General features: G+C 64.3%; 63 protein-coding genes, 1 tRNA gene and 1 pseudogene (1 of these 65 running past the window's edge). 39 read left to right on the top strand and 26 right to left on the bottom strand.

What is annotated here, in order from left to right; all coding sequences use genetic code 11:
* The first annotated feature begins 186 nt into the window (after positions 1-186).
* The 4 genes from KVT37_RS12005 to KVT37_RS12020 all read left to right on the top strand — a co-directional run bounded on the left by KVT37_RS12005 (position 187) and on the right by KVT37_RS12020 (position 3321).
* Positions 187-546, top strand: a complete 360-nt coding sequence (locus KVT37_RS12005; RefSeq protein ID WP_217573021.1) for a hypothetical protein — start codon at positions 187-189, stop codon at positions 544-546.
* Between the two features lies 1 nt (position 547).
* Positions 548-2479: an OmpA family protein gene (locus KVT37_RS12010; RefSeq protein WP_217573023.1), complete on the top strand. Its 1932-nt coding sequence runs from the start codon at positions 548-550 to the stop codon at positions 2477-2479.
* Entirely contained in the window at positions 2479-2985 is a 507-nt protein-coding gene (locus tag KVT37_RS12015; protein WP_217573025.1) for a Rab family GTPase, read from the top strand. The genes KVT37_RS12010 and KVT37_RS12015 overlap by 1 nt, the downstream gene beginning before the upstream one ends.
* A gap of 81 nt (positions 2986-3066) precedes the next feature.
* The gene (locus KVT37_RS12020; RefSeq protein ID WP_217573028.1) at positions 3067-3321 is read left to right on the top strand and encodes a hypothetical protein; all 255 of its coding nucleotides are present in this window, start codon (positions 3067-3069) and stop codon (positions 3319-3321) included.
* A 52-nt stretch (positions 3322-3373) separates the two neighbouring features.
* Here the strand turns inward: KVT37_RS12020 and KVT37_RS12025 are convergent.
* The 3 genes from KVT37_RS12025 to KVT37_RS12035 all read right to left on the bottom strand — a co-directional run bounded on the left by KVT37_RS12025 (position 3374) and on the right by KVT37_RS12035 (position 4327).
* Positions 3374-3448: transfer RNA gene (locus KVT37_RS12025), tRNA-Glu, on the bottom strand.
* A gap of 85 nt (positions 3449-3533) precedes the next feature.
* Positions 3534-3947: a VOC family protein gene (locus tag KVT37_RS12030; RefSeq protein ID WP_217573030.1), complete on the bottom strand. Its 414-nt coding sequence runs from the start codon at positions 3945-3947 to the stop codon at positions 3534-3536.
* On the bottom strand, positions 3944-4327 hold the full coding sequence (locus KVT37_RS12035) for a fimbrial protein (RefSeq protein ID WP_217573032.1): 384 nt from the start codon (positions 4325-4327) through the stop codon (positions 3944-3946). Before KVT37_RS12035 ends, KVT37_RS12030 begins: the two co-directional genes overlap by 4 nt.
* A gap of 26 nt (positions 4328-4353) precedes the next feature.
* On the opposite strand from KVT37_RS12035, the gene KVT37_RS12040 reads away from it, so the two are divergent.
* A complete protein-coding gene (locus KVT37_RS12040; RefSeq protein ID WP_217573034.1) occupies positions 4354-5418 on the top strand; it encodes an RluA family pseudouridine synthase in 1065 nt (354 codons plus the stop codon).
* A 217-nt stretch (positions 5419-5635) separates the two neighbouring features.
* Positions 5636-6547, top strand: coding sequence for an RNA polymerase sigma factor RpoH (gene rpoH / locus KVT37_RS12045; RefSeq protein WP_217573036.1), 912 nt, complete (start codon positions 5636-5638; stop codon positions 6545-6547).
* 265 nt (positions 6548-6812) lie between these two features.
* Here rpoH and KVT37_RS12050 read toward each other — a convergent pair whose 3' ends face one another.
* The 3 genes from KVT37_RS12050 to KVT37_RS12060 all read right to left on the bottom strand — a co-directional run bounded on the left by KVT37_RS12050 (position 6813) and on the right by KVT37_RS12060 (position 8307).
* Complete coding sequence (locus KVT37_RS12050; protein ID WP_217573038.1) at positions 6813-7472, bottom strand: peroxiredoxin; 660 nt, start codon at positions 7470-7472, stop codon at positions 6813-6815.
* 191 nt (positions 7473-7663) lie between these two features.
* Positions 7664-8029, bottom strand: coding sequence for a cell division protein ZapA (locus KVT37_RS12055; RefSeq protein WP_217573040.1), 366 nt, complete (start codon positions 8027-8029; stop codon positions 7664-7666).
* A gap of 5 nt (positions 8030-8034) precedes the next feature.
* On the bottom strand, positions 8035-8307 hold the full coding sequence (locus KVT37_RS12060; protein WP_023763725.1) for a DUF4164 domain-containing protein: 273 nt from the start codon (positions 8305-8307) through the stop codon (positions 8035-8037).
* Between the two features lie 277 nt (positions 8308-8584).
* On the opposite strand from KVT37_RS12060, the gene tkt reads away from it, so the two are divergent.
* From tkt to KVT37_RS12095, 7 genes are all read left to right on the top strand, one after another.
* Positions 8585-10573, top strand: coding sequence for a transketolase (tkt, locus tag KVT37_RS12065; RefSeq protein WP_217573042.1), 1989 nt, complete (start codon positions 8585-8587; stop codon positions 10571-10573).
* Positions 10574-10730: 157 nt separating this feature from the next.
* Positions 10731-11741, top strand: coding sequence for a type I glyceraldehyde-3-phosphate dehydrogenase (gap, locus tag KVT37_RS12070; RefSeq protein WP_217573044.1), 1011 nt, complete (start codon positions 10731-10733; stop codon positions 11739-11741).
* Positions 11742-11901: 160 nt separating this feature from the next.
* Positions 11902-13791, top strand: a complete 1890-nt coding sequence (locus tag KVT37_RS12075) for a potassium/proton antiporter (RefSeq protein WP_254633960.1) — start codon at positions 11902-11904, stop codon at positions 13789-13791.
* Positions 13792-13952: 161 nt separating this feature from the next.
* The gene (gene pgk / locus KVT37_RS12080) at positions 13953-15149 is read left to right on the top strand and encodes a phosphoglycerate kinase (RefSeq protein ID WP_217573047.1); all 1197 of its coding nucleotides are present in this window, start codon (positions 13953-13955) and stop codon (positions 15147-15149) included.
* Positions 15150-15264: 115 nt separating this feature from the next.
* Positions 15265-16290: a class I fructose-bisphosphate aldolase gene (locus KVT37_RS12085; protein WP_217573049.1), complete on the top strand. Its 1026-nt coding sequence runs from the start codon at positions 15265-15267 to the stop codon at positions 16288-16290.
* Between the two features lie 153 nt (positions 16291-16443).
* On the top strand, positions 16444-17184 hold the full coding sequence (locus KVT37_RS12090; protein ID WP_217573051.1) for a thioredoxin family protein: 741 nt from the start codon (positions 16444-16446) through the stop codon (positions 17182-17184).
* 65 nt (positions 17185-17249) lie between these two features.
* The gene (locus KVT37_RS12095) at positions 17250-17987 is read left to right on the top strand and encodes an SGNH/GDSL hydrolase family protein (RefSeq protein WP_217573053.1); all 738 of its coding nucleotides are present in this window, start codon (positions 17250-17252) and stop codon (positions 17985-17987) included.
* Between the two features lie 3 nt (positions 17988-17990).
* Here KVT37_RS12095 and KVT37_RS12100 read toward each other — a convergent pair whose 3' ends face one another.
* The gene (locus KVT37_RS12100; protein WP_217573305.1) at positions 17991-18170 is read right to left on the bottom strand and encodes a hypothetical protein; all 180 of its coding nucleotides are present in this window, start codon (positions 18168-18170) and stop codon (positions 17991-17993) included.
* A 185-nt stretch (positions 18171-18355) separates the two neighbouring features.
* Between KVT37_RS12100 and KVT37_RS12105 the strand changes: the two genes are divergently transcribed.
* The 3 genes from KVT37_RS12105 to KVT37_RS12115 all read left to right on the top strand — a co-directional run bounded on the left by KVT37_RS12105 (position 18356) and on the right by KVT37_RS12115 (position 19875).
* Positions 18356-18520, top strand: coding sequence for a hypothetical protein (locus KVT37_RS12105; RefSeq protein ID WP_217573055.1), 165 nt, complete (start codon positions 18356-18358; stop codon positions 18518-18520).
* Between the two features lie 208 nt (positions 18521-18728).
* Positions 18729-19139, top strand: coding sequence for a hypothetical protein (locus KVT37_RS12110; RefSeq protein ID WP_217573057.1), 411 nt, complete (start codon positions 18729-18731; stop codon positions 19137-19139).
* Positions 19140-19155: 16 nt separating this feature from the next.
* The gene (locus KVT37_RS12115; protein ID WP_027166621.1) at positions 19156-19875 is read left to right on the top strand and encodes a YafY family protein; all 720 of its coding nucleotides are present in this window, start codon (positions 19156-19158) and stop codon (positions 19873-19875) included.
* 72 nt (positions 19876-19947) lie between these two features.
* Here the strand turns inward: KVT37_RS12115 and KVT37_RS12120 are convergent, their stop codons facing one another.
* The 3 genes from KVT37_RS12120 to KVT37_RS12130 all read right to left on the bottom strand — a co-directional run bounded on the left by KVT37_RS12120 (position 19948) and on the right by KVT37_RS12130 (position 22450).
* Entirely contained in the window at positions 19948-20643 is a 696-nt protein-coding gene (locus KVT37_RS12120) for a DUF1013 domain-containing protein (RefSeq protein WP_217573059.1), read from the bottom strand.
* A 355-nt stretch (positions 20644-20998) separates the two neighbouring features.
* A complete protein-coding gene (locus KVT37_RS12125; protein ID WP_071074868.1) occupies positions 20999-21139 on the bottom strand; it encodes a DUF1127 domain-containing protein in 141 nt (46 codons plus the stop codon).
* Positions 21140-21439: 300 nt separating this feature from the next.
* Positions 21440-22450: an NAD(P)H-quinone oxidoreductase gene (locus tag KVT37_RS12130; protein ID WP_217573061.1), complete on the bottom strand. Its 1011-nt coding sequence runs from the start codon at positions 22448-22450 to the stop codon at positions 21440-21442.
* A gap of 113 nt (positions 22451-22563) precedes the next feature.
* Here KVT37_RS12130 and KVT37_RS12135 point away from each other — a divergent pair, with 113 nt between their 5' ends.
* The 4 genes and pseudogenes from KVT37_RS12135 (at position 22564) to KVT37_RS12150 (ending at position 24888) form a co-directional block, all read left to right on the top strand.
* A complete protein-coding gene (locus tag KVT37_RS12135; RefSeq protein ID WP_059189946.1) occupies positions 22564-22758 on the top strand; it encodes a DUF1192 domain-containing protein in 195 nt (64 codons plus the stop codon).
* A 24-nt stretch (positions 22759-22782) separates the two neighbouring features.
* Positions 22783-24087: pseudogene (locus KVT37_RS12140) on the top strand (MFS transporter); the annotation flags it as partial.
* 31 nt (positions 24088-24118) lie between these two features.
* Positions 24119-24394 (top strand): helix-turn-helix transcriptional regulator, encoded by a 276-nt coding sequence (locus KVT37_RS12145; protein WP_217573064.1) that lies wholly within the window; start codon positions 24119-24121, stop codon positions 24392-24394.
* A 104-nt stretch (positions 24395-24498) separates the two neighbouring features.
* The gene (locus KVT37_RS12150; protein WP_217573066.1) at positions 24499-24888 is read left to right on the top strand and encodes a hypothetical protein; all 390 of its coding nucleotides are present in this window, start codon (positions 24499-24501) and stop codon (positions 24886-24888) included.
* A gap of 28 nt (positions 24889-24916) precedes the next feature.
* Here KVT37_RS12150 and KVT37_RS12155 read toward each other — a convergent pair whose 3' ends face one another.
* The 4 genes from KVT37_RS12155 to KVT37_RS12170 form a co-directional block, all read right to left on the bottom strand.
* Positions 24917-25378, bottom strand: a complete 462-nt coding sequence (locus tag KVT37_RS12155; protein WP_217573068.1) for an SRPBCC family protein — start codon at positions 25376-25378, stop codon at positions 24917-24919.
* 11 nt (positions 25379-25389) lie between these two features.
* Complete coding sequence (locus tag KVT37_RS12160) at positions 25390-25725, bottom strand: helix-turn-helix transcriptional regulator (RefSeq protein ID WP_217573070.1); 336 nt, start codon at positions 25723-25725, stop codon at positions 25390-25392.
* 6 nt (positions 25726-25731) lie between these two features.
* Positions 25732-26388: a glutathione S-transferase family protein gene (locus KVT37_RS12165; protein WP_217573072.1), complete on the bottom strand. Its 657-nt coding sequence runs from the start codon at positions 26386-26388 to the stop codon at positions 25732-25734.
* Between the two features lie 97 nt (positions 26389-26485).
* The gene (locus KVT37_RS12170) at positions 26486-27313 is read right to left on the bottom strand and encodes an alpha/beta fold hydrolase (RefSeq protein WP_217573074.1); all 828 of its coding nucleotides are present in this window, start codon (positions 27311-27313) and stop codon (positions 26486-26488) included.
* A 90-nt stretch (positions 27314-27403) separates the two neighbouring features.
* On the opposite strand from KVT37_RS12170, the gene KVT37_RS12175 reads away from it, so the two are divergent.
* Positions 27404-27922 (top strand): helix-turn-helix domain-containing protein, encoded by a 519-nt coding sequence (locus tag KVT37_RS12175; RefSeq protein ID WP_217573076.1) that lies wholly within the window; start codon positions 27404-27406, stop codon positions 27920-27922.
* Between the two features lie 168 nt (positions 27923-28090).
* On the opposite strand, the gene KVT37_RS12180 is transcribed toward KVT37_RS12175, so the two are convergent.
* The 3 genes from KVT37_RS12180 to KVT37_RS12190 all read right to left on the bottom strand — a co-directional run bounded on the left by KVT37_RS12180 (position 28091) and on the right by KVT37_RS12190 (position 29868).
* A complete protein-coding gene (locus KVT37_RS12180; protein WP_217573078.1) occupies positions 28091-28492 on the bottom strand; it encodes a hypothetical protein in 402 nt (133 codons plus the stop codon).
* A 331-nt stretch (positions 28493-28823) separates the two neighbouring features.
* Complete coding sequence (gene rpmF, locus KVT37_RS12185; protein ID WP_006203806.1) at positions 28824-29006, bottom strand: 50S ribosomal protein L32; 183 nt, start codon at positions 29004-29006, stop codon at positions 28824-28826.
* Positions 29007-29160: 154 nt separating this feature from the next.
* Positions 29161-29868: a transglycosylase domain-containing protein gene (locus KVT37_RS12190; RefSeq protein ID WP_217573291.1), complete on the bottom strand. Its 708-nt coding sequence runs from the start codon at positions 29866-29868 to the stop codon at positions 29161-29163.
* Positions 29869-29996: 128 nt separating this feature from the next.
* Here KVT37_RS12190 and KVT37_RS12195 point away from each other — a divergent pair, with 128 nt between their 5' ends.
* The gene (locus KVT37_RS12195; RefSeq protein WP_217573080.1) at positions 29997-30914 is read left to right on the top strand and encodes a polyprenyl synthetase family protein; all 918 of its coding nucleotides are present in this window, start codon (positions 29997-29999) and stop codon (positions 30912-30914) included.
* Between the two features lie 244 nt (positions 30915-31158).
* Positions 31159-31377, top strand: coding sequence for a 4-oxalocrotonate tautomerase family protein (locus KVT37_RS12200; protein ID WP_217573081.1), 219 nt, complete (start codon positions 31159-31161; stop codon positions 31375-31377).
* A 65-nt stretch (positions 31378-31442) separates the two neighbouring features.
* Here KVT37_RS12200 and KVT37_RS12205 read toward each other — a convergent pair whose 3' ends face one another.
* Complete coding sequence (locus KVT37_RS12205; RefSeq protein ID WP_217573082.1) at positions 31443-31835, bottom strand: lysozyme inhibitor LprI family protein; 393 nt, start codon at positions 31833-31835, stop codon at positions 31443-31445.
* A 241-nt stretch (positions 31836-32076) separates the two neighbouring features.
* On the opposite strand from KVT37_RS12205, the gene KVT37_RS12210 reads away from it, so the two are divergent.
* Complete coding sequence (locus KVT37_RS12210) at positions 32077-34422, top strand: response regulator (protein WP_217573084.1); 2346 nt, start codon at positions 32077-32079, stop codon at positions 34420-34422.
* A gap of 246 nt (positions 34423-34668) precedes the next feature.
* On the opposite strand, the gene KVT37_RS12215 is transcribed toward KVT37_RS12210, so the two are convergent.
* The 3 genes from KVT37_RS12215 to KVT37_RS12225 all read right to left on the bottom strand — a co-directional run bounded on the left by KVT37_RS12215 (position 34669) and on the right by KVT37_RS12225 (position 37217).
* Positions 34669-35484 carry a lytic transglycosylase domain-containing protein gene (locus KVT37_RS12215; protein ID WP_254633985.1) on the bottom strand — a complete coding sequence of 272 codons (816 nt, stop codon included), beginning with the start codon at positions 35482-35484 and terminating at the stop codon, positions 34669-34671.
* A 49-nt stretch (positions 35485-35533) separates the two neighbouring features.
* Positions 35534-36784, bottom strand: coding sequence for a flavodoxin-dependent (E)-4-hydroxy-3-methylbut-2-enyl-diphosphate synthase (ispG, locus tag KVT37_RS12220; protein ID WP_217573088.1), 1251 nt, complete (start codon positions 36782-36784; stop codon positions 35534-35536).
* A gap of 253 nt (positions 36785-37037) precedes the next feature.
* The gene (locus tag KVT37_RS12225; protein ID WP_112129628.1) at positions 37038-37217 is read right to left on the bottom strand and encodes a YdcH family protein; all 180 of its coding nucleotides are present in this window, start codon (positions 37215-37217) and stop codon (positions 37038-37040) included.
* Positions 37218-37460: 243 nt separating this feature from the next.
* Here KVT37_RS12225 and KVT37_RS12230 point away from each other — a divergent pair, with 243 nt between their 5' ends.
* On the top strand, positions 37461-37664 hold the full coding sequence (locus tag KVT37_RS12230; RefSeq protein WP_040985243.1) for a YdcH family protein: 204 nt from the start codon (positions 37461-37463) through the stop codon (positions 37662-37664).
* A gap of 168 nt (positions 37665-37832) precedes the next feature.
* On the opposite strand, the gene KVT37_RS12235 is transcribed toward KVT37_RS12230, so the two are convergent.
* Positions 37833-38633, bottom strand: coding sequence for an IclR family transcriptional regulator (locus KVT37_RS12235; protein ID WP_217573091.1), 801 nt, complete (start codon positions 38631-38633; stop codon positions 37833-37835).
* A 181-nt stretch (positions 38634-38814) separates the two neighbouring features.
* On the opposite strand from KVT37_RS12235, the gene KVT37_RS12240 reads away from it, so the two are divergent.
* From KVT37_RS12240 to KVT37_RS12275, 8 genes are all read left to right on the top strand, one after another.
* Positions 38815-39645, top strand: coding sequence for a transporter substrate-binding domain-containing protein (locus tag KVT37_RS12240; protein WP_217573293.1), 831 nt, complete (start codon positions 38815-38817; stop codon positions 39643-39645).
* Positions 39646-39820: 175 nt separating this feature from the next.
* Positions 39821-40486, top strand: a complete 666-nt coding sequence (locus tag KVT37_RS12245) for an amino acid ABC transporter permease (protein ID WP_217573093.1) — start codon at positions 39821-39823, stop codon at positions 40484-40486.
* Position 40487: 1 nt separating this feature from the next.
* Complete coding sequence (locus tag KVT37_RS12250; RefSeq protein ID WP_217573095.1) at positions 40488-41138, top strand: amino acid ABC transporter permease; 651 nt, start codon at positions 40488-40490, stop codon at positions 41136-41138.
* 4 nt (positions 41139-41142) lie between these two features.
* Positions 41143-41952, top strand: a complete 810-nt coding sequence (locus KVT37_RS12255) for an amino acid ABC transporter ATP-binding protein (protein WP_217573097.1) — start codon at positions 41143-41145, stop codon at positions 41950-41952.
* 69 nt (positions 41953-42021) lie between these two features.
* Positions 42022-42483 (top strand): RidA family protein, encoded by a 462-nt coding sequence (locus tag KVT37_RS12260; protein WP_217573099.1) that lies wholly within the window; start codon positions 42022-42024, stop codon positions 42481-42483.
* A 20-nt stretch (positions 42484-42503) separates the two neighbouring features.
* The gene (locus KVT37_RS12265; protein ID WP_217573101.1) at positions 42504-43709 is read left to right on the top strand and encodes an aminotransferase class V-fold PLP-dependent enzyme; all 1206 of its coding nucleotides are present in this window, start codon (positions 42504-42506) and stop codon (positions 43707-43709) included.
* 417 nt (positions 43710-44126) lie between these two features.
* Positions 44127-44624, top strand: coding sequence for a 5-(carboxyamino)imidazole ribonucleotide mutase (gene purE / locus KVT37_RS12270; RefSeq protein WP_217573103.1), 498 nt, complete (start codon positions 44127-44129; stop codon positions 44622-44624).
* On the top strand, positions 44621-45697 hold the full coding sequence (locus KVT37_RS12275; protein WP_217573105.1) for a 5-(carboxyamino)imidazole ribonucleotide synthase: 1077 nt from the start codon (positions 44621-44623) through the stop codon (positions 45695-45697). Before purE ends, KVT37_RS12275 begins: the two co-directional genes overlap by 4 nt.
* A 4-nt stretch (positions 45698-45701) precedes the next feature.
* Here KVT37_RS12275 and KVT37_RS12280 read toward each other — a convergent pair whose 3' ends face one another.
* Positions 45702-46124, bottom strand: a complete 423-nt coding sequence (locus KVT37_RS12280; protein WP_217573107.1) for a lysozyme inhibitor LprI family protein — start codon at positions 46122-46124, stop codon at positions 45702-45704.
* A gap of 260 nt (positions 46125-46384) precedes the next feature.
* On the opposite strand from KVT37_RS12280, the gene ykgO reads away from it, so the two are divergent.
* The 3 genes from ykgO to KVT37_RS12295 all read left to right on the top strand — a co-directional run bounded on the left by ykgO (position 46385) and on the right by KVT37_RS12295 (position 48459).
* Positions 46385-46510 carry a type B 50S ribosomal protein L36 gene (gene ykgO / locus KVT37_RS12285; protein WP_040974291.1) on the top strand — a complete coding sequence of 42 codons (126 nt, stop codon included), beginning with the start codon at positions 46385-46387 and terminating at the stop codon, positions 46508-46510.
* Positions 46511-46617: 107 nt separating this feature from the next.
* Entirely contained in the window at positions 46618-47238 is a 621-nt protein-coding gene (locus tag KVT37_RS12290; protein ID WP_217573109.1) for a hypothetical protein, read from the top strand.
* A gap of 159 nt (positions 47239-47397) precedes the next feature.
* On the top strand, positions 47398-48459 hold the full coding sequence (locus KVT37_RS12295) for an alpha/beta fold hydrolase (protein ID WP_217573111.1): 1062 nt from the start codon (positions 47398-47400) through the stop codon (positions 48457-48459).
* Positions 48460-48753: 294 nt separating this feature from the next.
* Here the strand turns inward: KVT37_RS12295 and pyk are convergent, their stop codons facing one another.
* Together pyk and KVT37_RS12305 are read right to left on the bottom strand one after the other, a co-directional pair.
* Entirely contained in the window at positions 48754-50181 is a 1428-nt protein-coding gene (pyk, locus tag KVT37_RS12300) for a pyruvate kinase (RefSeq protein ID WP_217573113.1), read from the bottom strand.
* Entirely contained in the window at positions 50178-50666 is a 489-nt protein-coding gene (locus tag KVT37_RS12305; RefSeq protein ID WP_217573115.1) for a DUF1036 domain-containing protein, read from the bottom strand. Before KVT37_RS12305 ends, pyk begins: the two co-directional genes overlap by 4 nt.
* A gap of 235 nt (positions 50667-50901) precedes the next feature.
* On the opposite strand from KVT37_RS12305, the gene KVT37_RS12310 reads away from it, so the two are divergent.
* Complete coding sequence (locus tag KVT37_RS12310; RefSeq protein WP_217573117.1) at positions 50902-51699, top strand: N-formylglutamate amidohydrolase; 798 nt, start codon at positions 50902-50904, stop codon at positions 51697-51699.
* Positions 51700-51727: 28 nt separating this feature from the next.
* Complete coding sequence (locus KVT37_RS12315; protein ID WP_217573119.1) at positions 51728-52036, top strand: DUF1244 domain-containing protein; 309 nt, start codon at positions 51728-51730, stop codon at positions 52034-52036.
* Positions 52037-52161: 125 nt separating this feature from the next.
* On the opposite strand, the gene KVT37_RS12320 is transcribed toward KVT37_RS12315, so the two are convergent.
* On the bottom strand, positions 52162-52755 hold the full coding sequence (locus tag KVT37_RS12320) for a hypothetical protein (RefSeq protein ID WP_217573121.1): 594 nt from the start codon (positions 52753-52755) through the stop codon (positions 52162-52164).
* A 186-nt stretch (positions 52756-52941) separates the two neighbouring features.
* Between KVT37_RS12320 and KVT37_RS12325 the strand changes: the two genes are divergently transcribed.
* Positions 52942-53161 carry the 5' portion of an MFS transporter gene (locus KVT37_RS12325; RefSeq protein ID WP_217573295.1) on the top strand. It continues 956 nt past the right edge of the window, so only the first 220 of its 1176 coding nucleotides appear in the window; its start codon is at positions 52942-52944; its stop codon lies off the right edge, out of view.

Raw genomic sequence — 53161 nt, forward strand, 5'->3', positions numbered from 1 at the left:
ACGATCCGACCCAGGTCGCAGGACGCTGGCGTGAGACCGGTCATTGCGATAGGTGACGATGGCGGCGCAAATGTCACGCTCGACCCGTGGCGGCCTCCGCGATGGCAATAAGTCGATTGCCTGTCGCACGAATTAGGATTTGATATAGCGGGCGGGTGAGTGTCAGTGAGCGTGGAAAACCGGGGAATGAAGATGAAAGGCGCCGAGCAAGCTGGAAAAGCCGCGGATGGAGTTGCCTCCACCAACGGATCGGAAGCGACAATCCATCCCGAGGCGACGATCGATCAGGTTCGCAATCTCCTGTTCGGAGGCGCGCAGCGATCGCTCGAGAGCAACCTTGCCGGTCTGCGCGACGAGATGCAGGCCACCATCAAGCAGCTCCAGGCGGACTTCGCCAAGGAGATCGCGGCCCTGCAGGCCCATATCCAGGAGCTCGAGCAGGAAACCGAACAGAAGCGGCTCGCCTCGCATAGGGACATCGGCGCCGCGATCTCGGACCTTGGAGCAACCATCAGCGGGCTGGGACTAGGCCGCGCGGGAAGGTAGCATGACGTCCGCCGCCGGCCAGAACCGTGAGATCGAGCAGCTTAGAAAATTGCTCTTTCAAACGGAGGCGGCGCGTCTCGAAGCGCTGGGAGCCGACGTCGCTCTCCTTCAGCAATATATTGGCAGCCCCAACCGGCTGGAGGCGGCAACGGCCGACATCCTGGTCGCCGCCCTGGAACGCGCCGAAGTCAATCGGCCGCGCGAATTGGCCAACGTCATCGCGCCATCGGTGGTTTCCGCGATCCGCAGTGAGATCAGAAACTCGCGCGACCTCATGGTCGATGCGCTCTATCCGATCACCGGTCGGCTGGTCAGCGCCGCCGTGGCCAACGCCTTCAAGGAACTCGTCGCGCGGCTGGAGCAGCGCCTCAACGCCCTGACATCGACGGAGCTGTGGATCGGCCGCATCAAGTCGCTGGCGACAGGTCGCCCGATCAGCGAGTTCGTTCTGGCGAATGCCAGCCCGCCGCGCGTCAACCGGCTGCTGATGATCGAGCGCGGCAACGGACGCCTCGTCGCCGACTGGAAACGCCAAGAGACCACTGACGAACGGGCCGACCTGCTGAGCGCGATGGTCGCGGCGATCCTGGAGTTTTCCGTTCAGGCCCTCGCCGGCGAAGGCAACCTGCAGCAGCTCGATTTCGGCGGACGCGAGATCGTGCTTCGTGCCTCGCCCAGGTTCATCCTGGCCGCGGAATGCATCGGCCCCCTCCGCCCGGTCGACGACGCCAGGATCAACTCGCTTTTCTTCGACACGATCGAGAGCATGGATGGCGGCCTCGACTGCGACGCCGCAATGCTGGCGTCGCTGGCCTCCGCCATCGAGGCGGGTCCCGCCGCGGACCCGAAGCCGCGCAAGGGCGCAAAAATCGTCCTGCTCGTGCTCGCCGCGCTGCTTGCCGCTGGCCTGGCATGGCTGGGAAACATCTACCTGACGCGCATGATGCTGGAGCGACGCACGAACGATGTGCTTCAGGACCTGGTCGGCAAACAGCCGCTGCTGGAAACATTTCCGCTGCGGCTGGACTTCGACCATCGCAACCGCAGCGTCTCGGTCTCCGGGATAGAGCCAAGCGAGGTGCAGACGGCTCCGCTGATCGACGCCCTGGCCAAGGCCGCAGCGCCATATCGGGTCGTCGGCCGGATCGGCATCGTCCCCGGCACGGAACAGTCGACGGCGCTGCGCGCCGATATCGATGCCTTGCGCCAGTCGCTGACTGGCCTCCAGGCAGGCGTCGACGGGAACCGCCAGGCGATCGCCGAACTACGGCAGTCGCTTGCCGGCTTGCAGAAATCCGCCGGTGAAACAGACGCCGCGGTCACCGGGCAGCAGCAGTCCCTCGCCGATCTGCGGAAGTCCGCCGGGGAGACAGGCGCAGCGGTCGCCGAGCAGCGACAGTCTCTCGCCGGCCTGGAGGCGCGCGTAGAAGCGTCGCGCGGGCCGAGCGCGGAAGAGCTGCAGTCCCTTGCCGCTCTGCGGGCGCGCATCGACGAAACACAAGCCGTGCTCGCCGCGGAAGCCACGTCGAGAAACCAGCAATACGACGCCGTACGGTCGATAGCCGACGGCCCTGCCGAGCGGCTCGGTCGCTTCATGGCCTCGACGGCGATCTTCTTCGGCACGGCCGACGCGTTTGCCGACGACAAGGAGGCCGAACAGCAGCTTCGCGATCTGGCCGGCCTTCTTGCGGGCAACGATCTGAGGGTGCGTATCGTCGGCCACGCCGACGATACCGGAACCGAATCCACCAACAAGGTGGTTGCCCGCAAGCGGGCCGACCAGGTGCTGCGCCAATTGGTTTCGCTCGGTATCGAGCCCGCGCGATTGTTCGTGGTCTCGCGCTCGTCATCGGTGCCGATTTCCGACGTTCCGAGCGAGGGGAACCGCCGGGTCACCTTCGAAACCGTATTCAGCGCCGAGCGCCCTCAGTGATGTTCAGCGCAAAGGTCATGCTGCTTGGCGACATGGGTGTGGGCAAGACCTCCATCATGTACCGCCTCGTGCATGATCGTTTCGACGGCGAATACAAATCGACGCTCGGTGTCGAGGTGCTCAGCTACGATGTTGCCGCCGATCCGGTTCGTGGCGGCGACACAGCGCGGCTCGTTCTGTGGGACACCGACGGCGATTTCGGCACGCGTATTTTCGACACCGTCTATGTCACCGGCGCGTCGGCCGCCATTATCGTGTCGGACGTGACGCGCCCGCAAACGGTGACGCGCATGGTCGAGCTGGTCCGCGGCTTCGAGACGAGATTTCCAGGCAGGCCATACAGGGCCCTCATCAACAAGATCGATCTCGCCGAAGCCCCCGGCAGCGCCGGAGAGATCGGCCAGCTGGCGCGCTCGAGCGTCAAGTTCGTCAGCGCCAAGAGCGGCGCTGGAATCGTGGATGCTTTTGCGGAGCTCGCCGAGACGATCCGCCGCCGGCAATTCTAGCTGGGGCTCCAATCGTGGACCTGTGTTCAAGATGACGGCTTACCCCACGGAACCCTCTGCCCGCCGGACCGTTTAGCGCTGATGGCACTGGCTGACGACAGCCAGATGGCGGAACGGCACGTTCTGCAAGCGGAGCGGCACATCAAGTGCCAGCGCGCGCGCATCGCCGCGCTGAAGCGCCGCCGGTTGCCGCGGGGCAAGGCGTCCAACTTTCTGCAATTGCTAGAAGATGCCCAATCGATGCACCTCCAACACCTGTCGCGGTTGCTGGAGCAGGCCTCCCGAGAAAGAACCGAAGCCGGGCTTGCCGCTTCCGTCTCCCTGGCTGCCGAGTGACCAAGCGTGCACAACCCGGTTGAGGCAGCGCGATCGTGCCCTTTCGGAAGCTTGGTACGCCCAAGGGGAATCGAACCCCTGTTCCCGCCGTGAGAGGGCGGTGTCCTGACCGCTAGACGATGGGCGCGCTCAAGAACCGGCTACATAGGCTGGCGGCCGCGAAAAAGCAACTGGGGTTTCTGGCACCCGAACCAGTTTACGGATTGGCCGTGTCAGGACTGCCGTTTCGGCTCGATCAGGTCCCAGAGATTGCCGTAGAGATCGGCGAACACCGCCACCGTGCCATAGGCTTCGTGGCGCGGCGCCTCGCGGAATTCGACGCCGTTCGCCAGCATCGCCCGGTGGTCGCGGGCAAAATCGTCGGTCTCGAGGAACAGAAACACCCGGCCGCCGGCCTGATTGCCGATGCGGCTTGCCTGCGCCTCGCCCGATGCTTCCGCCAGCAGCAGCCGCGCGCCCTGGCCCTTCCCCGGCGTGACGGTGACCCAGCGCTTGCCGCCGCCAAGGTCGACATCCTCGCCCAGCGCGAAGCCAAGCCGCTCGACATACCAGGCGATCGCCTCGTCATAGTTCCTGACGACGAGCGCCACCGTGGCAACGCTGCGATGCCCGGCAAAGCCGCTCATTTGGTGCGGATCGCAAACTGGCCGATGATGCGGCGCTCGGCGATGTCGTAGACGAAGATCGAACGGCTGCCGTCCGCAAGCTCAGCATCGATCGACAGGCGGTTGCCGGAAAGCGACTGGCTGACGACCTTGGCGCCCACGGGGAGCACGATGTCGCCGGAGAGCGGCGCGCCGGCCGGAACCTGGACATCGCCAGCGGGCGCCAGGCCGGCCACCGGCGCGTTGCGGGCTTTGTAGACAAGCGCCCCGATCACCACCATAAGGGCGAGGAACAGAAGGCCGAGGTTGATGATCATGAAGCGAACGAGCTTGCGGCGCACGTTCTCGGCCGCGGGATCGAGCGGCTTTTCCTCATCTTCTTCGGCGATCGGCCGGGCCATGGCTAAACAATCCGCAACGGGTTTCGATGAGCGCTCATAACGAAGAGAGTTCCGGATTGATAGAGCTCACGGACGACGAGTCGGCCGCCGGCGAAGCTGTCGTGCTCGAAGCCGGTGCCGATGCCGTCGGCCAGCGTCTCGACCAGTGGCTTGCCGCCAGGCTCGGGCCGGAGCTCTCGCGCAGCCGCGTGCAGGCGCTGATCCGCCAAGGCGCGGTCTCCATCGCCGGCAAGCCGGTGCTGGAAGCCAAGCGCAAGCTGACGGCCGGCGAGCGCGTCGAAATCCTAGTGCCCGCGCCGGAGCCTGCTGAGCCGCAGGGCGAGGACATTCCCCTCGACATCCTCTATGAGGACAACGAGCTGATCGTCATCAACAAGCCGGCCGGGCTGGTCGTCCATCCCGGCGCCGGCAACTGGACCGGCACGCTGGTCAACGCGCTGATCCACCATTGCGGCGACAGCCTGTCCGGCATCGGCGGCGTCAGGCGGCCGGGCATCGTGCATCGGCTCGACAAGGAAACCAGCGGCGTCATGGTCGTGGCCAAGACCGACCGCGCCCACAAGGCGCTGTCGGAGGCCTTTGCCGACCATGGCCGCACCGGCGATCTCGAGCGCGCCTATCTGGCGCTGGTGTGGGGCATTCCGCAGCGGCCGACCGGCACCGTCGATGCCGCCTTGGGCCGGGCCGCCGATCGCGTCCGCCGCGCCGTGGTGCCCGAAAGCCGCGACGATGCCCGCCATGCCGTCACCCATTTCAGCGTCGTCGAGCGCTTCGGCGAGGGACAGCAGGTTTTCGCCACCGCAAGCCTGGTCGAATGCCGGCTGGAGACCGGCCGCACCCACCAGATCCGCGTCCACATGGCCCATATCGGCCATCCCGTGGTCGGCGACCCGGATTACGGCCAGGCCTTCCGCACCAAGGCCAACCGGCTGCCCGAACCCTTGAAAACCAAGGTCAGTACGTTTCCCCGGCAGGCCCTGCATGCCTGGCTCCTTGAATTCGAGCACCCGACCACCCATCTAACGATGAGGTTCGAAGCGCCGATGCCGGGAGACATGGAGGAACTCGTCGGCGACTTCCGGAAACTTTGAACCGACCCGCCACAAACAAGCTGCAAGCCAGCCATCAAAAAACCTGACCGGCGTTGTTCACTTCAGCGTGACAGACTGTTTAGCGTTGAACAAATGCCTGTCTTTTCTGGTTTTGTTCCTATATATACCGGTTGTCTGCGGATGAGCCTTTGGCATCCGCGACGAATGCCCGCCGCGTTTCGGGGGCATCCACTCCAAAGAGAGAGGGGGCGCTATCATGGCCCAATCATTACCCAGTATCGTTTCCGGTGAAGGCGGTCTCGCCCGTTACCTGGAAGAAATCCGCCGCTTTCCGATGCTTCAGCCGCAGGAAGAGTACATGCTCGCCAAGCGTTATGCCGAGCATCAGGACACCACGGCTGCCCACAAGCTCGTCACCAGCCATTTGCGGCTCGTCGCCAAGATCGCCATGGGCTATCGCGGCTACGGCCTGCCGATCGGCGAGGTGATCTCGGAAGGCAATGTCGGCCTCATGCAGGCCGTGAAGAAATTCGAACCGGAGCGTGGTTTCCGGCTCGCCACCTATGCCATGTGGTGGATCAAGGCCTCGATCCAGGAATACATCCTGCGCTCGTGGAGCCTGGTCAAGATGGGCACCACCGCCAACCAGAAGCGTCTGTTCTTCAACCTGCGCAAGGTGAAGGGCAAGATCCAGGCGCTCGACGATGGCGACCTGAAGCCCGACCAGATCGCCGAGATCGCCACGCGCCTCAACGTTTCCGAGGCTGAAGTGGTGTCGATGAACCGCCGCCTGTCGGGCGACGCCTCGCTCAACGCCCCGATCCGGGCGAGCGAAGGCGAGTCCGGCGAATGGCAGGACTGGCTGGTCGACGACCACGAAAGCCAGGAAGAGATGCTGATCGAGCAGGACGAGCTGGAAAACCGGCGCGGCATGCTGTCGGGCGCGCTGTCGGTGCTCAACGAGCGCGAACGGCGCATCTTCGAGGCGCGTCGCCTCGCCGAAGAGCCGTTGACGCTGGAAGAGCTGTCGGCCGAGTTCGACATCAGCCGCGAGCGCGTGCGCCAGATCGAGGTGCGCGCCTTCGAGAAGGTGCAGGACGCGGTCAAGGCCGCCGCCAAGCGCCAGACCCAGGCGCTGCGCACCATCGAAGCGCAGCCGGCGGCGTAATCAGCTCAAGGCACGAAAATGAAAAAAGGCGGCGCGTCGGCGTCGTTTTTTTTGTTGGCGAAAGCGGCGAACCAGCCATTTCTCCCCGTTCACGGGGAGAAATGCCCGACAGGGCAATGAGGGGCAGCGCCAAGTCTGCGAGGTTGTCGCTTAGAGCGAACACTTCCGGATCCGAGAGGGAGCCGGGCGCCTACTTCAAACGCCGCGCCGCCCCTCATCCGCCCTTCGGGCACCTTCTCCCCGTGAACGGGGAGAAGGAAAAGGCTCACGCCGTCGGCTGCTTGGTCTTCCTGAGATACGGCAGAACGGTCTCATACGCCCCAAAACGCTTGACGGCATCCTCGTTGGAGACGGCGGCGGTGATGATGACGTCCTCGCCCTGCTTCCAGTTCGCCGGCGTCGCCACCTGGTGCTTGGCGGTCAGCTGGATGGAATCGATGACGCGCAGGATCTCGTCGAAGTTGCGACCCGTGGTCATCGGATAGGTCAGCACCAGCTTGATCTTCTTGTCCGGGCCGATGACGTAGACCGAACGCACCGTGGCGTTGTCGGCCGGCGTGCGGCCTTCCGAGCTTTCGCCGGCGCCGGCCGGCAGCATTTCATAGAGCTTGGCGACGTGAAGGTCTTTGTCGCCGATCAGCGGATAGTGCACCGTATGGCCGGTGGCGGTCTTGATGTCGGCCTGCCATTTGTCGTGGCTCGACACCGGATCGACCGAGATGCCGATGATCTTGACGTTGCGCTTTTTGAAGTCGCCTTCGAGACCGGCCATGGTGCCGAGCTCGGTCGTGCAGACCGGCGTGAAATTCTTCGGGTGGCTGAACAGCACCGCCCAGCCGTCGCCGATCCAGTCGTGGAACTTGATGGTGCCCTGTGTGGTCTCGGCCGTGAAATCCGGCGCGATATCGTTGATACGAAGACTCATGGCCTGTCCCTACCCTTTTTCGAAAAATTGTAGCCGGCTTGCGGCTGGCCGTCGCCGGCTCCGAAGCCTAGCACCATCGCGGCGCCGGTAAAACGCCGCACACGATGGCCGCGGCCCCGGCGGAACAAAAATTTTCGCCGCCACCGGCAAGCCGCGGCAGGATTTTCTACTTCCGATGGAGGAGAAGCCGCTCAGGCCTTCTTTATGGCGAGCGTCGCGCTGAGGTCTTCCATGCGCTGCGCCAGCGCGTCGAGCGCCGTGGTCAGCACGCTGTCGCTCTTGTCGGCCTTGGTCAGCGCCTCGTCGCGCGTCTTGCGCAAGGTCAGCACCTCGCTCTCCATGCCCTTGACGCGCTTGGTGAGCTCGGACAGCTCGTCCATCACCATGATGCCGGCCATGACGGTGAGCCGCTGGTCGCCGATTTCGCCAAACGAATCCTTCAGATGCGAGACATAACGGTCGAAACGCTCGGCAAGATCGATCAGGTGCTCTTCCTGGCCCTCGTCGCAGGCCATCCGGTATTGCTTGCCGTCGATGGAAACGGTGACCTGTGCCATTGGTCCTACCTGTCCAGAACCGCCCGGATGGTTTCCATGGCGGTCACCAGCCGGCGCGACACTTCCTTGTTGGCATCTTCCAGCCGCTCGGCGCGCGCCTCGGAATTGTCGAGCTCCTGCGCCAGGCGCGAACGGTCGGCGTTCATGCGCTGCACCTCGGCCTCGGCTTCCGAATAATCGCGCTCGTGCTCGAGCTTCGCCGCCACGGCGTTCTCCAGGCCTTCCATGGCCTTGCCCAGCCTGGCGATGACTTCCTTGAGGGTCGTTTCCCCGGTCATGGCCTTCGTCCTATGCCCTGCCCATCACCGAATCGCTCGCGTTCAGAACGCGTTACCTGCGAAAGATTAGGCACCGGGTGAAGGGCGCGTCAACAAAGCTCTCGCGACTGTCCCCCGCTATCGCTAATGTAAGACGCCCGACACACAAAAAGACCGCATCACAAGCCCGGCAAAAACCGCCTCGATTTGTTGACTAAAAGGCAGTGCCTGCTATGTGTCGCCCAGCCCTTTCCCTAGGGTTTTCCCAAGGCCCTCAACCCGTTTTCCCGGAGGCAGCATGAGCTCGCGCGAACAACATGACCGGATGGCCAATGCGATCCGTTTTCTTTCCATGGACGCCGTCGAGAAGGCGAACTCCGGCCACCCCGGCCTGCCGATGGGCTGCGCCGACATCGCCACGGTGCTGTTCAGCCGTTTCCTGAAATTCGACGCCAAGGCGCCGCACTGGGCCGACCGCGACCGCTTCATCCTGTCGGCCGGCCACGGCTCGATGCTGCTCTATTCGCTCCTCTACCTCACCGGCTATGAGGACATGACGATCGACCAGATCAAGAGCTTCCGCCAGCTCGGTTCCAAGACCGCCGGCCATCCCGAATACGGCCATGCCGCCGGCATCGAGACCACCACCGGCCCGCTCGGCCAGGGCCTTGCCAATTCGGTCGGCTTCGCGCTCGGCGAGCGCATCATGAATGCCGCCTTCGGCAACGACCTCGTCAACCACTACACCTATGTGCTGGCCGGCGACGGCTGCCTGATGGAAGGCGTTTCCCAGGAAGCCATAGCACTTGCCGGGCATCTGAAGCTCAACAAGCTGATCGTCTTCTGGGACAACAACAACATCTCGATCGACGGCCCGGTTTCGCTTGCCGACAACACCGACCAGGTCGCCCGCTTCCAGGCTTCGGGCTGGAACGCCAGCCACATCGACGGCTTCGATCCGGAAGCGATCGCCTACGCCATCGAGGCGGCGCGCCATTCCGACAAACCGACGATGATCGCCTGCAAGACCACCATCGGCTTCGGCGCCCCGACCAAGGCCGGCACCAACAAGGCGCATGGTTCGCCGCTCGGCGCCGAGGAAATCGCCGGCGCGCGAAAATTCTTCAACTGGGATTCGCCGCCCTTCGAGATTCCGGCCGACATCCTCGAGGCCTGGCGCACTGTCGGCAAGGGCGGCGCCAAGGCGCGCGCCGACTGGGAAGGCCGCCTCGCCAAGGCCGAGCCGAAGCTGAAGGCCGAGTTCGAGCGTCGCCTCGGCGGCAAGCTGCCCTCCAACTTCGACGCCGTCATCGCCGACTACAAGAATAAGCTCTCGGCCGACAAGCCGAAGGTCGCCACCCGCAAATCGTCGGAAATGGCGCTGGAAGTCATCAACGGCGCGGTGCCGGAAACCATCGGCGGCTCGGCCGACCTCACCGGCTCGAACAACACCAAGACCAGCCAGACCAAGAACATCACGCCCGACGATTACGGCCAGCGCTATGTCCACTACGGCATCCGTGAGCACGGCATGGCGGCGGCCATCAACGGCCTGACGCTGCATGGCGGCCTGATCGCCTATGGTGGCACCTTCATGTGCTTCTCCGACTACGCCCGCCCGTCGATGCGCCTGGCTTCGCTGATGGGTATCCGCTCGATCTTCGTCATGACGCATGACTCCATCGGCCTCGGCGAGGACGGCCCGACCCACCAGCCGGTCGAGCATCTGGCGGCGCTGCGCGCCATCCCGAACCACAACGTGTTCCGTCCGGCCGATGCGGTGGAGACCGCCGAATGCTGGCAGATCGCGCTTGAATCCGAAAAGACGCCGTCGACGCTGGCCCTGACCCGCCAGAACCTGCCGACGGTGCGCACGGAACACACGGCCAAGAACCTGAGCAGCCAGGGCGCCTATGAACTGGCCGCCGCCAGCGGCGAGGCGGTGGTGACGATCTTCGCAACCGGCTCCGAGGTGGAGATCGCGCTCGGCGCGCGTGACCTGCTCGAAAAGCACGGCCATCCGACCCGCGTCGTCTCGGTGCCGTGCTTCGAGCTGTTCGATCAGCAGAGCGACGATTACCGCAAGAAGACCATCGGCAACGCCAGGGTGAAGGTCGCCATCGAAGCCGGCATCCGCCAGGGCTGGGACCATCTGATCGGCACCGACGGCATCTTCATCGGCATGCACGGCTTCGGCGCCTCGGGCACGATCGAGCAGCTCTATCCGCATTTCGGCATCACCGCCGACGCCGCGGCAAAGGCGGTCGAAGCCCGTCTGCACGGCTGACCGGGCTGCGTCAATTCGCGGGGCCGCAAATACGCGGCTCCGCGGTGCTGGACCAACCTAATCGATTTAAATTCGGCCTTCTGCGACTGGATTCTTTGTTCCATGGCCGCTATGAAGCAGCCGGACCCAATCGCCCCCAGTCCCTAGGGAGAAAACAATGACCGTCAGAGTTGCCATCAACGGATTTGGCCGTATCGGCCGCAACATCCTGCGCGCCATCCACGAATCCGGCCGCAAGGACATCGACATCGTCGCCGTCAACGATCTCGGCCCGGTCGAGACCAACGCGCATCTGCTGCGCTATGACAGCGTACACGGCCGCTTCCCGCATGAGGTGTCGGTCGACGGCGACCAGATCTCGGTCGGCAAGGAGAAGTTCAAGGTCACCGCGATCAAGGATCCGAGCCAGCTGCCGTGGAAGGAGCTCGGCGTCGACATCGCGCTCGAATGCACCGGCATCTTCACCGCTCGCGACAAGGCCGCCGCGCACCTCACCGCCGGCGCCAAGCGCGTGCTCGTCTCGGCGCCCGCTGAAGGCGCGGACTTGACTGTCGTCTACGGCATCAACCACGACAAGCTGACCAAGGACCACATCGTCATCTCGAACGCGTCCTGCACCACCAACTGCCTGGCGCCGCTGGCGGCCGTGCTGCACGAGACCGTCGGCATCGAGAAGGGCATGATGACGACGATCCACTCCTACACCGGCGACCAGCCGACGCTGGACACCATGCACAAGGACCTCTACCGCGCCCGCGCGGCGGCGCTGTCGCAGATCCCGACCTCGACTGGCGCGGCCAAGGCGATCGGCCTCGTGCTGCCCGAGCTCAAGGGCAAGCTCGACGGCATCTCGATCCGCGTGCCGACGCCGAACGTCTCGGTCGTCGACTTCAAGTTCATCGCCAAGCGCTCGACCACCGCGCAGGAGATCAACGAAGCCGTCATCGCCGCCTCCAAGGGCAAGCTGAAGGGCGTGCTGTCGGTTACCCACCACCCGAACGTCTCGATCGACTTCAACCACGATCCGCATTCCTCGATCGTGGCGCTCGACCAGACCAAGGTGATGGACGGCAACTTCGTGTCCGTCCTGTCCTGGTACGACAATGAATGGGGCTTCTCGAACCGCATGGGCGACACCGCCGTCGCCTTCGGCAAGACCATCGCCTGATCGAACGCCCGCTAAGCGGTTTGAAACGCCCGGCTTCGGCCGGGCGTTTTTTATTGGCCGGCTGAGCCAAAAACCGCGCTGTCGCCTTGCACCGGCCATGTCTTCGCCCCACTCTCTGGTAAAGCGGGAAACAGTGGGGATTCTTAAGGGGCAATAGCGGATGGAGCATGCGATCTATCTCGTGACGCTGGTCGGCACGGCACTCATCGTCGCCGCCGCGTTTTCGAGCCTGATCGCCTTCCGCTTCGGCGCTCCCTTGCTGCTTCTCTTCCTCTGCATCGGGCTTGCCACCGGCGTCGACGGCCTCGGCATCGAATTCGACAATGCCCGGCTGGCTTATTTTGCCGGCTCACTGGCTCTGGCCATCATCCTGTTCGATTCCGGTTTCGGCACGCCGCTCAACGCGCTCAGGCAAGCGGCCGGGCCGGCGCTGTCGCTGGCCACGATCGGCGTCATCCTGACCACCGGCATCTTTGCCGTCGCCGCCGCCTATGTTCTCAAACTCGATTGGCTGGAATCCTCGCTGCTCGGCGCCGCCGTCGCCTCGACCGATGCGGCCGCCGTGTTCTTCCTGTTGCGCGCCGGCGAAATCCATCTGCGCGAGCGCGTGCGTTCGACGCTCGAAGTGGAATCCGGCACCAACGACCCGATCGCCATCTTCCTCACCATCACCCTGGTCGAGATCATCGCCGCGCATGCCAACCCGGAAGCCAATGTGCTGGCGACCAACCTCTTGCTCGGCTTCCTCGCCAATATGGGGCTGGGCGCCGTCATCGGCGTGCTCGGCGGCTTCGGCATCGTGCGTCTCGTCGAGCGGCTGAACCTCGATCACGGCCTGCTGCCGATCTTCGTGCTGACGCTGTCGCTGATGGTGTTCGCGGCGGCAGGCGCCATCGGCGGCTCGGGCTTCCTCGCCGTCTACCTTGCCGGGCTGATCGCCGGCAATTCCGACATCCGCGCCGTCACCATCCTGAAGCGGTTCCAGGACGGCATGTCGTGGCTGGCGCAGATCATCATGTTCCTGATCCTCGGCCTGTTCGCCACGCCCTCGCAGTTCCCGGCGATCCTGGCGCCGGCGGTCCTGCTCGGCCTGTTCCTGATCTTCGTGGCCCGCCCGGTCGCCGTCTGGCTGTGCCTGATCCCGTTCCGCCTGCCGCGTCCCGAGGTCGCCTTCGTCTCCTGGGTCGGCCTGCGCGGCGCGGTCTCGATCCTGCTTGCCATCACGCCGCTGCTCGGCGGCCTCGAGCATGGCCGCCTGATCTTCAACGCCGCCTTCATCATCGTGCTCGTGTCGCTGGTGGTGCAGGGCTGGACGGTCGGTCCGCTGGCGCGCCGGCTCGGCCTGATCGTGCCGGCGCGACTCGGGCCGCTGGACAAGGTCGAGCTCGAACTGCCGGGCTCGGCCCATCACGAGCTGCTCGCCTATCGCGTCGCGCCCGGCAGCCCGGTCGCGCGCGGCGAGCGTATCCCGCGCTGGGCGCGGCCCTCATTGGTGCTGCGCGACGGCCGCTCGATGCGCTTCCAGGACATGGGCCGGCTTGCCGCCGGCGATCAGGTCTACATCTTCGTCCCGGATCGCTATCCACGCCTGCTCGACAAGCTTTTTGCCAGCCGCGCCGTCGTCGATCCCGAGGATGCCGATTTCTTCGGCGCCTTCGCGCTCGATCCGGCGCGTTCGGCGGCCGAGCTGGAAGCCGCCTACGGTCCGGGCCTGACCGAGGCGGAACAGAAGCTCACCGTCGCCGCGCTGGTTTCGGAGCGGCTCGGCGGCCATCCCGAATATGCCGACCGTGTGGTCATCGGTCCGATCGAGCTGATCGTGCGCGATGTCGATGAAAAGGGCAGGATCACCGGGCTTGGCCTGTCCTTCGAGCCGACCGCGCCGGTGGCGCGCGTGCCGGTGTTCATGAGCGCCGGCGAGATCGGCGACCGCATCACGGCGCTGATCCGCAACTGGCGCGGGCCCGTGGAAAAGCAGGCGGTCGAGGACGTGCCGATCGACCCCGTCGCGCCGGCACCGGGCGAGCAAAAGGCAACCAGCGAAGGCTGATGTCTCACGCCGACATCATTTTTGCGCGCGCGCCTCAACGCGGCCCTTGCATCGTCGTTCGCGCCGGGTAAGGTCGCCGCGTTTTCGCTAGAGCAATTCCAGGAAAAGTGTGAGCGGTTTTCCGTCCGGAATTGCGTCAAGGCACTAGGAAGGAACGTAGCATGGCCGGCTTCAAGACCCTCGACGATATCGGCGCCGTCAGCGGCAAGCGCGTCCTGGTGCGCGTCGACCTCAACGTCCCCGTCGCCGACGGCAAGGTCACCGACGCCACCCGCATCGAGCGCATCGCGCCGACCATCGCCGAGCTCTCGAAAAAGGGCGCCAAGGTCATCCTGCTTGCTCATTTCGGCCGCCCGAAGGACGGTCCGTCGGCGGAATTCTCGCTGGAGCCGATCGCCAAGGCCACGGCCGAGGTTCTCGGCCACCCGGTCGGCTTTGCCGCCGACTGTGTCGGCGACAAGGCCGCCGAAGCGGTCGCCACCATGAAGGACGGCGACGTCCTGCTGTTCGAAAACACCCGCTTCTACAAAGCCGAGGAGAAGAACGAGCCGGCCTTCACCGAAAAGCTCGCCGCCAATGGCGACATCTATGTCAACGACGCCTTTTCCGCCGCGCATCGCGCGCATGCCTCGACCGAAGGCCTGGCGCGTCACTTGCCGGCCTATGCCGGCCGCACCATGCAAGCCGAGCTCGACGCGCTGGAGAAGGGCCTCGGCAATCCGGTTCGGCCGGTGGTTGCCATCGTCGGCGGCGCCAAGGTCTCGAGCAAGATCGACCTCCTGATGAACCTGGTGAAGAAGGTCGACGCGCTGGTGATCGGCGGCGGCATGGCCAACACCTTCCTTGCCGCGCGCGGCACCGATGTCGGCAAATCGCTCTGCGAGCATGACCTCGCCGGCACCGCCAAGCAGATCATGATCGAGGCGGCGGAAGCCGGCTGCGCCATCATCCTGCCCGCCGACGGCGTCGTCGCCAAGGAATTCAAGGCGGGTGCCGCCAGCGAGACCGTCGCCATCTCCGACGTGCCGGCCGACGGCATGATCCTCGATGTGGGGGCAAAGACCGTGCAGAGCGTCAACGACTGGATCGACCGCGCCGCCACACTGGTCTGGAACGGCCCGCTCGGCGCCTTCGAGATCGAACCCTTCGACCGCGCCACGGTGGCGGCGGCAAAGCACGCGGCCGCGCGCACCAAGGCGGGCAAGCTGGTCTCGGTGGCCGGCGGGGGCGATACGGTGGCCGCGCTCAACCATGCCGGCGTGGCCGACGACTTCACCTATGTCTCGACCGCTGGCGGCGCCTTCCTCGAATGGATGGAAGGTAAACCGCTGCCTGGCGTCGAGGTGCTGAAGCGGTAAACAGTCCGGGAACTGGCAAAGCGCCGGCGACTTTCAATCGATTCACGCTTTCCGGCGTCATTCCTTTGGCGGTAGTGTTCTGCTAGCGCGGAACAAACGCACCTAGGAGAGCACCATGAGCGAACGTCTCGAAGATATTGCCGCTGCCATCGTAGCCGACGGCAAGGGCCTTTTGGCGGCCGATGAGAGTTCCGGCACCATCAAGAAGCGCTTTGACGTCATCGGCGTCGAATCGACCGCCGACAGCCGGCGCGACTATCGCGAGATGATGTTCCGCGCCAGGGACGCCATGACCAAATACATTTCGGGCGTCATTCTCTATGACGAGACGATCCGCCAAAAGGCCGCCGACGGCACGCCGCTGGTCGACATCATCAAGGCCGCCGGCTCCATTCCGGGCATCAAGGTCGATCTTGGCGCCAAGCCGCTGGCCGGCTATCCCGGCGACACCGTCACCGAAGGCCTGGATGGCCTGCGCGAGCGCCTGGCGGATTACTACAAGCTCGGCGCCCGCTTCGCCAAATGGCGCGCGGTGATCGACATCGACACCGGCAAGGGCGTGCCGTCGGCCAATTCGATCGCCTCCAACGCCCATGCGCTGGCCCGCTACGCAGCACTTTGCCAGGAGGCCGGCATCGTGCCGATCGTCGAACCGGAGGTGCTGATGGACGGCGCGCATTCGATCGACACCTGCTACGAGGTCTCCAGGGCAACGCTGGTCAAGCTCTACGACGAGCTCTATGCGGCGCGCGTCGTGCTGGAGGGCTCGATCCTGAAGCCCAACATGGTCATCTCCGGCAGGAAATCGGGCAAGACCGACAGCCCCGAGGAAGTCGCCGAAAAGACCATAAAGCTCTTCCGGCAGACCGTGCCGGCGGCGGTGCCGGGCATCGCCTTCCTTTCCGGTGGTCAGGAGGACGAGGAAGCGACCGCCAACCTCAATGCCATCAACGCGATCGGCCCGCATCCGTGGAAGCTGACCTTCTCCTACGGCCGTGCGCTGCAGGCGGCGCCGCAGAAGGCGTGGAGCGGCAAGGCATCGAACGTCGCCGCCGGTCAGGCAGCCTTCACGCACCGCGCCCATATGAACCATCTGGCGGCGCTCGGAAAATGGCAGCCGGCGCTGGAAAAGGCCGCCTGACGGCACTCTTCCTTCACAGATCGAAACCCGGGCCATCGGCCCGGGTTTTGTTTTTTGCAGGCCGCATTCCTACCTGATGCAGCGAAACGGCGTGCGCGATGTCGGATCGCGCCCATGTCGAACGTCCTTGGCAGGAGAGGACAGGAGATGGTCATGCAACGCAATGCCGTGGTTTCACGCGAAGACTGGTTCGAGGCGCACCGGCAGCACCTCGAGCGCGAGAAGGAGCTGACGCGCTTCCGCGACCTTGTCGCCGCGGAGCGCCGCCAATTGCCCTGGTTCAAGCTGCGCAAGGATTACGTCTTCGAGAGCGAAGCGGGGCCGAAGCGCCTTGGCGACCTCTTCGCCGGCAAGAGCCAGCTCATCGTCTATCATTTCATGATGACGCCGGGTTGCGATCACCGTTGCCAGGGCTGCTCGTTCCTGGCCGACCATATCGACGGCGCCAATCAGCATCTGAAACATCATGACGTATCGCTGGTCGTCGTCGCACGCGCGCCGCTGGCCGAGATCCTGCCTTACAAGCAGCGCATGGGCTGGAAGTTCGCCTGGGTGTCGTCCTATGCGTCCGACTTCAACTTCGACCTGCAGGTCTCCTTCACCGACAGGCAGATCGCCGCCGGCGAGACCACCTACAATTTCGAAAAGCGTCCGTTGCGGTCGAAAGACCTGCCCGGCACCAGCGTCTTTTATCGCAACGAGTGCGGCGACGTCTTCCTCACCTTCATGTCGCGCGCCCGCGGCGGCGACGCGCTGATCGGCGCCTATCATTATCTGGACATGACGCCGAAGGGCCGCGACGAGACCGGCCCCTATCACAACCTGGTGGACTGGGTGCATCTCCACGACGAGTACCAGGACAAGACCGGGGACCGGCCGGACTGCTGCGGGTAATCAGCCTCGTTCACGCCGGCTGAAACATGCGCTAATGGCTTTCAGGTCACGCTAACGGAACCGCCATGCAGCGCCTGCTTGCCCTTCTCACCTGGCTCGCCTTCCCGGTCTATGTCTGGCAGGGGCTTGGCGTGCGCCGCCGCACCAGCCGCATGCTGCCGGCGCAGGGCCCGGTCATGCATGAGATCGCGGGCAATGCCCCGACCATCTCCTTGCTGGTTTTGGGCGATTCCTCGGCTGCGTCGGTCGGTATCGAACAGTCCGAATACGGACTTGCCGCGCAGCTTGCCGGCCTTGTCGCCGGGCGGACCGGCCGCGCCGTGCACTGGCGCGCCGCCGGGTTCAATTCGGCGACATCCGGGCAGATCCGCGACTATGTCCTGCCCAACCTGTCGGCCGACCCATGGACGCATATCGTGCTTGCCATCGGCACCAACGATACCAAGAACTTTCACGCCGTGCCGCGCTTCAAGAAGGAGTTCGGCGGCCTGCTCTACGCACTGCGCGCCAAATGGCCGGAAGCGCGCGTGATCTGGTCGCCGGTGCTGGAATTCACCCGCGCCCCGGCAATGCCGCCACTGCTCGGCAAAATCCTCGAAATCCGCGCCGGCGAGATAAACCGCATGGGCGTGCGCCTCTGCAACGAGCGCGGCGCAATCGCCGCCGCGCGCCTGCCGATCACCAATCCCGAGGCCGGCTTTGCCTCCGATGGCTTTCATGCCTCGGCGGCAGGTTATCGCGCCTGGGCCAAGCATCTGCTGGACTTCGTGCTGGGCGAGGAAAGCTCGCATAAGGCTGGCTGAGATTCAGGTCAAATGGCCAAGCACCGCCGCCAGCGATATCGCGGCCATGGCGAGCAGCGCCAGCTTCCAGAAATCGCCGCGCCGCTTCAGCCCCGGCCATCCCAGCGGCTTGATGATCTGGACCAGCATGATGCCGCAGATGACAAGGGCGAGCAGTTTCGTCATGCCGCCTTTGACCAGCAATGCCCGCCCCTGTCAAAGCCGTTCTGGGGAGCGTCTCGCGCTGAACACTCCTGACAAAACGTCGGTCCCCCAGGCCTCTACGCAGGCCTTTCGACACCTTTCCCGCGCCCCTGCCAACATCCTGACAGACTGCTGTCAGGAGGGGTGTGAGATACTCTCCTCATCAAAAAGAGAGGAGTCAGGTCATGAACGGTTTCACCATCCTGCGCAGCGTGCAGCACTATGTCGGCAGGATCCGCACGGTGCGCAACGAAATCCGCACCCAGCGTTTTCTGAACACCTTGCCGGCGGACATCCGCAAGGACATCGGCTGGCCCGACCTTTACAGCGGTCGCGTGCGCGAAAACTGAAATTTTGGCGGCGCGACTTGGATTATGGCGGCAACGCGCCCAGATGTAACGGCAGCCAGTGACGTCGAGTTTAGGGAAAGAAGCCTTTGTTTGCCGGTAGCTTCGCCGCAACCTCCTGACAGTATGTTGTCAGGAGGCATGCGGTAATTGGAGCGGCTTCGATCCTGACAGCAACGAACATGAACCGACTATCCGGAGTAATCCGCGTATGGTGAAAAGCTGGAACGACAGGTTGAACACCCCGGGCAGCAACGGCATCAAGCCGTCGCCGCGCACGGTCGGCGATGTCGTCGAGGGCCAATCGATGCTGGTGCCGACCGCGCGTCAGGTCGACGACTTCATCCGCTCGATCCCCGAGGGGGTGGAGATGGACGTTCGTGCGCTGCGCACCGCTCTGGCCGTCGAGCATGGCGCTGAAGTGACATGCCCGGTGACGATCGGCTATCACCTTCGCACTGTCGCCGAGGCCGCTCATGAGGATCTTGAGCGCGGCATGGCGCTGAGCGATATCGCGCCGTTCTGGCGTGTGCTGGATGCCAAGACGCCGACCACGGGCAAACTGTCCTTCGGGGCGAAATTCGTTGCCGCGCAGCGCAAGCGCGAAGGGCTGAGGCCGTAACCCCGGGGAGAAACAGATGCGTCGCGCCGACAGGCTTTTCCAGATCGTGCAGCATTTGCGGGGTGGCCGGCTGGTCACCGCGCAGAAGCTCGGCACATGGCTCGAGGTTTCCGAGCGCACCATTTACCGCGACATAGCCGACCTGCAGTCGACCGGCGTGCCGATCGACGGCGAAGCCGGCGTCGGCTACATGATGCGGGAAGGCTTCGATCTTCCGCCGCTGATGTTCACGCGTGACGAGATCGTGGCGCTGGTTGCCGGCGCCCGCATGGTGCGGGCCTTTGGCGGTGCCGCAATGGCAAGGGCCGCCGACGAGGCGCTGGTCAAGATCGGCGCTGTGCTGCCCGATACCGAGAAGGACCGCATCGCCCGTACCGAGATCCACACGCCGATGTGGGTGGTGAGCGACGCCGCGCGTGAAGCCATCGACCTGATCGAGCGCGCCGTCGAGAAGCGTCAGGTGCTGACCATCGACTATTCCGACGAGGCTGGCCGCGGCACCGCGCGCGACATCAGACCCTTGGGCCTGTGGTTCTGGGGCAAGGTCTGGACCCTGGTCGCCTGGTGCGAGATGCGCGACGATTTCCGCGCCTTCCGCATCGACCGCATTGCCTCGGTCGTCATTGCCGGCCGCATCTTCAAGCCGGAGCGCGGCAAGCAGCTCGCCGATTTCTACCGCGCCGTCGAGCGCTCGGAGGATTACGGCATGGCGCCCGACCGTGCCGCGCGGACGTGACTTTCCTCCCAAGCCATCGTCCAATAAAAAAGCCCGCTTCGAGCGGGCTTTTTTATTGGGATTTTGCCAGGATTACTCCTGCTCGTCGTCGTCCTTGTCCTTCGACTTGAGCGCCGAAAGCTTGGCGAAGACGGCGTTGGCGTCGAGTTCCTGATCCTCGTCCTTCGGCTTCTCGGGCGCCGGCACCAGCCGTTCGGTGAGCGCCGCGGGCAGCAGCGTATCGCCGACGGGCTGTGCAGGCTCGCGGCCGCGCGAGGCGCGGTTGACCTCGAGGTCGAGATCGATCTGCGAGGTGAGGCCGAGCGTCACCGGATCCATCGGCTGCAGATTGGCCGAGTTCCAGTGCTTGCGCTCGCGGATCTGCTCGATCGTCGACTTGGTCGTGCCGACCAGACGGGAGATCTGCGCGTCCTTGAGCTCGGGATGGTTGCGCACCAGCCAGAGAATGGCGTTCGGACGATCCTGGCGCTTCGAAAGCGGCGTGTAGCGGGGACCCTTGCGCTTCGATTCCGGCACACGAACCTTGGGGTCGGACAGTTTGAGCCGGTGGTTGATGTCTTTCTCGCCGCGCGCGATCTCGTCGCGGGTGAGCTGGCCGGTGATGATCGGGTCCATGCCCTTGATGCCCTGCGCCGACTCGCCGTCGGCGATCGCCTTGACCTCGAGCGGATGCAGCCCGCAGAACTGCGCGATCTGCTCGAAGGAGAGCGCGGTGTTGTCGACCAGCCAGACGGCGGTCGCCTTGGGCATCAGCAGCGAATTGGCCATATCAAAAATCCTTCTCGTTCGCCCGCGTTCCCGCGCGGGCGGTGGTTTTAGAGCCACCAAAATGGGAAATTCGCGGCCTGTATAAACGCTCCCTCAAATTTTCGCAATGTTTTTGGGAAAGGACCTAAAGTGCGTCGCGCCGAAGCGGATTCAGGCGACGCGCTTTAGGTATTTGTTTGTGCATGTCGTTTTCCCAAAACCGCTGCACACTTTTGGGCGACATGCATTGAAACAGCCCCAAAAAGACAAAACCCGCTGGACGAGGTCCAGCGGGCTTGGAACCGGAAACGAAGCAAGCGTCTCGACGGCTCTGGCTTGCCTGTCCAGCCCGGCCTTGCGGCCGAGCCGGGTCTGATTACACCGCCTGGCGGGCGATACGCTCGATGTCGGCGCGGTTGATGCCGAGATCGCTCAGCTGGCGGGCATTGAGCTTGTTCAGCTCGCGCACGGTTTCGTTGTACATGCGCCACTTACGGAAAGCACGGATCGGGTTCATTTCAGTTTCTCCAGTCATTTGATGAAATCGTTTGATGCCGCGTAAATAGGCATGCCTGCACAAGAATTGAACGGACGCTTTTGCATGGCCGCAATGCGTTTTGTGCATTGCAGCATTAAGCCTTCGTTCAGCTTGGAATGGGGACATGCGCCGACCCCGGGATGGGTCGAGATTCAGGTCAGGCCGAGCCGAGAATGGTGGCGTCCGAGAACCGGAGCGGAGCGTACTAAAAGTACGAGAGCACCGGAGGCGCAGAACGCCGCCATTCGCAGGCCGGCCTCACCTGAATACCGACCCGTCCTAGCCGACGTCGAGGACGATCTTGCCTATATGCTCGCCCTCTTCCATCCGCTCATGCGCCCGCCAGGCCTCGGTCAGCGGGAAGATCATGTCCATGACCGGGGCGACCTTGCGCGTGCCGAGCAGCGGCCACACCTGCGCCTCCAGCGCAGCCGCGATCGCCGCCTTGAACTCGACGGTGCGCGGGCGAAGCGTCGAGCCGGTATGGGTCAGCCGCTTCACCATGATCTTGGAAAAGTCGGCGCTGGCCACGGCGCCGGCCTGCACCGCGATCTGGACGATGCGTCCTTCGACGGCCGCGGCATCGTAGTTGCGCCCGACATAGTCGCCGCCGACCATGTCGAGGATGACGTCGGCGCCCTTCTTGCCGGTCGCATCCTTGACCGCCGCGACGAAATCCTCCTCGCGATAGTTGATCGCCCGGTCGGCGCCGAGCTTCAGGCAGGCGTCGCATTTCTCCTTGCTGCCGGCGGTGGTGATCACGTAGGCGCCGAAGGCCGAGGCGAGCTGGATGGCGGTGGTGCCGATGCCGGACGAGCCGCCATGGACAAGCAGCGTCTCGCCCTTCTTCAGCCCGCCGCGTTCGAACACATTGTGCCAGACGGTGAAGTAGTTTTCCGGCACCGCCGCGGCCTCCGAATGGGTGAAGCCCGCCGGCAGCGGCAGCACGCTGCCGGCGTGTACCTTGACATATTCGGCATAGCCGCCGCCGGGCGTCAGCGCGCAGACCCGGTCGCCGATGCGCCAGCGCGATATCTCGTCGCCGAGCGCCGCGATTTCGCCCGACGCTTCGAGGCCGGGCAGGTCGGACGCGCCGGGCGGCGGCGGATAGGCGCCCTTGCGCTGCTGCACGTCCGGCCGGTTGACACCGGCAGCGTGCACCCGGATCAGCACTTCCCCGGGGCCGGGCACGGGCACGTCGCGGGTTTCCGGCTTCAGCACCCTGGGGCCGCCGGGCTGCGAGATCGCGATGGCCGTCATCTTCGCCGGAATCTGGTGATTGTTAGCCATGGCTTTCCCGTCTCCTCGAATCTGTGCCGTCGCTCGTGGTTTGCATCGGCGCCCCTGCCCTATGTATGCTGATTGCCAAATCAGGCAAATGGCCAAGTAAGGGAGGAGCGACGATGGCGATCTTCGACGACGAACCCAGGAAAAAGCCCCGCCCGCACGAGATCGGCCAGGATCTGTCGCTGCTGTCCGTCGACGAATTGTCGGAGCGCATCGCGCTGCTGCGCGACGAGATCGCCAGGCTGGAGGCCGAGCGGGCCGCCAAGGGCGCCACCAAATCCGCCGCCGACGCCTTGTTCCGCCGCGGATAATTTTGTCGGCGCGCAAGACCGCCGCCGAAAAGCCCCAATACGCCTGTTTTCAGACCCCCGCGCCCGAACCAGGATCAAGCGATGTTTGCAACCTACCGACCGATCCTCTCGCTGCTGCGCGGTACCGCCTTCCTGCTCGCGGCGTCCGGCCTGCACGGCCTGCTGTTGCCGCTGCGCGGTCAGATCGAGGGTTTTTCGACCGCATCGCTCGGCCTGATGGGCACGGCCTGGGCCGGCGGCTTCGTCGCCGGCTGTTTCTTCGCGCCGCGGCTGGTGCGCCGCGCCGGCCATGTCAGGGCCTTTGGCGCCTTCGCGGCGTCGGGCGCGATCATCGCGCTGCTCACCGGCCTCATCATCGACGAGTATTTCTGGATCCTTTTGCGCGCCTTCACCGGCTTCACCATGGCCGGCGCCTTCATGGTGATCGAAAGCTGGCTGAACGAGAAGGCCACCAACGAGAACCGCGGCACTGTCTTCGGCCTCTATATGATGGTCACCTATGCCTCGATCATGGGCGGCCAGATGATCGTCGCCGGCGGCGACGTGCGGTCGGCCTCGCTGTTCATGATCACCGGCATCCTGTTCTGCCTCTCGCTCATCCCGACCGCGGTTTCTACCCAATCGACCCCGAAGCCGCTGCAGGACGTCAAGCTCGATGTCAAAAGCCTCTACGCCAATTCGCCGGTGTCGGCGGTGGCTTGCCTTCTGATCGGCATCGCCAATGGCGCCTGGGGCACGCTGGGTGCGGTCTATGGCGCCCGCATCGGCATCTCGACCGCCGAGATCGCACTGATGATGAGCCTTGTCGTCGTTTCCGGCGCCGCCATGCAGCTTCCGGCCGGGCGCTTGTCGGATACAACCGACCGCCGCTTCGTGCTGGCGGGCGCGGCCTTCGGCGCAGCTCTGGTCGCGGTGCTGATCTTCCTGATAGCGCCCCGCTCGGGTGTCTTCGTCATCGTGCTCACCGCCGCCTATGGCGGCTTCGCCTATACGCTCTATTCGATCGCCGTCGCGCATGCCAACGACCACGCCCGTCCCGAGAACTTCGTCAAGGTTTCCGGCGGCCTGCTCCTGCTCTACGGCTTCGGCACGATGATCGGCCCGCTCTTGGCCGCCGCCTTGATGGGCTCGGTGCGTCCGGAGGGCCTCTTTCTTGCAACCGCGCTCGCGCATCTCAGCCTCGCCGGCTACACGCTGCTGCGCATCCGCGCCCGCGCGCCGGTGCCGATCGAAAACCGCGATGCCTTCAAGACGCAACCCGCAGACCGCGCGGTCACGCCCGAGGCCACGCGGCTCGATCCGCGCAGAAAGGTTGAAACCGACGGTTGAGATTTGGAAAACTTTGCCCCACAAATAAGGCATGATCTTTTCCGATGCCTTCGTGGCGATCGCCGATCCCAACCGGCGCTATCTGTTGGAAGAACTCCGGCGCGGCCCGAAGACGGTGAACGAATTGGCGGCCGGACTGCCCGTCTCGCGCCCGGCCGTTTCGCAACATCTCAAAGTCCTGCTCGACGCCGGCCTGGTCAAGGCAAAGGCCGAAGGCACAAGGCGCGTCTATACTGTCAGCAGCGGCGGCTTCCTCAGGCTCAACATCTGGCTCGACCAGTTCTGGGAGACAGCGCCGGGGGAATAACTGTGGAGCGGTTCGGACCGATGAAGCCGCTCCAATATCCGTCTGACGCAATTGCGGACTAAATTCGCTGCGGTTTCCTGGAATTGCTCTTGGAGGAACAACCGATGCGACGCGAGACGTTTCTTGGCGCCCTGACGGCGATCAATCTGCTTTTGCTTGCCGGGGTAGTCTTGACGCAGATCCTGCCCGTGAGTGCGCAGGACCAACCGGGCATTCTGCGCGGCAGCGGGCTGCAGATCGTCGACGGTCAGGGTCGGGTGCGCTCCAGCATTTCGGTCCTGCCGGCAAAGGAAGGGCAGCCGGAGACGGTGCTGCTCCGCCTTATCACGCAGGATGGCCAGCCCTCGGTCAAGATCGCCGCCTCGAGCGCCAGCGCCGGGTTGAGTTTCGTTGGCGGCGACGACGAGAGCTACGTCATCCTCGACGCCGACGGACCAAAAACCCTGCTCAAGATGGTGGAGCCGCAGGGGCGCGAAAAGCTGATCACGCCATAGACCGCGACCGACGCCGACAGCTCGAAACTCAGTTCGCGGCCAGGGCCACACCGAGTGCGTCGAGCAGTTCGCCGGTGCCGTGCTCGCGCGTGGCCGGTATATCGATGCCGTCGAAGAAGGCGCCCTGCTCCGTCAGGATAAGTCGCGTTCCCTTGCCTTCGGCGATAAGCTCTATCGTCGCAAGCGACACCGAGACCCGGGTTTCGCCGAACAAGAGCTCGTAGCTGTAGACGATGCGCTGGTTCGGCACGATGTCCTGATAGACGGCGTTGTAGAAATGCATCTGCCCATCGCTGGGACAGCCGGCGTTCACCTCCTTGCCGCCGACACGAAAATCCATTTCATGCCGGCTGGGCATGGGGTTGTCGGGATCGAAGAACCACCGCTTCTTGGCCTCGGCATCGCTCAGCGCGAAAAAGACTTTTTCAGGCGCCACCGGATAGACCCGCTCGATGACGAAGGTGGAATGGACGACGGATCGTTCGCTCATGACTGGTCCCTTCAGGTTTGGTCTTTGCTTTCAGCCAGGAAATCGCCGAGGCGATCGAGCCGGCGCTCCCAGGCCAGCCGCCGCTCGTTGATCCAGTTCTCCGCTGCCCTCAGCGCCTGCGGTTCGATCTGGCAGGTGCGCACCCGTCCGACCTTCTCGGTCCTCACCAGGCCGCTCGCCTCGAGCACGTTGAGATGCTGGACGACGGCCGAGAGCGACATCGCCAGCGGCTCCGCCAACTGGCTGACCGATGCCGGCCCGCGCGACAGGCGGTCCACCATCTGCCGCCGCGCGGGATCGGCGAGCGCCTGGAACATCAGGTCGAGCTGGGCGGGATCGTGCAGCATCGCGGGTCAGCTGTCGTTGTAGGGGAAGAGCTTGAAATAGGGCTGCGCTTCGTCGATGACGCGGGCGAAGGACGGACGCGCGAGCAGCCGGTCGTGATATCGTTTCACGGCCGGAAACCTGTCGCCGAACGGCTCGACCTTGTTGGCGTAGAACAGCGCCGGCGACGCCGAGCAATCGGCCATGGTGAAGGTTTCGCCCACCGCCCAGGTTCTCCCCGCCATCTCCTCTTCGATGATGGCGTAGGAACTGCGCAGCTGCGCGCGGGCCTCCTTGACGCCGAACGGGTCCACTTTGTCCTGTGGCCGCAGCCTGTCGCCGACGATCTTCTGCATCGGGTGCTGCACATAAAAATCGTAGAAGCGATCGGCCTGGCGGACCTCAAGGGCGCGATCGGTATCGCCAGGGATGAGCTCGACCGGCCCGGGATAATGCGCGGCGATATATTCGACCACGATCGTGGATTCCAGCACGGTGCGGTCCCGCGCATCGTCACGCAGCGCCGGCATCTTGCCGGTCGGCGAGACCTTCAGGAAGGCTGCCCGCGAGGCTTCATCGCCAAGGTCTACGATGACCGGCTCGAAGGGCGTGTCGTTCTCGTAGAACGCGATCAGCGGCTTCCAGCAGAAGGATGCCAGCGGATGGAAATGCAGCGTCAGGGACATTCTGGCTCTCTTTCGCATTTGGCGATCGGATCAATACTGAAGTAACTGCTTCACTATTGTCGCAAACGGTTTGAGTCAAGACGGCTTCTGGTCAGAGCTACCCGTGGGCTGCGATGGCTTCGACGATTTGCGGCCAGTCGTTGCGATGCAATTCGTGACCGCCGCCTTCGATCCGCACCAGCCTGGCGCCGGGAACGGCCTTGGCCAGCGCTTCGCCATGCTCGACCGGGAAGAGCGGATCGGTGCTGCCATGGATGACGAGCAGCGGCACGATCAGGTCCCGCACCGTGCGCTGCGGACCGCCGCCCTTGAGCAGGAAATGGTTGGTTGCGCTGGCGAGGCCGCCGGAGCGGTCGTAATCCTCCTCGATCATCGCACGCGTCCGTTTCTCGTCGAAAGGATGCAGCGTGCTGGCGATCGCGCGGGCATCCTTGACCATGAAGTCGAGCGCCCGCCCCCGGTTCGACCAGTCGACGTCACCGCCCTGTGCCGAATGTTCCCTGTAGGCCTCGGTCATTCCCGGCAGGCCGGACGTATCCACGCCGAGCGGCGAACTTGAGATTACTGTGAGCGCGCTGACGCATTCGGGATATTTCAGCGCCACGTTCTGCGCGATCATGCCGCCCATCGACATGCCGGCGACATGCGCCTTGGCGACGCCATGGTCGTCGAGCACGCGGACGGCATCGTCCACCATGTCCTCGAACTTGTAGGGCGGCGCACCCGGCGGATATTTCGTCGACAGGCCGGTATCGCGGTTGTCGTAGCGGATGACGAAGCGGCCGCGCCCGGCGAGTTGCCGGCAGAAGTCTTCCGGCCACCACAGCATCGAGGCCATGGCACCCATGATCAGCAGGATTGCCGGATCGGCCGGATCGCCGAATGTCTGCGAAACGACTTCCGGGCGCTGTATCGACATCGCCATAGGCTCCTCCAATCCGATTGCATTTTGCAATCAGTTGCACGATAATCAAACCGATATCATAATGCAACTGGTTTTTCTGGAGAGAGTGCCATGAGCATCGACCGTCGGTCCGGCTGCCCGATCAATCTGTCGCTCGAGGTCTTTGGCGACCGCTGGAGCCTGATCATCCTGCGCGACATGATCTTTGGCGGAAAACGCCATTTCCGCGAGTTGCTCAACTTCTCGCTGGAAGGCATCGCCTCCAACATCCTGGCCGACCGGCTGAAGCGGCTGATGGAATTGGGCATGCTCACCAAGGCCGACGACCCCAGCCACAAGCAGAAGGCAATCTACAGCCTGACCGAGATGGCCATCACGCTGGTGCCGATCATGGCGCAGCTCGGCGCCTGGGGGCGGGTCTGGCTGCCGGTCACGGAAGAATTGTCGATCCGCGCCGAGCTGCTCGAGAAGGGCGGTCCGCCGCTATGGGAGCAATTCATGGACGAGCTGCGCCACGAGCATCTCGGCGCGCCGTCAAAGACGCCGCCGAACACGCCAACCGTGCGCCAGCAATTGCGGGCGGCCTATGAGGACGTAGTAGCGCGGAAGGCCGAGTCCGCCACGGCGTGACAACGCTTGTAGGCGCAGCGCTGTGGGATGTGCCGAGATTCAGGTCAGGGCGAGTCGAGAACGATGGCTTCCGAGAACCGGAGCGGAGCGTACTTAAAGTACGTGAGCACCGGAAGCGCAGGAAGGCGTCGTTCGCAGGCCGGCCTCACCTGAATATCGGCACATCCCTCAGTTTAGGTTGATGTCGCGACTCGCCGACCGCATCGACACCGAGAAGCCGGCCAGCACATCGAAAAGCGCGATGACCATCAGCGTGAAGAACACCGAATGCGCCGCGCCCTTCACCAGCAGGAACTCGACCAGGAAGGCGATGAAGACCAGCGTCGACAACAGATGATCCAGGATCGATGCGTTGGTCGTGCGCACCGATTTTGATATCTCGATGAACAGGAAGATCAGCCCGATCAGCACCATCAGGTCGCCGAGCGTCATCGAGAAGACGCCGCCCGACATCATGCGAAACGAGAACATTTCCGTCATCCAGGGATCGTCGCCGCCGCCGAACAATCCGAGCAGGCCGAGATTATAGAGGACGAAGGGCACGATCAGCAGCGGGATGGCACCGAACATCTGGGCGACTCCAATGGGGCACCCCCTCTTGTAAAATCCGCGGCAAGCGCGCCGTCAAGGTTTTTCGCTGGCGGCGGCGAACACGCTGTAAGACCTAATGAAATAACGATGTCAGCCGTTTGCTTAGAGCAATTCCAGGAAAAGTGTGAGCGGTTTTCCGTCCGGAATTGCGTCAGAACAAGGAGATAGAGCGGTTCGCCGTTTCTGTGAAACGGTGAACCGGTCTAGCCATCGGCAACGCGAGCGGTCAACTCCGAACGCCGCCGGCGCCAAACGCAAAAAGACCGGCCAGAGGCCGGTCTTTTGAAACGTCAAATACCGTGGAAGCTTCTCAGCTTTCCTTCGGCTCCAGCACCTGGCGGCCGCGATACATGCCGGTCTTCAGGTCGATGTGATGCGGGCGGCGCATTTCGCCGGAATTCTTGTCCTCGACATAGGTCGGGGCCTTGAGGGCGTCGGCCGAGCGGCGCATGCCGCGCTTCGACGGAGAGGTTTTTCTTTTTGGAACGGCCATGGATATGCTCCACTACATGGTCAAAATGCCCCGGCAACCCTCGCGAAAGGGCCGCATCGAGGCCATAATCTGAGAAAGTCGGGTGCCTATACACGCCTTGCGCCCTTTTGGCCAGCGTCGCCCGCGAATTTTTTTGAGCCGGCGCTGCGACGGCTTAGTCAAGACATCCGACATAGGCACCGGATCGGCTGGCGCGTCGCTCGATGAGCGAGGCCAGCCGCCGCAATCCCGGTCCCGGCTTGGCCGGATTGCGCGCGATCGGATTGGGCAGGCTGACGGCAAGCAGCGCCGCCTGCCGCCGCGACAATTGTTTGGCCGAGACGCCGAAATGGTGTTGGGCGGCGGCCTCGATGCCGTAGATGCCCGGCCCCCATTCGGCGATGTTGAGATAGATCTCCATGATCCGCCGCTTCGACATCACCGCGTCGAAATAGACCGCCAGCGGCAGCTCGACCACCTTGCGCACGCTGCCCAGCGGCCGCGACCACAGGAAAAGGTTCTTCACCGTCTGCATGGTGATCGTGGAAGCGCCGCGCGTCGCCTCGCCGGCCAGCGCGTCGTCGACCACGCCGCGCAACTCGCCGAGATCGACGCCGCGATGGAAGCAGAACTGACCGTCCTCCGACATGATCACCGAATGCGCCAGCACCGGCGCCACGTCGTCGATCGACACCCAGCGCCGATCGTAGCCGGAGAAGGTCACGAGGTCCTTGATCATCAGGGTCGAAACCGGGTGCACGAAGGATGGCAAATAGAGGAAGGTCAGCACGACCGGTATAGCCGCCAACACCAGCGCCACGACCAGGCAGCGCCGGGCGATGCGCTTCACACCGGCGCGGTTCAGGCGCCGACGTCGCGCCATGTCCAGCCCTTCGCTTTCATATTCGACGATCGGTTCCGTCAAGCCGTCCCACCCGTGCCTCGCCCTCTCCGGCATAAAGGCGCGCGCCTGCTTGCGCAATGTCTGAGTGTCGGCTACCGCTCCCGGCCATGAGCAAAGACGACCAGATCGCCTTCGAATCCGCGCTTTTCCTGCGCGCCGCCGCCATCGAGGCCGAGCTGCGGCGCATCCTCGACGCGCGTCCGCTTTTGGGCGAGATCGCGCGGCCGGAGCGCCTGATGGCGGCCATGCGCCATGGCGTGCTCAATGGCGGCAAGCGGCTGCGGCCTTTTCTGGTCTTGGAAAGTGCCGCGCTGTTTTCGGCCGACAATGACGCCGCGCTGCGCGTCGCCGCGGCGCTGGAATGCGTGCATTGCTATTCGCTGATCCATGACGACCTGCCGGCGATGGACGACGACGATCTGCGCCGCGGCCAGCCGACGGTGCACAAGGCCTTCGACGAGGCGACCGCGATCCTAGCCGGCGACGCGCTGCTGACATTGGCCTTCGACATCATCGCCGACGAGGCGACCGCGCTCTCGGCCGAACGCCGGGCAGCACTTGTTCTCGCGCTCGCCCGCGCAGCCGGCCCCGGCGGCATGGTGGGCGGTCAGATGCTGGACCTTGAAGCCGAACGCGAACGGCCGGACGAGGCCGGCATCATCACCTTGCAGGCGATGAAGACCGGCGCGTTGATCCGCTTCGCCTGCGAGGCCGGTGCGATCGTCGCCGGCGCGCCGTCCGCCGACCGCGAGCGGCTGGCCGAGTTCGGCTCGGCGATCGGCCTTGCCTTCCAGCTCGCCGACGACCTGCTCGACCTCACCGCCGACGCCAAGCAGATGGGCAAGGCGACGAACAAGGACGCCGCCGCCGGCAAGGCGACGCTTGCCGCGCTGCACGGCCCCGACTGGGCGCGCGGCCAGCTCCATGGCCTCATCGACCAGGCGTACGCGCTGCTCGAGCCTTATGGCGAAGAGGCGCAGTTGCTGAAAGCCGCCGCGACTTTCGTGGCGACTCGCAACAGCTGAGCCAAGGCAAACGACCTCAGCCCGGCCCCTATCCGATCGTCACAGCTCAGCCTGGGGGAAAGCGCCGACAACGGTCCGATTGTTCGCGCTGTCCGAATACTGCTGTCGATGGCGGCGTGATTATCCGTCATTCGCGGCAATCTATATCCGGACGCCGAACGGAATTCGATCCGGCCGATGACGGCCTCGCCGATTTCCTTTTGTCCCGTGCCGTGAAACCCAACCCGAAAAGGAACCGGGGAAGATGCCCTTTGCCAACTTCAAGACGCCGCAGGCCGCCCTCACCAAAGCGCAGAAGGAAGACCTCGTCCACAAGACCACGCAGATGTTAGTCGAGTATTTCGGTGAAGGCGTGCGTCCCTACACCATGGTGCTGATCGAGGAAGTCGCCGATGGCGGCTACGGCCGCGCCGACGAAGTCTTCGTCATTCCCGACGCCTATCGGGCGAAGGACACTGATTGATCTAGGAGGCCAGTGTGGCAATCCACGATTGCGCCGAGGCCTGAAACGATGTCGCGGTTCCGCGGCTACGGGTTCTGCTGGACACGCTTTTCGAGCTCGGCCGTGCGTGCGCTCAAATCGTCCAGTTCAAACCCTTGCGAGTCGAGGAAGGCCGCCGATCCGTTGTTGGGATCGGCGGCGAGGCGCTTCGTTTCCTGCAGATGATGTTTCAGCCAGGCGCGCTGCTCGCGCTGCAACCGCGCCCGTTCGGAGCCATGTTCGCGCTGCATCAGGGTGTTGTAGGCCGCGTTCAGCCTGGCATCGAACTTGTCGATCTCGGCTTTCCCGCAATCCAGCATCGCCTCGGTGACGCCGGCGGACCGGTCGATGCACGCCTTCATTTCGGCATCGCTTTGGGCAATCGCGGGATGAGTGGTTGCCATCGCGGCAATGCCGAGAATGCAAGCATATCGGAGCATGAAGGCACTTTCTTGATCACAAACCTGAATGCAGGTTTGGGTATGTCTGGTTCTGGCAAGCTAACATTCGCCTCGGATTGGCAACAAGGCGGGCCCGTCGGCGCGTCGGACACGATATGTTGAGCAGGCAGGTCGAACCGATGCCGATAACTAAAGAGAGCCACCCGCCACCAACGAAATCTTAATGTAAATCAAGCGTAATCCGGACCATTAAAATTGTGCGTATGTGTTGGGGTTGCGCATGCCGGAATACTCTTCCTTCCTCCGGTCGATCCGGATCCGCTACATTTCGGGATTGCTGATCTTCGCGCTGGCTTCGGCCGCGGTGATGTATGCGCTCAACCGCGTGAATTCCTTCCGCCATGAGGTCGATGCGCTCAGCGGCAATTTCGTCATCTTCGCCCGCGACCTGCGCAACGCCACCAACTTCGCCGAGACGACCGGCACCGCCTGGCGCACCGAGACGCGCGACGCGCTGACAACTGCAGCGCGCGGTCATTCGGAGCGGCTGACGGCCGAGATCGAGATCCTCAACGCCGAGCTCGCCGCAATCAAGCCGCGCCTGTCCAGGAACACCGTCAACACGCTGGACACCGCTTCGGTGAATGACGACCTGTTCTGGTCGGCGCGCGACATGGTGCGCAACTTCAATCTGATGTCGACGGCACAGAAGGTCGACGAATGGAGCTACCGCGAGATCCGCAACCAGAACGACCTGTTCGCCCAGCCGATGCTGGTCAAGGTGCGCACCGCGCTCGACGAGGAGCGGCGGCTTGCCGACGCTTCCAACGACAGGCTGCTGTTGTGGGCAAGCGGGCTGCTGTTCGCCGTGCTTGGCATCGCCGCGGTTCTGATCTTCCGGCCGATGGAGAACGCGATCCGACGCGCCTTCGCCGAAACCGCCGCGTCCTTGTTCAAGGCCGAGGCCGCCGACCGCGCCAAGTCGGAATTCCTCGCCAATATGAGCCATGAGATCCGCACGCCGATGAACGGCGTGCTCGGCATGGCCGAGCTGCTCGCCAAGACGGAACTCACGCCGCGCCAGAAGACCTTCACCGACGTCATCGTCAAATCCGGCAACGCGCTGCTCACCATCATCAACGACATCCTCGATTTCTCGAAGATCAATGCCGGCCAGTTGACGCTCGACCCTGCCCCCTTCCGCCTGGCTGAAGCGGTCGAGGATGTGGCGACGCTGGTGTCGGCGCGCGTCGCCGAAAAGAACCTCGAGCTCATCGTGCGCGTCGATCCGCGCCTGCCGGCCTTCGTCGTCGGCGATGCCGGGCGCTTCCGGCAGATCGTCACCAACCTGCTCGGCAACGCCGTGAAGTTCACCGAGAAGGGCCATGTGCTGGTCGATGTCGGCGGTGACGTCGTCGACGGCGTTGTCCAGCTCAAGGTCCGTGTCGAGGACACCGGCATCGGCATCCCGGCCGAGAAGCTGCAAAGCGTCTTCGAGAAATTCGCCCAGGTCGACGGCTCCTCGACCCGCCGCCACGAAGGCACCGGGCTTGGGCTTGCGATCGGCGCCCGGCTCGTCGACCTGATGGGCGGCAAGATCGGCGTCGAGAGCGAGATCGGCCGCGGCTCCGTCTTCTGGTTCGCCGTGCCGCTGCCGGCGCATGACCAGCAGGCGCGCGACGAGCTGGTGCCGGTCGACGTCACCGGCGCTCGCGTCCTGGTCATCGACGACAATCCGGTCAACCGCGAGATCCTGCTGGAGCAGCTCAGAAGCTGGAGCTTCGACTGCGCGGCCGCCGAGAGCGGCGCCGTCGGCCTCGCCTTCCTCGACCGCGCCTGCCAGCTCGGCGCGTCGGTCGACTGCGTCATCCTCGACTACCAGATGCCGGGCATGAACGGCGCCGATGTCGCCAGGGCAATATCCGCAGACAGCCGCCTTTCCTCCATTCCGGTCGTGCTGCTCACCTCGGTCGACCAGGTCGATTTCGGCCGGATGGTGATCGATTTCGGCATCGTCGCCCATCTCACCAAGCCGGCGCGTTCGGCGGTGCTGCTCGGCACCGTCATTTCCGCCATCCAGAAGGCGCGCACGCAAGGCGCAAAAGCGGCGCATTTCGTGCGCGAGCCGGTTGTGATGCAGGCGACCCCGGCCGCTCTGCCGGCTTTCACCGTCATCCGCGGCCCGGCTGTTCCGGTCCCTGCGGCGCCGGAATCGACCGCCGCGCCGAGCGGCCCGGTCGATATCCTGATCGCCGAGGACAATGATGTGAACCAGTTGGTCTTCGGCCAGATCCTCAACGGCTTCGGCCTCAGCTATCGCATCGCCGGCAACGGCCGCACGGCGGTCGAGATGTATCGCACCCTGCGCCCCCGCCTGGTGCTGATGGACGTCTCCATGCCCGAGATGAACGGCTATGAGGCGACCCGCGCCATCCGCGCGATCGAAGCGCAGAGCGGCGGCCACACGCCGATCATCGGCGTCACCGCGCACGCGCTCAAGGGCGATCGCGAAAAATGCATCGAGGCCGGCATGGACGACTACCTGCCGAAGCCGGTCTCGCCCGACCGCCTCGGCGCCAAGATCGGCACCTGGCTCAGCGAGACAGTGGCGGCCAAGACGGCTTGAACGTTTGCCGAATGGGGGCAACTCTCGCTAACGATCGACTGTCGAGTTCCCGCCAACCCCCCTCTGGCCTGCCGGCCATCTCCCCGCAAGGGGGGAGATTGGCAGTTTCGGCGCCTCGCTCAGTCCTGCAACGTTGGCGATTGGCGAAGGCCGGCGCGACATCTGATCTCCCCCCTTGCGGGGGAGATGTCCGGCAGGACAGAGGGGGGTGCTGTCCCGCCGACATCTCTGACTTGCGGCTTGCCGCTACCGGTTGCGCATCACCACGCAGGCGCCGCCGACGCTTTGCAGCTTGTCGCAGATGCCGTTGGCCTCGCCGCGCGAGTCGGCGCCGATCCTGACCGCATAGATGCCGCGCCGGCCGATCGGCGTGCGCACCCGGCTGACCACCGGATCATGGCTGGCGAGCAGCGCCGGGAACCGGCCCCTGACCCGCAGCCATTGCCCGATCGCCGCCGAGCGGCGGAAATTGCCGGCCACCTGCACCCCCCACGGCTTGACGTTGATCGAGGCCATGGCAACGGTTTGCGACATGATCACCGGCAGCCTGCGGCAGGCCACCGCGAAGCTCATCTTCGGATCGAGCGGGCGGACGGTGCCGGCATAGGACGTGTCGGAGAACTTGTCGACCGGCTCGCCCATGACGTCGAAGACATAGCTTTCCGTCTCCATCGGCAGGAAGCCGCCTGAGGTCAGCCAGCGCGACACCCGGTTTTCCCCGGCATTGTAGGCCGCCGCGGCGAGGCCGAGATTGCCGTAGCCCGCCTTCATCTCGGCAAGATATTTCGCCGAAGCCGGAAGCGCCTGCTCGATATCGAAGGAGTTGGCAAGCCCACGCATCTTCGCCGTGCCCGGCATGAATTGCGCGATGCCTTCAGCGCCGACCGGGCTCACCGCGTTCGGATCGAAACGGCTTTCCTTCCAGATCAGCCGGGCGAAGAAATCCTCAGGCAGGCCGTTCTTGCCCGCCTCGGTCTCGATCAGGTCGCAGACTCGGTTGATCAGCCTTTTGGCGGCCGATCGCGACTGCGGCGGATCGGCGAATGCCTGACCGGCGGACATCAGCGCGCAAGTCAGGATCAGTGCCGCCCTGAACACGCGCTGCATCGGCTCATTCCGCGGCGGCTTTGCCGTGTCCGTACCGCTGCTCGATATAATCGGCGACCATCTTTTCGAAATCCTTCGCGATCGAGGGACCGCGCAGCGTCGCCGCCTTCTTGCCGTCGATGAAGACGGGCGCGGTCGGCGTTTCGCCGGTGCCGGGCAGCGAGATGCCGATATCGGCATGCTTGGATTCGCCGGGGCCGTTGACGATGCAGCCCATCACCGCGACCTTGAGGTTCTCGACGCCGGGGTATTTCTCGCGCCACACCGGCATGTTCTTGCGGATATCGGCCTGGATGCTCTGGGCGAGCTCCTGGAACACGGTGGACGTGGTGCGGCCGCAGCCGGGACAGGCCGCGACGATCGGCACGAACTGCCGGAACCCCATGGTCTGCAGCAATTCCTGCGACACCTGCACCTCGCGCGTGCGGTCGCCATTCGGCTCCGGCGTCAGCGAGATGCGGATCGTATCGCCGATGCCCTGCTGCAGCAGAATGCCCATGGCGGCCGAAGAAGCGACGATGCCCTTGGTGCCCATGCCGGCTTCGGTGAGTCCGAGATGCAGCGCGTGATCGGAGCGGGTGGCAAGCTCGGTATAGACGGCGATCAGATCCTGCACGCCGCTGACCTTGGCCGACAGGATGATCCTGTCGCGACCAAGCCCGATCTCTTCGGCCATCTCGGCCGACAGGATCGCCGACTGCACGATCGCCTCGCGCGTGACTTCCTGCGCAGTGAGCGGCGAGCCCTGAGCCTGGTTCTGGTCCATCAGCCGGGTCAGCAGCTCCTGATCGAGCGAGCCCCAGTTGACGCCGATGCGCACCGGCTTGTCGTGCTTGATCGCCATCTCGACGATCGCCGCGAACTGGCGGTCCTTCTTGTCCTTGAAGCCGACATTGCCGGGATTGATGCGGTATTTCGCCAGCGCCTCGGCGCAGGCCGGGTGATCGGCCAGCAGCTTGTGGCCGATATAGTGGAAGTCGCCGACCAGCGGCACGTCGATGCCGAGCCGCAACAGCCGCTCATGGATGCGCGGCACCGCCGCGGCGCTCTCGTCGCGGTCGACGGTGATGCGCACGATCTCGGAGCCGGCGCGATGCAGCGCCGCGACCTGGGCGACGGTCTGGTCGATGTCGGCGGTGTCGGTGTTGGTCATCGACTGCACGACCACCGGCGCGCCGCCGCCGACCACAACGCCGCCGACCGGCACGCCGACCGACATGCGCCGCGGGAAGGGAGAGGAGAAATATCCGGTCATGCCGGCCGCCTTCATCTGAAAGTTCCGGGCATGAGGTGGCGGAGCAAAGATGGCTTGTCAATGGCAAGCAGGCGGGCGAAGCCCGCAAATCGACCGCCCGCGATCAGCGGCCGCAGGGCTCATACAACCCTAGAGGCCGCATGATCCAGCTGAAACGTTCGGGTGATTCAATAAAAAGCAACAGGCCGGTGGCATATCTTGCCACCGGTAGGTTGGCACCGCGGCGGGTGCGGTGATGTTGCCTAAGGTACGCTCAGTGTGCTGTGGGGCTTCCCTTCAGCTTTTCAATCTCGTCCTTGATTGCCAGCTTGCGTCGCTTGAGATTCACGATTTCGAGGTCGTCCACCGAAGGATGGTTCATCGCGTCGGTGAGCTCGCGCTCGATGTCACCGTGTTTCCGCTGCAACTCATCAAGATGGGATGCAAGAGACATGATTGGTTCTCCCTTTCATGGTTTCCTCGATTGCAGCCGTCGCGGGCGCCTCCACCGCAGGTTGCGACTGTGACGGCACGGTGACACTTTGCCACCAACCGATCTCGATGTCGAATGCCACGTGGTAGCATTCCACGACAAAGTGAAATGTGATAAGGGCTGCCCGCCGGTCACAGACAGACAAACCCGACCGGCCCCGCCCAGACAGCCCGATTGGGCGATGCATACGCTAAACGGTTGATAATGTCCGAACAGGAACAGGCTGAAATACGCCTCGAATACTCCCGGCTCAAACAGGAACACGCCGATTTCGACGCCGCGATCAACGCGATGATCGCCACCGGTTGTGACCCGCTTCAGATCCAGCGCATGAAGAAGAAGAAACTGATGCTGAAAGACCGGCTGTCGGCGCTGGAAGACCGCATTATTCCCGACATCATCGCCTAAGGCGTGTCGATATTCAGGTGAGGCAGGCCTGCAAATGGCGGTATCCTGCGCTTCCGGTGCTCACGTACTATCCGGTGCTCACGTACTATAAGTACGCTCCGCTCCGGGTCTCGGAAACCACCATTTTCGGCTCTGCCTGACCTGAATCTCAACACGCCAGGATCGACATCACGAGATCGACAGCCGCGCCGCGCGCTCGCGCAGAACGGTGAGGAGTTCGCCTGTACGGTCCTCGGACGTGTCGATCGGCACCACCAGGCACATCGTCGCCTCGACCTTGCCGGGCGCCGAGAACACGGGCGCCGCGAGGCATTTGGTGTAGGCATCGACAAGGCCTGACGTCACGCAATAGCCGGTGACGCGGGCTTTTCCGATATCGTCGATGAAATCGTCGAGTTCGATCTTGCGGCCGTCCGGCAGCACGAGATCGTCTTGCGTGACCATCGCTTCGATCCGGCCGCGGTCGAGGCCGGCAAGCAGCAGCCGGCCGGAAGCCGTCCAGGGCAGCGGGATCTGCAGGCCGGTGGCCGAGCTGATGCGGAACGGCCTGGTGCCGGGGCTCGAATGGACGATCGTATAGCGGCCGCTCTGCAGCATGCAGAGCTCCGACGTCTCGCCGGTCTCGCGCGACAACGTGTCGACCTCCTGGCGGCCGCGCCTGAGCAGGTCGTTGCCGCGCATATAGGCCATTCCATAGAGGTAGAGCTTCTTGCCGAAATAGACCCGGTTGCCGTCGCCGGCCATTTCGAGCAGCCCGGCTTCGACCAGCTCGCGCACCAGCGTGTAGGTCGTCGAGCGCGGCGCGTTCAGCCCCTTGGCCAGCTCGCCGACCCCGATGGCGCGCTGGTTGGCGTGCAGGAACTCCAGAATGTGCAGAACCCGGTTCAGGCCCTTTTCGCGCGAGTTCGCCGGCCGCTCCTCGTCCGCGCCTGCCGGCGGCTGTTCGGCCAGCGTTTCAGCATCTTGCATTGTCGATTCCTAATGCTAGTATCTGTCCTGTATATCATACATGCGTCTCTTGTAAGAGACAATCTTGCAAGAGGCAAATGAAAGATGCGGCGCGCATTCGCTCGTCCGCAGGGGAACACAACACGAAAAGGAGGTCGCCGTGAACGACACATCCGGCAGACGTGATTTTCTGAAACTGGGAATGGCGGGGCTGGCCACCGCTGGCGCGCTGACCGCCATCAGCGCCGAGAAGGCGGCGGCGCAGGCCGCGTCCGACAGCGTGCTGCGCACCGCGCTCGATCGCGGCAAGCTGATTGTCGGCACCGGCAGCACCAATGCGCCGTGGCATTTCGAGAACGATGCCGGCGAGCTGGTCGGCATGGACATCACCATGGGCCGCATCCTCGCCAAGGGCCTTTTCGACGACCCGACCAAGGTCGAGTTCGTCCCCCAGGACCCGGCGCAGCGCATCCCGAATGTGACGACCAACAAGGTCGACATCACCATCCAGTTCATGACCATGACCGCGCAGCGCTCGCAGCTGATCCACTTCTCACGACCTTACTACGTCGAAGGCGTCGCGCTGCTCACCCTGCCCGGTTCCGAGAACAAGACTTTCGACAAGTTGTTGGCGAACGGCGCCAATACGCGCATCTCGATCCTGCAGAATGTCGACGCCGAGAGCTCGGTCCACTATGCCTTGCCGCAAGCGCAGGTGTTGCAGATCGACACCCAGGCCAACGTCTTGCAGGCGTTGGAATCCAAGCGTGCCGACGCCGCCGCGGTCGACCTTTCCACCGTGCGCTGGCTCGCCTCGCGCAATCCGGACAAGTATTTCGACGCCGGCAAGAGCTGGTACTCGATGCTTTACGGTGCGGCCGTCAGGCAGGGCGATCTCGACTGGCTGACCTTCGTCAACCAGACCTTCACCATCGCCATGTTCGGCCATGAGACGGCGCTCTACGATGCCGCCTTCAAGGAATATTTCGGCCAGGAGCCGCCGCCGCGCCATCCGGGCTTCCCGGTCATCTGAACGAGACATACGACCGAGCCGGCGGAAGGGCGCACGCTCTTCCGCCTGTTTTTCCTCGACACCGGCCATGCGGATGACGAATCCTAGAGCAATTTCAGGAAAAGTGTGAAGCGGTTTTCCGTCTGAAATTGCGTCAAACAAGAGATCGTTCACCGCGGGTCATTGAGACGGACGCATGGGCTATACGCTCAATTTCAACCTGATCTGGCGGCATTTCGACAAGCTTTGGGGCGGCCTGCTGCTCAGCCTCGAGCTTGCCGTGATCTCGATCGCCATCGGCATCGTCATCGGCCTGGTGCTGGCGGTCTGGTATGTCTCGGCCGGACGCGTGGTGCGCGGCATCATCGCGGCCTATGTCGAATTCATCCGCAACGTGCCGCTGATCCTGCTGGTTTATCTGGTCTTCTACGGCCTGCCGACGGTCGTCGATCTCGTCTACAGCGCGCAGACCTCTTTCGTCGCGACGCTTGCGCTCTATAGCGGCGCCTATCTGGTCGAAGTGTTCCGCTCCGGCCTGGAGGCCGTGCCGCGCGGCCAGCTCGACGCCGGCAAGGCGATCGGGCTGACGCCCTGGCAGCGGCTCATCCATGTGCGGCTGCCGACGATGATGCGCATCACCTTGCCGGCGCTCTCCAACACCTTCATCTCGCTGTTCAAGGATACGTCCGTCGCCTCCGTCATCTCGGTGCCGGAGCTGACCTATGGCGCGCAGTGGATCAACTTCAACACCTTCCGCATCGTCGAGGTCTATCTCGTGGTGACGGCGATGTATCTGATGACCGGCTATGCCCTGCTCTTCGCGCTGCGCCTTGTCGAGCGCTGGTACAGGACGGCGCGCTGAGATGCTTGGTCAGATCGCCTACGCCCTGCCGTTCCTCGCTCAAGGCTTCGCGCTCACGCTCTGGGTGTCGTTGCTCGTCGTCGTGCTGTCGCTCATCGCCGGCGTCATCCTCGGCGTCGGCCTGGTCTATGGACCCGCGCCCGTTCGCTGGGCGGTGCGCATCTTCTCGGACACCATTCGCGGCATCCCGATCCTGGTGCTGATCTTCTTCGTCTATTACGGCCTGCCGGCGGTCGGCATTCACTTGCAGTCCTTCTGGGCCGCCGTGCTGGCGCTCACTCTGTTCAAGACGGCGCAAGTCGTCGAATATCTGCGCGGCGCCGTCGCCTCCATTCCGAAGGGCCAGTCGGAAGCGGCGATGGCGATCGGCCTCACCTTCCGCCAGCGCCTCGCCTACGTCATTTTCCCGCAGGCATTCCGCCGCTTCCTGCCGCCCTGGATCAACGGCGTCACTGACGCCGTGAAGGGCAGCGCGCTGGTCTCGCTGCTCGGCATCACCGACCTGATGCAGGCCATCAACCAGGTGATCGGCCGCACCTATGAGGCGATGCCGCTCTATATTTTCGGTGCCTTGATCTACTTCGCCGTCAACTATGCGCTTTCATACGCCAGCCGGCGGCTGGAACGGCGCTTCGCTTTCATCCGGGACTAACGCGATGGCCACCAGCTCGAACACCAGCACCGCACTCCTCGACATTGCCGAGGTCTCGAAATCCTTCGGCGCGGTCAACGTGCTGCGCTCGGTCAGCCTGACCGTTGCCAAGGGCGAGGTGGTGACCGTGATCGGCCCGTCCGGCAGCGGCAAGACGACGCTGCTGCGCTGCGTGAATTTTCTCGAAAGCTACGACTCGGGCTCGATCCGCATCGACGGCAAGGAGGTCGGTTTTCGCCCCGGTCCTGCTCGCAACTCCGGCGCCCGCCAGCGGCGCAGCGAACGCGACCTGGCCGCCATGCGCGCCGAGACCGGCATGGTGTTCCAGGGCTTCAACCTCTTCCCGCATCTGACCGCGGCCGGCAACATCATGCTCGGCCTCACCAAGGTGCGCGGCAAGAGCAAGACGGAAGCGCGCTCGATCGCCGAGCATTGGCTCGGCCGCGTTGGCCTCGGCCACAAGGCCGACAGCCTGCCCGCCGAATTGTCCGGCGGCCAGCAGCAGCGCGTCGGCATCGCCCGTGCTGTCGCCATGGAACCGAAGATCCTGCTGCTCGACGAGATCACCTCGGCGCTCGACCCCGAGCTCGTCGGCGAGGTTCTGGCGGTGGTGCGCAGCCTCGCCGAGGACGGCATGACCATGGTGATGGTGACGCACGAGATGGCCTTCGCCCGCGACGCCTCCAGCCGCATCGTCTTCATGGCCGACGGCGGCGTCTCGGCCGTCGGCCCGCCGAAAGAGGTCCTTGCCGAGGAGACCACCAATGAGCGGCTGCGCACCTTCCTGGCGCGCTTCCGCGCCTCGCATTTCTGACATCGGATGGTTTTTCGCCGTCCATTATCGACATCGGATGGCTGAAGCCATCCAGGGGAGCATTCTTCCATGACGCCTTATGCCCGGCTCGCCGAACTCGGCCTGACGCTGCCCGAGCCGCCGACGCCAATCGCCAACTTCGTCACCCATGCCGAGAGCGGCCGGCTGATCTTTCTCTCCGGCCAGGGACCGCTGCGCGCCGACGGCACGCTGTGCACCGGCAAGGTCGGCGACGACGTGACCGTAGAGCAGGCCTATCAGCATGCCCGCCTCACCGGTCTCAACCTGCTAGCCGTCATGCATGCGGCGGCGGGCGACCTCGGCCGCATCGTGCGCGTGGTGAAGCTGCTCGGCTTCGTCAACGCGACGCCGACCTTCAGCGACCATCCCAAGGTGGTCAATGGCTGCTCGGACCTCTTCGCCGATGTCTTCGACAAGATCGGCGGCCACGCCCGCTCGGCGATCGGCGTCGGATCGCTACCTGGCAACATCACCGTCGAAATTGAAGCGGTCGTCGAGATCGCCGCCTGACTTTCAGGGAGTACACTCGCATGAAAACCTATTCCGACGCCGGCTCCAACACCACGATCCGCGAGCGCCTGGGCCTGAGACCCATCATCAACGTCTCCGGCACGATGACGGCGCTGGGCGCCTCGATCATCGTTCCGGAAGCGATCAGCGCCATGGCCGAGATCGCCTCGCAATGGGTGGAGATGGACGACCTGCAGCGCGCTGCGAGCGCAGTCGTCGCGCGCCTTACCGGCGGCGAGGCCGGCTTCATCACCGCCTGCTGCGCCTCAGGCATCACCATGGCGATCGCCGGCGCGATGACCGGCACCAATCTCCTGGCGATAGAACGGCTGCCGGACGACACGGAGGGGCTGAAGTCGGAAGTCGTCATCCAGCTCGGCCATATCGTCAATTACGGCGCGCCCATCGATCAGTCGATCCGCGTCGCCGGCGCCAAGGTCATTCCGGCGGGCACGGTCAGCGTCACCCAGGACTACCATGTGCGCGAGGCGATCAACGAACGCACCGCTGCAGCCCTCTACGTCGTCGCCCACCACACCGTGCAATACGGCATGCTTTCGCTGGAGGAGTTCTGCGAGATCTGCCACGCCAAAAATATTCCGGTGATCGTCGACGCCGCCTCGGAATACGATCTGCGCAGCTTCCTGGCGCGCGGCGCCGACATCGTCGTCTATAGCGGCCATAAATTCCTGAGCGGCCCGACCAGCGGCATCGTCACTGGCCGCAAGGACCTGGTCCGCGCCGCCTATCTGCAGAACCGTGGTGTCGCGCGCGCCATGAAGGTCGGCAAGGAAAGCATCGCCGGCACCATGGCGGCGCTCGACGCCTGGGAAAAGCGCGACCACGCCGGCATCCGCCGGCGCGAAGAGGCTGCGCTCAATTTGTGGAAGAATGCCCTGCAGGGCATTCCCGGCATCGGCGCCGAGATCATCCCCGACCCGACCAACAATCCGCTCGACCGCCTGCAGGTCTTCGTGCGGCCGGAAAGCCGCTTCACCGCCGCCGGGCTCGCCTCCGCGCTCGCCGCTGGCTCGCCGCCCATCATCGTGCGCAACCACGAGGTCGAGCGCGGGCACTTCTTCCTCGACCCATGCAATTTGCATCCCGGTGAAGCGGAGGTCGTTGCCGAACAGCTGCGCGCTGTGCTGACGGCCAAGGACCGCCCCGCCGATGCGATGAAGGTCGCCCGCAAGGATTCGTCGGGCTCGTTGCGCTGGCCGGACTGAACTCTTGCCGGCAACCACCGCAGAGTAAGTGCCTCAGTCCGAAATTCAGCCACTAGCCGAAACCGTCTTGCCGCGTTTGCTCCCATAAGCGCGAGGGCCTATATGCTTGGCGCTATGGACGACCAGCAAGCATATGACGCCATGGTAGAGTTCCTCGATGCCTATTGGCGTCGAGGTGGGATGCATTCCGACGACATAGCTATTTTGCTCGGTGGCCTTTCGAGGTCCATCTGGACCAATGGACGTCCGGGTGACGCTGCAATGTGGGAAGACTGGATGATTGCTGTAAACAAGGTAAAGGGCGCGAGTTAGCGCTTGTCCCAAAATTCAGCCTGAGACATTTACCCCGCCTCCACAATCCTTGCAGCTAGGAGCGAATTCCGCTAAGGCGCGCCTTTGCCGCCGGGGAGCGATACCTTGACCGATCAGCGTGCCGACGTCGCCATCATCATGGGCAGCCAGTCCGACTGGGCGACGATGCGCCAGGCGGCGGAGACGCTGGAGGCGCTCGGCATCCCGCACAAAAGGCTGATCGTCTCCGCCCACCGCACGCCCGACCGCCTCTATGACTTCGCCAAGGGCGCCAAGGCGGCCGGCTTCAAGGTCATCATCGCCGGCGCCGGCGGCGCGGCGCACCTGCCCGGCATGACGGCGGCGATGACGCCGCTGCCGGTGTTCGGCGTTCCCGTCGAATCCAAGGCGCTGTCCGGCCAGGACTCGCTGCTCTCCATCGTGCAGATGCCGGCCGGTATCCCGGTCGGCACGCTGGCGATCGGCAAGGCGGGCGCCGCCAATGCCGCGCTTCTGGCTGCCGCCGTGTTGGCCCTCAACGACGACAAATTAGCAACCCGGCTCGATGCCTGGCGCGCGGCCCAGACCGCCAAGGTCGCCACCGAGCCGACGGACACGCCGTGAGCCTCGCCCCCGGATCGACCATAGGCATCATCGGCGGCGGCCAGCTCGGCCGCATGCTGGCAATGGCCGCCGCCCGCCTCGGCTATCGCATCGTCGTCCTGGAGCCGCAGGCCGACTGCCCGGCCGCCCAGGTCGCCAACCGGCAGATCGTGGCCGCCTATGACGATCCGGCAGCGCTCGCCGAGCTCGCCGCCGCCAGCGCCGTCGTCACCTACGAATTCGAGAACGTCCCGGTCGCAGCCGCCGAAACGCTGGCGGCAAAAGTTCCAGTCTATCCGCCGGCCCGCGCGCTCGAAGTGGCGCAGGACCGCGTCACCGAGAAAAGCTTTTTGAACGGCATCGGCATTGCCACGGCCGAATTCTGCCCGGTCGACAATGACGACCAGTTGACCGAGGCGTTGAGAAAGTTCGACGGCAGCGGCGTGTTGAAGACGCGGCGCATGGGCTATGACGGCAAGGGCCAGCGCGTCTTCCGCAACATGGAAACGGGCGGCTTTGCCGGCGTCTGCGAGGCAATGGGCAATGTGCCGCTGATCCTGGAATCGCTCGTCGCCTTCGAACGCGAGATTTCGGTGATTGCCGCACGCGGTCTCGACGGAACGATCGCCGCTTTCGATCCGGCCGAGAATATCCACCGCGAAGGCATATTGCGCAGCTCGACCTTGCCGGCGGCCATCCGCCCGCAAACGGCCGCCGCGGCCAAGGATGCGGCCTCGAAGATCCTTGCCGCGCTCGACTATGTCGGCATCATCGGCGTCGAATTCTTCGTCCTCGCCGATGGCTCGCTTCTCGCCAACGAGCTGGCGCCGCGCGTGCACAATTCCGGCCACTGGACCGAGGCTGCCTGCATCATCTCGCAGTTCGAGCAGCATATCCGCGCCGTCGCCGGCCTGCCGCTGGGCTCGCCCGCCCGGCATTTCGACTGCGTGATGGAAAACCTGATCGGCGACGACATGCTGAAGGTCCCGGCGCTGCTGGCCGAGCCCGACCTGATGCTGCATCTCTACGGCAAGGTCGAGTCGCGCCCTGGCCGCAAGATGGGCCATTTCACGCGCCTCGTCCGGCCGAAATAACGCCCTACTGAAGATCCTGGTCGTCGCTCGCGTCCGATCCGGCGCAGCTCGGATCGCTCAGCTTGCAGTTGGCGTCGGAACTGAGCTGTTTCGTGCGCTCGGTGGTGAGCTTGGTCAGGCACTGCGACACCTCCATCGGGTGGATGGAGCCGCCTTCGCTGTCGGCGGTCGAATAGGCGCATTCGGCGTCGCGGAAGGCGATCCAGGCGCGCTGTGCCGTCTGCAACAGCTTGTTCGAGGCCTGATCGTTGCGGCTGACGACATTCTTATAGGCGGCATTGAGCTTGGCATCGGCCGCCTGATAGTCGGCATCGGCGCAGATATTCATCATCGACTGGCTGTCGTCGTTGCGGTCGCAATCCTCGGCAAAGGCAGCCGGAGCGGTCGCCAGAAGGACCAGACAGGCGGACAGAAAGAGACGTCGCATGGGAATCTCCAGTCGCTTGGGCGTGGACACCATCCCAGCCGCCCCACCATTCCAGTCGACCTCGAGTCGCGCAATGCCATGCTGCCGGGATGGCGAATATTTGATGGATCGCGCCAATTGCCCTATTCCGGCATCGTCACGTGGTTGACACGCACGACACTCCTCGTTTATGAGCCACCGCAAGTTCAAAGGCGCGCTTTTTTCCGGGCGCGCCTTTTAAAATTCGGCCCGGGACGGGCCCTGACCGAACAGGCAAGACCATGAAGATCAAGAATTCGCTCAAGGCGCTCAAGGCGCGTCACCGCGACAACCGGCTGGTTCGCCGCAAGGGACGCATCTACATCATCAACAAGACCGCTCCGCGTTACAAGGCGCGCCAGGGCTGAGACTTGCTGCGCGGCGTCCACGCCGCGCAGATGTTGCGCGCCGGTTCGCCGGCGCTCTCACGCTAAAATCATTTGGACGATCCGCCGTCCGGGGTTAGATTCCGGCGATGCGGATTCTTTTTGCATTTTTCGCCGCCCTTTTGCTTTCCGGCACAGCTTTGCCTGCGGGAGCGGAAACGGTGCCAGGCGCGCTGCCTCCAGACGCCGCTCCACCCGCCGCAACACCGCCGCCGGCCGCTCCGACCAGGCAGGGCCGACTCGACCAGCTCTTCAACGAGTTGAAGCGCGAGCGCAACGAAAAGGCCGCCGAGCGCATCGCCGGCCGTATCTGGAACGAGTGGAACCAGTCCGGCAGCGCCTCGATCGACCTGATGATGCGATGGGCGCAAAAGGCGACGGAAGACCAGAAATTCGACGTCGCGCTCGATTTCCTCGACCAGGTCGTGACCTTGCAGCCCGATTACGCCGAAGGCTGGAACCGCCGCGCCACCGTGCATTTCCTGATGAAGAATTACGGGAAGTCGATGGCCGACATCGATCGCACCTTGCAGCTCGAGCCGCGCCATTTCGGCGCGCTTTCGGGCCTCGCCCAGATCATGGCCGAGACCGGCCACAAGCAGTCGGCGCTGGAAGCCTGGCAGAAGGTGCTGGCCATCTATCCGATGATGCGCAGCGCCCAGAACCAGGTGTCGACGCTTTCGGAAGAGCTGGCGGGAGAAGGAATTTAAGGCAGTAGGCAGTAGGGATTAGGCAATAGGGCTCTGAACCTCCCCCTACTGCCTACTGCCTACTGCCTACTGCCTACTGCCTACTGCCTACTGCCTACTGCCTACTGCCTACTGCCTACTGCCGTAAACTAATCCCATCCCACTCCCGTATTTCCCCGCATGAACCTCATCTGCGCCGCCTTCCTCTTCCTCGTCGCGCTCCTCTTTGCCTTCGCCGGCGTCACCCGCGCCGGCGTCTGGTCGATCGAGCGCCGCAATCCGCCGGTCGGCGAATTCGCCGAGATCGACGGCGCGCGCATCCACTATGTGCATATCCCGGCGCCGGCCGGCGCCGATCTGCCGCCTGTGGTCTTCATCCATGGCGCCAGCGCTAATCTCAAGGACCAGATGCTGCCGCTAAAGCCGCTGCTCGAAGGCCGCGCCGAAATGCTGTTCCTCGACCGCCCGGGCTTCGGCTGGTCGGAGCGTGGCGACAATGAAACGCTGGCGAAACAGGCCGACACCATTGCTGCGCTGATGGACCGCCTCGGCATCAAGAAGGCGGTCATCGTCGCGCATTCCTTCGGCGGCGCGATCACCACGGCCTTCGCCCGCCAGCATCCCGAGAAGACGTTGGGGCTGGTCTTCATCTCGCCCGCCACGCACCCTTGGCCGGGCGGTGCCACCGCCTGGTACTACAAGCTCACCGCCATGCCGGTGGTCGGCTGGCTCTTCTCCGAAACGCTCGCTTATCCGGCCGGCATGCTGCAGATCGGCAACGCGACGGCATGCGTCTTTTCACCCAACGACCTGCCGGACGATTACATCGGCAAAGCCGCGATCCCGCTGGTGCTCAGGCCATCCGCCTTCCGCGCCAATGCCCGCGACGTGGCCCAGCTCTACGACTATGTCCGCGCCGCCTCGCCTGCCTACCGCGAGATCAAGGCGCCGACCGTCGTCATCTCGGGCGATCGCGACAAGGTGGTCTATGCGACGATCCATTCCGTCGGGCTGGAGCGTGATATCCCCGGCGCCGAGTTGATCTGGGTCCGCAATCTCGGCCATAAGCCGGACTGGATCGCCCCCGACCTCGTCATCGGCGCGATCGAGAAGGTGGCCGGCGCGCCAATCGACTTGCAGGCAATGGCAAAGACGGTGGAGGGCCGGATCGCCGGCGACGCCTATAACGACGACAAATGCCCGGACATCAAGGTTCCCGACGCTGAACTCGCGCCGACCTGATGAGTTCGCGTTGCAGTCGCCAACGACCTCAGGTCAGCGCTGCCCCTCATCGCCCTGCCGGGCACTTCTCCCCGTATAGTGACGGGGAGAAGGAACGCCGCCATCGACGATTTCGCCAACCTAGCAGGACAGGCACCAAGTTTGCGGCCAGCCCTCTTCTCCCCGTCACTATACGGGGAGAAGGTGCCGGCAGGCGGATGAGGGGCAGCGCCAACCTTGAAGGCTTTCATGCCGCGCGCCCAACGGCCCCTTTTGCCGACCTAATCGATCAGCAATCGACCCGGCGATCGGCAGCTAGTGGCTATCCGACCCGACATACGCAATCCGCAGCATATTCGTCGATCCGGGCGTCCTGAGCGGCACGCCGGCGGTGATGATGACGCGGTCGCCCGGCTTGCCGAAACCTTCTTCCAGCGCGATGCGGCAGGCCCTGTCGACCATGTCGTCGAGGTCGGTCGCATCCGGCGAGACGACGCAATGCGTGCCCCACAAGAGCGACAGGCGGCGCGCCGTGTTGAGGATCGGCGACAGCGCCACGATCGGCACCTGCGGCCGCTCGCGCGCGGCGCGCAGGCCGGTGGTGCCCGACGCGGTGTAGGAGATGATCGCCGACAGTTTCAGCGTCTCGGCGATCTCGCGCGCGGCCAGCGAAATGGCGTCGGCCCCGGTCGCTTCCGGTTCCGAACGCTGCGCGTTGATGATGCCGGCATAGGTCGGGTCGGCTTCGACCTTGGTGGCGATACGGTTCATCATGGCGACCGCTTCGACCGGATAGGCGCCGGCCGCGGATTCGGCCGAAAGCATGATCGCGTCCGCGCCTTCGAAGACGGCGATCGACACGTCGGAGACTTCGGCACGGGTCGGCACGGGCGCGGTGATCATCGACTCCAGCATCTGCGTGGCGATGACCACCGGCTTGCCGGCGCGCCGCGCCGCGCGCGTGATCTGCTTCTGGATGCCTGGCACCGCTTCGATCGGCATCTCGACGCCGAGATCGCCGCGGGCGACCATCAGCGCGTCGGAGAGCTCGATGATTTCGGGGAGCCGCGCCACCGCCTGCGGCTTCTCGATCTTGGCCATGATCAGCGCGCGGCCGCGCGCGATCTTGCGGGCCTCCGCCAGGTCCTCGGGCCGCTGGACGAAGGACAGCGCCACCCAGTCGACGCCAGTGGCAAGCACCGCGTCGAGATCGGCACGGTCCTTCTCGGTCAGCGCGCCGACCGGCAGATCGGTATCGGGCAGGCTGACGCCCTTCTTGTCGGAAATGCCGCTGCCGGCAACCACGGTGCAGGTGATCGACTTGCCGTCGCTCTTTAGAGCCTTCAGCTCGAGCTTGCCGTCGTCGATCAAAAGACGGTGACCGGCCTCGACCGAACTCAGGATCTCGGGATGGGGCAGATAGACCCGCTTCGACGTGCCGGGTTCCGGATTGTCGTCGAGCGTGAAGGTTTGCCCAGGAGTCAGCGCTTCCTTGACGTTGGCGAACTTGCCCACCCTGAGCTTCGGACCCTGCAGATCGGCAAGGATGCCGATCGGCCGACCGACGGCGGCCTCGACGGCCCGGATGCGGCCGACCAGCGTGCGCATCAGCTCGTGGTCGGTATGGCTCATGTTGATGCGGAAGACATCGGCGCCCGCTTCGAAGAGCTTCTTCAGCATTTCCTCGGAGGAGGAAGCCGGACCGATGGTGGCGAGGATCTTGACCTTGCGGTTACGTCTCATTGACTGTTTGTTCCCGGGGCGGGGGTCGCTGGCGCGCCTCCCGTTGCGGGCTCGTCAGTCAGCTGGACCATCCAGCTGGCCTGCTCACCCGTGTCATATTCCTGAAATCCGGCGCGTTGGAAGCCCCGGGCGACGCAATCATTCACGCCGGCGATCTTGAACTCTTTTTCGGCGACGCACATGTTGATCGGGCCATCCCAGCGCCCGCCGCGTTCGGCGTCTTCTGCATAAAGATAGTAAAACCTTGATGACAGCGGCCCCTCGATCAGCGTCTTGCAGGTCGATCCTTCGATGTGCCACCAGCCCTCGGTGATCCAGCCGGCCTTGGCGCGATAGCCGATGCCGACGCCCACCAGATTTTGCGTTGCGTTGCAAACGCGGAAGTCGGCCCGGGCCGGCGAGGTCGCGAAAACCGCGCCCAATCCCGCGCCGATGATCAGCAACGGCACGGCCAGGCGCTTGCGCAACCGACCGCCAAAACCCATCGCAGATCCCCTTGCGAACCACATTTGCATCTCTCGAAGCCCTTTTCAGCAAACTCCGGTCGCATGTCAACGCGCCGTTTTGTTCAATTCCAATCGATTTAGAAGGGCTGGTCGCGCAATTTCCTGTCCCGTCGGGGATTTTTTGCGGAAACCTTGGCCAAACAACGGCATTGCGCCAGTGTCCTCTTCGTGGAATGACGATACCACACCGAAGCCGCCATCCCCTTTTCAGCTGATGACCCGATCCACAGTTTTCGCGCCGTTCGACATTGTCGAGGGCGACCGCAAGAAAGGCATCGTGCTTCTCGCCGATCACGCCCGCCGCGACCTGCCGGAGGAATATGGCAGTCTCGGTTTGCCGGCGTCCGAATTCGAGCGCCATATCGCTTACGACATCGGCGTCGAGACCGTGACGCGCGAGCTGGCGACGGCACTCGACGCGCCGGCGATCCTGGCTGGCTTCTCGCGGCTGCTGATCGATCCCAATCGCGGCGAGGACGACCCGACCATGATCCGTCAGCTCTATGACGGCACCGTGGTGCCGGGGAATTATCCGATGGCGGCGGAAGAACGCGAGCGGAGGCTCGACCGCTTCTACCGCCCCTATCACGACGCCGTCGGCGCGATGATCGCCTCCGTCGCCCATGCCTCGGGCAAGGCGCCCTTCATCTTCTCGGTGCATTCCTTCACGCCGGTGATGCAGGGTTTTGTCCGCCCCTGGCATGTCGGCGTCCTGTGGGACCGCGACGACCGCGTGGCGCGGCCGCTGATCGACGCGTTGGCTGCAGACAAGTCCCTCGTCGTCGGCGACAACGAACCCTATGACGGCGCGCTGCGCGGCGACACCATGTTCCGTCACGCGATCGTCAACGGCTATGCGCATGCGCTGATCGAGATCCGCCAGGACCTGATCGCCGACCGTGCCGGCGCGCTTGCCTGGGCCGAACGCCTGGCGCCGATCGTTGACGCCATCGACCGCCGTGCCGATATACACCAGGTGAAAATGTTCGGCTCGCGCACCGGGCCGGTGTGAGATGGCCGACAGGCCGGGAGTTTCCCCCATGACCGAGCTCAGCGACGACCAGAAGCGCGATTTCGAGGCAGCCGCCTTCCGCCGGCTGGTCAAGCATCTGCGCGAACGCGGCGATGTCCAGAACATCGACCTGATGAACCTCGCCGGCTTCTGCCGCAACTGCCTGTCCAACTGGTATCGCGAAGCCGCCGAGGCGGATGGAGTGGCGCTGTCCAAGGACGCATCGCGCGAGATCATCTACGGCATGCCCTATGCCGAATGGCAGGCGCTCAACCAGACCGAGGCGCCGGACGCCAAGAAGGCGGAGTTCGAGGCAAGGCGACCGAAGGATCATTAGAGCAAATCCAGGAAAAGTGTGAGCGGCTTTCCGTCCGGAATTGCGTAAAAACAAGGAGATAGGGCGTTTCACCGTTCCCGTGAAACGGTGAAACGCTCTAGCAGTCTCGATCCCGCGTCGAGGCCTTACCCGGTTCGGCCCAACGCTATGGCGGATCCCGTGAACGGCAGCACCAGATCATAACCGGCCGGCGGCGGCGCGATCGGCGTGGCTGCGGAGGTGCCGAACTGGGTCACGCCCGCGCCGAGATAGTCCGCCAGATCGTGGCGGCCGCCGCCGAACTCAAACGCGCTGCTGGCGACAAGGCGCGCGCTGAACACGTTGGTGCCGATCAACTGCACCATCGTCGTGCCCGCGGAGACCGCAACCGTCGTGCCCACCACCAGGCTGGTGCGGCGGAAGGTGGCGATGCATTCGCCGCGCGCGAACGAAGCCGGGTCGTCAAAGGTCCATGTCGGCCGACGCTGCAGATAGAGCGAGAACTCGCCCACCGGATCGAGCCCGAGCGACAGCACTCCGTTCTCGATCCCCTGAGCCTTGAATGGCCTTGCCGCGAAAGTGAAATACGCACCTGTCTCGGCGCGATTAGCGTCGGACAGCGGCACGTCGAAGAAGGGCAGATGCAGGAAATATCCGTAATCGGCCACTGCGCCATCTTTGGCGCGATAAAAGCGGCCGGTGGCGTACCAGGCGAGTTCGGCAGGGAGCAGAGCGGTCATGCTGGGTCCTATGATGTCTTGGGATGGACACTGCGACTGTGCCCCGTTCCGGCTCGGGCGAGAAGCTCCCTCTCGGTCACGCGGCTTGGCCCAAGCACTTTCGTTCGGCGGAGCTTGACTACAAATTGAATCGATCTAATTTCCCGCCCAAAGCCATTTTGGCGTAGCGGACTTCGAACAATGAGCATGCAGACCACGACGCGGGCCGCGACGCGCGGCCGCTGGGCCATCGCCGGCATTTTCCTCGCCAATGGTTTTCTCACCGGCAGCTGGGCGCCGCAGATCCCGGTGTTCCTGACCCGGCTCGACATCACCAAATTCACGCTCGGCCTGCTGATCCTCCTGTTCGGCGTCGGCGCCGTCATGGCCATGACCTGGTGCGGCCATCTCATTTCCAGGCATGGTT

The organism is Mesorhizobium sp. GbtcB19, from assembly GCF_019091085.1.
GTDB lineage: Bacteria > Pseudomonadota > Alphaproteobacteria > Rhizobiales > Rhizobiaceae > Mesorhizobium.

Excerpts from the sequence above, each read along its gene's own strand:
- KVT37_RS12230 (WP_040985243.1), top strand. The coding sequence starts at position 37,461 with ATGTCCGAACAGGAACAGGCTGAAATACGCCTCGAATACTCCCGGCTC.
- KVT37_RS12305 (WP_217573115.1), bottom strand. The coding sequence starts at position 50,666 with ATGGGTTTTGGCGGTCGGTTGCGCAAGCGCCTGGCCGTGCCGTTGCTG.
- KVT37_RS12110 (WP_217573057.1), top strand. The coding sequence starts at position 18,729 with ATGGTGAAAAGCTGGAACGACAGGTTGAACACCCCGGGCAGCAACGGC.
- KVT37_RS12240 (WP_217573293.1), top strand. The coding sequence starts at position 38,815 with ATGGCGGGGCTGGCCACCGCTGGCGCGCTGACCGCCATCAGCGCCGAG.
- KVT37_RS12250 (WP_217573095.1), top strand. The coding sequence starts at position 40,488 with ATGCTTGGTCAGATCGCCTACGCCCTGCCGTTCCTCGCTCAAGGCTTC.
- KVT37_RS12225 (WP_112129628.1), bottom strand. The coding sequence starts at position 37,217 with ATGTCTCTTGCATCCCATCTTGATGAGTTGCAGCGGAAACACGGTGAC.
- rpmF (WP_006203806.1), bottom strand. The coding sequence starts at position 29,006 with ATGGCCGTTCCAAAAAGAAAAACCTCTCCGTCGAAGCGCGGCATGCGC.
- KVT37_RS12015 (WP_217573025.1), top strand. The coding sequence starts at position 2,479 with ATGTTCAGCGCAAAGGTCATGCTGCTTGGCGACATGGGTGTGGGCAAG.
- KVT37_RS12235 (WP_217573091.1), bottom strand. The coding sequence starts at position 38,633 with ATGCAAGATGCTGAAACGCTGGCCGAACAGCCGCCGGCAGGCGCGGAC.
- KVT37_RS12290 (WP_217573109.1), top strand. The coding sequence starts at position 46,618 with ATGCGGATTCTTTTTGCATTTTTCGCCGCCCTTTTGCTTTCCGGCACA.
- KVT37_RS12095 (WP_217573053.1), top strand. The coding sequence starts at position 17,250 with ATGCAGCGCCTGCTTGCCCTTCTCACCTGGCTCGCCTTCCCGGTCTAT.
- KVT37_RS12035 (WP_217573032.1), bottom strand. The coding sequence starts at position 4,327 with ATGGCCCGGCCGATCGCCGAAGAAGATGAGGAAAAGCCGCTCGATCCC.
- KVT37_RS12055 (WP_217573040.1), bottom strand. The coding sequence starts at position 8,029 with ATGGCACAGGTCACCGTTTCCATCGACGGCAAGCAATACCGGATGGCC.
- KVT37_RS12060 (WP_023763725.1), bottom strand. The coding sequence starts at position 8,307 with ATGACCGGGGAAACGACCCTCAAGGAAGTCATCGCCAGGCTGGGCAAG.
- KVT37_RS12310 (WP_217573117.1), top strand. The coding sequence starts at position 50,902 with ATGACCCGATCCACAGTTTTCGCGCCGTTCGACATTGTCGAGGGCGAC.
- KVT37_RS12125 (WP_071074868.1), bottom strand. The coding sequence starts at position 21,139 with ATGAACCCGATCCGTGCTTTCCGTAAGTGGCGCATGTACAACGAAACC.
- KVT37_RS12180 (WP_217573078.1), bottom strand. The coding sequence starts at position 28,492 with ATGTTCGGTGCCATCCCGCTGCTGATCGTGCCCTTCGTCCTCTATAAT.
- KVT37_RS12280 (WP_217573107.1), bottom strand. The coding sequence starts at position 46,124 with ATGCGACGTCTCTTTCTGTCCGCCTGTCTGGTCCTTCTGGCGACCGCT.
- KVT37_RS12155 (WP_217573068.1), bottom strand. The coding sequence starts at position 25,378 with ATGAGCGAACGATCCGTCGTCCATTCCACCTTCGTCATCGAGCGGGTC.
- KVT37_RS12115 (WP_027166621.1), top strand. The coding sequence starts at position 19,156 with ATGCGTCGCGCCGACAGGCTTTTCCAGATCGTGCAGCATTTGCGGGGT.
- KVT37_RS12170 (WP_217573074.1), bottom strand. The coding sequence starts at position 27,313 with ATGGCGATGTCGATACAGCGCCCGGAAGTCGTTTCGCAGACATTCGGC.
- KVT37_RS12165 (WP_217573072.1), bottom strand. The coding sequence starts at position 26,388 with ATGTCCCTGACGCTGCATTTCCATCCGCTGGCATCCTTCTGCTGGAAG.
- KVT37_RS12215 (WP_254633985.1), bottom strand. The coding sequence starts at position 35,484 with ATGTCCGCCGGTCAGGCATTCGCCGATCCGCCGCAGTCGCGATCGGCC.
- KVT37_RS12175 (WP_217573076.1), top strand. The coding sequence starts at position 27,404 with ATGAGCATCGACCGTCGGTCCGGCTGCCCGATCAATCTGTCGCTCGAG.
- ykgO (WP_040974291.1), top strand. The coding sequence starts at position 46,385 with ATGAAGATCAAGAATTCGCTCAAGGCGCTCAAGGCGCGTCACCGCGAC.
- KVT37_RS12105 (WP_217573055.1), top strand. The coding sequence starts at position 18,356 with ATGAACGGTTTCACCATCCTGCGCAGCGTGCAGCACTATGTCGGCAGG.
- pyk (WP_217573113.1), bottom strand. The coding sequence starts at position 50,181 with ATGAGACGTAACCGCAAGGTCAAGATCCTCGCCACCATCGGTCCGGCT.
- KVT37_RS12040 (WP_217573034.1), top strand. The coding sequence starts at position 4,354 with ATGAGCGCTCATAACGAAGAGAGTTCCGGATTGATAGAGCTCACGGAC.
- KVT37_RS12030 (WP_217573030.1), bottom strand. The coding sequence starts at position 3,947 with ATGAGCGGCTTTGCCGGGCATCGCAGCGTTGCCACGGTGGCGCTCGTC.
- KVT37_RS12085 (WP_217573049.1), top strand. The coding sequence starts at position 15,265 with ATGAGCGAACGTCTCGAAGATATTGCCGCTGCCATCGTAGCCGACGGC.
- KVT37_RS12315 (WP_217573119.1), top strand. The coding sequence starts at position 51,728 with ATGACCGAGCTCAGCGACGACCAGAAGCGCGATTTCGAGGCAGCCGCC.
- KVT37_RS12150 (WP_217573066.1), top strand. The coding sequence starts at position 24,499 with ATGCGACGCGAGACGTTTCTTGGCGCCCTGACGGCGATCAATCTGCTT.
- KVT37_RS12260 (WP_217573099.1), top strand. The coding sequence starts at position 42,022 with ATGACGCCTTATGCCCGGCTCGCCGAACTCGGCCTGACGCTGCCCGAG.
- KVT37_RS12195 (WP_217573080.1), top strand. The coding sequence starts at position 29,997 with ATGAGCAAAGACGACCAGATCGCCTTCGAATCCGCGCTTTTCCTGCGC.
- KVT37_RS12020 (WP_217573028.1), top strand. The coding sequence starts at position 3,067 with ATGGCACTGGCTGACGACAGCCAGATGGCGGAACGGCACGTTCTGCAA.
- KVT37_RS12130 (WP_217573061.1), bottom strand. The coding sequence starts at position 22,450 with ATGGCTAACAATCACCAGATTCCGGCGAAGATGACGGCCATCGCGATC.
- tkt (WP_217573042.1), top strand. The coding sequence starts at position 8,585 with ATGAGCTCGCGCGAACAACATGACCGGATGGCCAATGCGATCCGTTTT.
- KVT37_RS12245 (WP_217573093.1), top strand. The coding sequence starts at position 39,821 with ATGGGCTATACGCTCAATTTCAACCTGATCTGGCGGCATTTCGACAAG.
- KVT37_RS12255 (WP_217573097.1), top strand. The coding sequence starts at position 41,143 with ATGGCCACCAGCTCGAACACCAGCACCGCACTCCTCGACATTGCCGAG.
- pgk (WP_217573047.1), top strand. The coding sequence starts at position 13,953 with ATGGCCGGCTTCAAGACCCTCGACGATATCGGCGCCGTCAGCGGCAAG.
- rpoH (WP_217573036.1), top strand. The coding sequence starts at position 5,636 with ATGGCCCAATCATTACCCAGTATCGTTTCCGGTGAAGGCGGTCTCGCC.
- KVT37_RS12120 (WP_217573059.1), bottom strand. The coding sequence starts at position 20,643 with ATGGCCAATTCGCTGCTGATGCCCAAGGCGACCGCCGTCTGGCTGGTC.
- gap (WP_217573044.1), top strand. The coding sequence starts at position 10,731 with ATGACCGTCAGAGTTGCCATCAACGGATTTGGCCGTATCGGCCGCAAC.
- KVT37_RS12210 (WP_217573084.1), top strand. The coding sequence starts at position 32,077 with ATGCCGGAATACTCTTCCTTCCTCCGGTCGATCCGGATCCGCTACATT.
- KVT37_RS12010 (WP_217573023.1), top strand. The coding sequence starts at position 548 with ATGACGTCCGCCGCCGGCCAGAACCGTGAGATCGAGCAGCTTAGAAAA.
- KVT37_RS12075 (WP_254633960.1), top strand. The coding sequence starts at position 11,902 with ATGGAGCATGCGATCTATCTCGTGACGCTGGTCGGCACGGCACTCATC.
- KVT37_RS12090 (WP_217573051.1), top strand. The coding sequence starts at position 16,444 with ATGCAACGCAATGCCGTGGTTTCACGCGAAGACTGGTTCGAGGCGCAC.
- KVT37_RS12145 (WP_217573064.1), top strand. The coding sequence starts at position 24,119 with ATGATCTTTTCCGATGCCTTCGTGGCGATCGCCGATCCCAACCGGCGC.
- KVT37_RS12050 (WP_217573038.1), bottom strand. The coding sequence starts at position 7,472 with ATGAGTCTTCGTATCAACGATATCGCGCCGGATTTCACGGCCGAGACC.
- KVT37_RS12295 (WP_217573111.1), top strand. The coding sequence starts at position 47,398 with ATGAACCTCATCTGCGCCGCCTTCCTCTTCCTCGTCGCGCTCCTCTTT.
- KVT37_RS12265 (WP_217573101.1), top strand. The coding sequence starts at position 42,504 with ATGAAAACCTATTCCGACGCCGGCTCCAACACCACGATCCGCGAGCGC.
- ispG (WP_217573088.1), bottom strand. The coding sequence starts at position 36,784 with ATGACCGGATATTTCTCCTCTCCCTTCCCGCGGCGCATGTCGGTCGGC.
- KVT37_RS12320 (WP_217573121.1), bottom strand. The coding sequence starts at position 52,755 with ATGACCGCTCTGCTCCCTGCCGAACTCGCCTGGTACGCCACCGGCCGC.
- KVT37_RS12190 (WP_217573291.1), bottom strand. The coding sequence starts at position 29,868 with ATGGCGCGACGTCGGCGCCTGAACCGCGCCGGTGTGAAGCGCATCGCC.
- KVT37_RS12200 (WP_217573081.1), top strand. The coding sequence starts at position 31,159 with ATGCCCTTTGCCAACTTCAAGACGCCGCAGGCCGCCCTCACCAAAGCG.
- KVT37_RS12160 (WP_217573070.1), bottom strand. The coding sequence starts at position 25,725 with ATGCTGCACGATCCCGCCCAGCTCGACCTGATGTTCCAGGCGCTCGCC.
- KVT37_RS12205 (WP_217573082.1), bottom strand. The coding sequence starts at position 31,835 with ATGCTCCGATATGCTTGCATTCTCGGCATTGCCGCGATGGCAACCACT.
- KVT37_RS12005 (WP_217573021.1), top strand. The coding sequence starts at position 187 with ATGAAGATGAAAGGCGCCGAGCAAGCTGGAAAAGCCGCGGATGGAGTT.
- KVT37_RS12135 (WP_059189946.1), top strand. The coding sequence starts at position 22,564 with ATGGCGATCTTCGACGACGAACCCAGGAAAAAGCCCCGCCCGCACGAG.